At 62.0% G+C, this 57,671-nt stretch carries 42 protein-coding genes (2 of these 42 cut by a window edge); 36 read left to right on the forward strand and 6 right to left on the reverse strand.

Features of this window, described 5'->3' with window-relative positions:
- Positions 1–373, reverse strand: partial view of a mycofactocin system transcriptional regulator gene (gene mftR / locus ACFQ6H_RS15410; protein ID WP_317552370.1) — the 5' portion only. 227 nt of this gene lie to the left of the window's left edge; only the first 373 of its 600 coding nucleotides appear in the window; it begins with the start codon at positions 371–373; the stop codon falls past the left edge of the window.
- Positions 374–523: 150 nt separating this feature from the next.
- On the opposite strand from mftR, the gene mftA reads away from it, so the two are divergent.
- The 24 genes from mftA (at position 524) to ACFQ6H_RS15530 (ending at position 30,653) form a co-directional block, all read left to right on the forward strand.
- Entirely contained in the window at positions 524–619 is a 96-nt protein-coding gene (gene mftA / locus ACFQ6H_RS15415; RefSeq protein ID WP_063836238.1) for a mycofactocin precursor MftA, read from the forward strand.
- The gene (mftB, locus tag ACFQ6H_RS15420; RefSeq protein WP_007728309.1) at positions 604–891 is read left to right on the forward strand and encodes a mycofactocin biosynthesis chaperone MftB; all 288 of its coding nucleotides are present in this window, start codon (positions 604–606) and stop codon (positions 889–891) included. Before mftA ends, mftB begins: the two co-directional genes overlap by 16 nt.
- Positions 892–968: 77 nt before the next feature.
- Positions 969–2,183, forward strand: a complete 1,215-nt coding sequence (gene mftC / locus ACFQ6H_RS15425) for a mycofactocin radical SAM maturase (RefSeq protein ID WP_317552369.1) — start codon at positions 969–971, stop codon at positions 2,181–2,183.
- Positions 2,184–2,223: 40 nt separating this feature from the next.
- Entirely contained in the window at positions 2,224–3,402 is a 1,179-nt protein-coding gene (gene mftD / locus ACFQ6H_RS15430) for a pre-mycofactocin synthase MftD (RefSeq protein ID WP_378638488.1), read from the forward strand.
- A 26-nt stretch (positions 3,403–3,428) separates the two neighbouring features.
- On the forward strand, positions 3,429–5,360 hold the full coding sequence (locus ACFQ6H_RS15435; RefSeq protein ID WP_378638492.1) for a mycofactocin system FadH/OYE family oxidoreductase 1: 1,932 nt from the start codon (positions 3,429–3,431) through the stop codon (positions 5,358–5,360).
- A complete protein-coding gene (locus tag ACFQ6H_RS15440; protein ID WP_317552366.1) occupies positions 5,357–6,184 on the forward strand; it encodes a mycofactocin-coupled SDR family oxidoreductase in 828 nt (275 codons plus the stop codon). The genes ACFQ6H_RS15435 and ACFQ6H_RS15440 overlap by 4 nt, the downstream gene beginning before the upstream one ends.
- Complete coding sequence (locus ACFQ6H_RS15445; RefSeq protein WP_378638495.1) at positions 6,184–8,133, forward strand: mycofactocin system FadH/OYE family oxidoreductase 2; 1,950 nt, start codon at positions 6,184–6,186, stop codon at positions 8,131–8,133. The genes ACFQ6H_RS15440 and ACFQ6H_RS15445 overlap by 1 nt, the downstream gene beginning before the upstream one ends.
- A 52-nt stretch (positions 8,134–8,185) precedes the next feature.
- Entirely contained in the window at positions 8,186–9,424 is a 1,239-nt protein-coding gene (locus ACFQ6H_RS15450) for a DUF222 domain-containing protein (RefSeq protein WP_378647057.1), read from the forward strand.
- 107 nt (positions 9,425–9,531) lie between these two features.
- Positions 9,532–10,224 (forward strand): mycofactocin biosynthesis peptidyl-dipeptidase MftE, encoded by a 693-nt coding sequence (gene mftE, locus ACFQ6H_RS15455; RefSeq protein WP_378647059.1) that lies wholly within the window; start codon positions 9,532–9,534, stop codon positions 10,222–10,224.
- A 97-nt stretch (positions 10,225–10,321) separates the two neighbouring features.
- A complete protein-coding gene (gene mftF / locus ACFQ6H_RS15460) occupies positions 10,322–11,719 on the forward strand; it encodes a mycofactocin biosynthesis glycosyltransferase MftF (protein ID WP_378537756.1) in 1,398 nt (465 codons plus the stop codon).
- On the forward strand, positions 11,716–13,197 hold the full coding sequence (gene mftG, locus ACFQ6H_RS15465) for a mycofactocin system GMC family oxidoreductase MftG (RefSeq protein ID WP_378548788.1): 1,482 nt from the start codon (positions 11,716–11,718) through the stop codon (positions 13,195–13,197). Before mftF ends, mftG begins: the two co-directional genes overlap by 4 nt.
- 106 nt (positions 13,198–13,303) lie before the next feature.
- Entirely contained in the window at positions 13,304–14,617 is a 1,314-nt protein-coding gene (locus ACFQ6H_RS15470) for a helix-turn-helix domain-containing protein (protein ID WP_019744245.1), read from the forward strand.
- Between the two features lie 143 nt (positions 14,618–14,760).
- On the forward strand, positions 14,761–16,284 hold the full coding sequence (gene adh, locus ACFQ6H_RS15475; protein WP_007730158.1) for an aldehyde dehydrogenase: 1,524 nt from the start codon (positions 14,761–14,763) through the stop codon (positions 16,282–16,284).
- 89 nt (positions 16,285–16,373) lie between these two features.
- Positions 16,374–16,934 carry a DUF779 domain-containing protein gene (locus tag ACFQ6H_RS15480; RefSeq protein WP_378537760.1) on the forward strand — a complete coding sequence of 187 codons (561 nt, stop codon included), beginning with the start codon at positions 16,374–16,376 and terminating at the stop codon, positions 16,932–16,934.
- Positions 16,935–17,075: 141 nt separating this feature from the next.
- The gene (gene eat, locus ACFQ6H_RS15485) at positions 17,076–18,548 is read left to right on the forward strand and encodes an ethanolamine permease (RefSeq protein ID WP_003941913.1); all 1,473 of its coding nucleotides are present in this window, start codon (positions 17,076–17,078) and stop codon (positions 18,546–18,548) included.
- Entirely contained in the window at positions 18,545–19,969 is a 1,425-nt protein-coding gene (locus tag ACFQ6H_RS15490) for an ethanolamine ammonia-lyase subunit EutB (protein WP_378548791.1), read from the forward strand. Before eat ends, ACFQ6H_RS15490 begins: the two co-directional genes overlap by 4 nt.
- Positions 19,966–20,739 carry an ethanolamine ammonia-lyase subunit EutC gene (gene eutC, locus ACFQ6H_RS15495; RefSeq protein ID WP_378537764.1) on the forward strand — a complete coding sequence of 258 codons (774 nt, stop codon included), beginning with the start codon at positions 19,966–19,968 and terminating at the stop codon, positions 20,737–20,739. The genes ACFQ6H_RS15490 and eutC overlap by 4 nt, the downstream gene beginning before the upstream one ends.
- 82 nt (positions 20,740–20,821) lie before the next feature.
- Positions 20,822–22,120 (forward strand): HAD family hydrolase, encoded by a 1,299-nt coding sequence (locus ACFQ6H_RS15500; RefSeq protein WP_378647061.1) that lies wholly within the window; start codon positions 20,822–20,824, stop codon positions 22,118–22,120.
- Between the two features lie 142 nt (positions 22,121–22,262).
- On the forward strand, positions 22,263–22,802 hold the full coding sequence (locus tag ACFQ6H_RS15505) for a hypothetical protein (RefSeq protein WP_378647063.1): 540 nt from the start codon (positions 22,263–22,265) through the stop codon (positions 22,800–22,802).
- A 236-nt stretch (positions 22,803–23,038) separates the two neighbouring features.
- Positions 23,039–24,409 carry an MFS transporter gene (locus tag ACFQ6H_RS15510; RefSeq protein ID WP_378447250.1) on the forward strand — a complete coding sequence of 457 codons (1,371 nt, stop codon included), beginning with the start codon at positions 23,039–23,041 and terminating at the stop codon, positions 24,407–24,409.
- Between the two features lie 166 nt (positions 24,410–24,575).
- Positions 24,576–26,213, forward strand: a complete 1,638-nt coding sequence (locus ACFQ6H_RS15515; RefSeq protein ID WP_378647065.1) for an AMP-binding protein — start codon at positions 24,576–24,578, stop codon at positions 26,211–26,213.
- A 4-nt stretch (positions 26,214–26,217) separates the two neighbouring features.
- The gene (locus tag ACFQ6H_RS15520; protein ID WP_378537775.1) at positions 26,218–27,885 is read left to right on the forward strand and encodes a sigma-54-dependent Fis family transcriptional regulator; all 1,668 of its coding nucleotides are present in this window, start codon (positions 26,218–26,220) and stop codon (positions 27,883–27,885) included.
- Between the two features lie 108 nt (positions 27,886–27,993).
- A complete protein-coding gene (locus ACFQ6H_RS15525; RefSeq protein WP_019744236.1) occupies positions 27,994–29,493 on the forward strand; it encodes an aldehyde dehydrogenase family protein in 1,500 nt (499 codons plus the stop codon).
- Positions 29,494–29,540: 47 nt separating this feature from the next.
- Positions 29,541–30,653: an NDMA-dependent alcohol dehydrogenase gene (locus ACFQ6H_RS15530; protein ID WP_378447253.1), complete on the forward strand. Its 1,113-nt coding sequence runs from the start codon at positions 29,541–29,543 to the stop codon at positions 30,651–30,653.
- A gap of 54 nt (positions 30,654–30,707) precedes the next feature.
- Here ACFQ6H_RS15530 and ACFQ6H_RS15535 read toward each other — a convergent pair whose 3' ends face one another.
- Positions 30,708–32,156 (reverse strand): hypothetical protein, encoded by a 1,449-nt coding sequence (locus ACFQ6H_RS15535; protein WP_378647072.1) that lies wholly within the window; start codon positions 32,154–32,156, stop codon positions 30,708–30,710.
- 223 nt (positions 32,157–32,379) lie between these two features.
- Here ACFQ6H_RS15535 and ACFQ6H_RS15540 point away from each other — a divergent pair, with 223 nt between their 5' ends.
- The 3 genes from ACFQ6H_RS15540 (at position 32,380) to ACFQ6H_RS15550 (ending at position 37,568) form a co-directional block, all read left to right on the forward strand.
- The gene (locus ACFQ6H_RS15540; protein ID WP_378638545.1) at positions 32,380–34,626 is read left to right on the forward strand and encodes an MMPL family transporter; all 2,247 of its coding nucleotides are present in this window, start codon (positions 32,380–32,382) and stop codon (positions 34,624–34,626) included.
- A 187-nt stretch (positions 34,627–34,813) separates the two neighbouring features.
- Positions 34,814–36,205 carry a hypothetical protein gene (locus ACFQ6H_RS15545; RefSeq protein WP_378647074.1) on the forward strand — a complete coding sequence of 464 codons (1,392 nt, stop codon included), beginning with the start codon at positions 34,814–34,816 and terminating at the stop codon, positions 36,203–36,205.
- 82 nt (positions 36,206–36,287) lie between these two features.
- Positions 36,288–37,568 (forward strand): PQQ-binding-like beta-propeller repeat protein, encoded by a 1,281-nt coding sequence (locus ACFQ6H_RS15550; RefSeq protein ID WP_378647076.1) that lies wholly within the window; start codon positions 36,288–36,290, stop codon positions 37,566–37,568.
- Positions 37,569–37,613: 45 nt separating this feature from the next.
- Here ACFQ6H_RS15550 and ACFQ6H_RS15555 read toward each other — a convergent pair whose 3' ends face one another.
- Together ACFQ6H_RS15555 and dctA are read right to left on the reverse strand one after the other, a co-directional pair.
- Positions 37,614–38,468: a glycosyltransferase family 2 protein gene (locus ACFQ6H_RS15555; RefSeq protein ID WP_230359663.1), complete on the reverse strand. Its 855-nt coding sequence runs from the start codon at positions 38,466–38,468 to the stop codon at positions 37,614–37,616.
- 549 nt (positions 38,469–39,017) lie between these two features.
- Positions 39,018–40,415 (reverse strand): C4-dicarboxylate transporter DctA, encoded by a 1,398-nt coding sequence (gene dctA, locus ACFQ6H_RS15560; RefSeq protein ID WP_378647078.1) that lies wholly within the window; start codon positions 40,413–40,415, stop codon positions 39,018–39,020.
- Positions 40,416–40,603: 188 nt separating this feature from the next.
- Between dctA and ACFQ6H_RS15565 the strand changes: the two genes are divergently transcribed.
- Positions 40,604–40,864, forward strand: coding sequence for a GlsB/YeaQ/YmgE family stress response membrane protein (locus tag ACFQ6H_RS15565; protein WP_003942027.1), 261 nt, complete (start codon positions 40,604–40,606; stop codon positions 40,862–40,864).
- 154 nt (positions 40,865–41,018) lie between these two features.
- Here the strand turns inward: ACFQ6H_RS15565 and ACFQ6H_RS15570 are convergent, their stop codons facing one another.
- A complete protein-coding gene (locus ACFQ6H_RS15570; protein ID WP_024487832.1) occupies positions 41,019–41,765 on the reverse strand; it encodes a GTP pyrophosphokinase family protein in 747 nt (248 codons plus the stop codon).
- 48 nt (positions 41,766–41,813) lie between these two features.
- Positions 41,814–42,413 (reverse strand): TetR/AcrR family transcriptional regulator, encoded by a 600-nt coding sequence (locus tag ACFQ6H_RS15575; protein ID WP_378647080.1) that lies wholly within the window; start codon positions 42,411–42,413, stop codon positions 41,814–41,816.
- Between the two features lie 98 nt (positions 42,414–42,511).
- Here ACFQ6H_RS15575 and ACFQ6H_RS15580 point away from each other — a divergent pair, with 98 nt between their 5' ends.
- From ACFQ6H_RS15580 to ACFQ6H_RS15615, 8 genes are all read left to right on the forward strand, one after another.
- The gene (locus ACFQ6H_RS15580; protein WP_378537797.1) at positions 42,512–44,101 is read left to right on the forward strand and encodes a carboxyl transferase domain-containing protein; all 1,590 of its coding nucleotides are present in this window, start codon (positions 42,512–42,514) and stop codon (positions 44,099–44,101) included.
- 5 nt (positions 44,102–44,106) lie between these two features.
- On the forward strand, positions 44,107–46,146 hold the full coding sequence (locus tag ACFQ6H_RS15585) for an acetyl-CoA carboxylase biotin carboxylase subunit (protein ID WP_378647082.1): 2,040 nt from the start codon (positions 44,107–44,109) through the stop codon (positions 46,144–46,146).
- The gene (locus tag ACFQ6H_RS15590; RefSeq protein ID WP_007730190.1) at positions 46,146–47,309 is read left to right on the forward strand and encodes an acyl-CoA dehydrogenase family protein; all 1,164 of its coding nucleotides are present in this window, start codon (positions 46,146–46,148) and stop codon (positions 47,307–47,309) included. The genes ACFQ6H_RS15585 and ACFQ6H_RS15590 overlap by 1 nt, the downstream gene beginning before the upstream one ends.
- Positions 47,306–47,794: a MaoC family dehydratase gene (locus ACFQ6H_RS15595; RefSeq protein ID WP_378647084.1), complete on the forward strand. Its 489-nt coding sequence runs from the start codon at positions 47,306–47,308 to the stop codon at positions 47,792–47,794. The genes ACFQ6H_RS15590 and ACFQ6H_RS15595 overlap by 4 nt, the downstream gene beginning before the upstream one ends.
- Complete coding sequence (locus ACFQ6H_RS15600; protein WP_378647086.1) at positions 47,791–48,618, forward strand: HpcH/HpaI aldolase/citrate lyase family protein; 828 nt, start codon at positions 47,791–47,793, stop codon at positions 48,616–48,618. Before ACFQ6H_RS15595 ends, ACFQ6H_RS15600 begins: the two co-directional genes overlap by 4 nt.
- A gap of 3 nt (positions 48,619–48,621) precedes the next feature.
- Positions 48,622–49,377, forward strand: coding sequence for a CoA transferase subunit A (locus ACFQ6H_RS15605; RefSeq protein ID WP_042453312.1), 756 nt, complete (start codon positions 48,622–48,624; stop codon positions 49,375–49,377).
- Positions 49,378–49,418: 41 nt separating this feature from the next.
- On the forward strand, positions 49,419–50,024 hold the full coding sequence (locus ACFQ6H_RS15610; RefSeq protein WP_039973146.1) for a 3-oxoacid CoA-transferase subunit B: 606 nt from the start codon (positions 49,419–49,421) through the stop codon (positions 50,022–50,024).
- Between the two features lie 457 nt (positions 50,025–50,481).
- Positions 50,482–57,671, forward strand: part of the annotated coding region (locus ACFQ6H_RS15615; RefSeq protein ID WP_378647088.1) for an amino acid adenylation domain-containing protein (this coding region is incomplete at its 3' end). The annotated region continues 4,720 nt past the right edge of the window; 7,190 of its 11,910 annotated nt are in view.

Here is a 57,671-nt window from a genome sequence, read left to right on the forward strand (position 1 = left end):
GAAGCGTCGGAACTTCGAGGATCAGTTCCATCCGTTTGCGATGTACCGCAGTCTCTTCCGGTGGAAAGGTGTTGAACGTCAACAATGCGGATTCGAGTGCGTCGACCAACGGGATGTCGGCGGGCAGTGAATCCAGGTGCTCGCGCATCTCGCCGAGATGCCCGTCGAAGTCTCCCCAGGGAACGGCGTTCTTGGACGGGAAGTAGCGAAAGAAAGTCCGACGCGCGATGCCGGCGGCGTCGGCTATCTGGTCGACGCTCACCTCGTTGAAGCCGACTGTGGAGAACAGCTCGATGCCGATCGTGCTGATTCCCTCCTTCGTTGTGGAGGGGCGACGACCTATCCGAGCGGACGGTTTCTTGCGGCTACGCATACTTTTTTCGCTCCATGTGTGTCATTCTGCACTCGATGCCATTACAGTGGTGAACCGAGTCACAGTGAAGTCCCACTAGTGACCACCAACTCCCAGGTTGGAAGTCTGATCTACAGACTTCCAGACGGAGTGCGAACGCAGGAGGAATCCATGTCAGATCGTGACAACAAGGCGCTCGAGAACGACCTCGTCGAGGAGTCCCTCGTGGAGGAAGTTTCCATCGACGGCATGTGCGGCGTGTACTGACCGTGTCTGCTTTGGATCTCGACGCGGGGTGGAAACTCCACCCGCAGGTAGCGCTTCGCCCCGAACCTTTCGGGGCGTTGCTCTACCACTTCGGAACGCGCAAGCTCTCGTTCCTGAAGAACACGACCATCGTTGCGGTGGTCAAGGCGTTGCCAGACCATCCTGATGTCCGGTCCGCACTGCGTGCGCAAGGCATCGAAGATGACGCGGCTCCCCAATATGCCCGTGCGCTGAGCACTCTCGCCGATTCGCACATGATCGTGCCTGTCTGAGCCAGACGCTCGCCCCCCACGTGCGGAACAGCCCTTCTGCACGTTCGCCCGCTTCATTTCTTCGCGAGGACACAGCCATGACCTCAGTTCTTGAACAGCCATCCCCACCCGCCAAGGTGGGTCGCCTCGTCGATCAGTTCGAACTCGGACTCGACGCCCCGATCTGCCTGACGTGGGAACTCACCTACGCTTGCAACCTTTCCTGCGTGCACTGCCTGTCGTCTTCGGGTCGTCGTGACCCCAACGAGCTGAGCACCGAGCAGTGCAAGTCCATCATCGACGAGCTGCAGCGTATGCAGGTGTTCTACGTCAACATCGGTGGCGGCGAACCGACGGTACGCTCCGACTTCTGGGAGCTCGTCGACTATGCGACGGACCACCAGGTTGGTGTGAAGTTCTCCACCAACGGCGTGAAGATCGATAAGAAGGTCGCCGCACGGCTCGCGGCCAGTGACTACGTCGACGTGCAGATTTCCATCGACGGTGCCACTGCTGAGGTCAATGATGCTGTGCGCGGGCCTGGTTCGTTCGCTATGGCCGAGCGCGCTCTCGCGAACCTGAAGGAAGCCGGCTTCAAGGACGCCAAGATTTCGGTGGTCGTCACGCGGCACAACGTCAGTCAGCTCGACGAGTTCAAGGCTCTCGCCGACAAGTACGACGCGACACTGCGCATCACCCGCCTGCGTCCTTCGGGCCGCGGCGCCGACGTGTGGGATGACCTGCACCCGCGTCCCGAGCAGCAGCGTGAGCTCTACAACTGGTTGGTGGCCAACGGTGAGGGCGTCCTGACGGGCGACTCGTTCTTCCACCTCTCCGCGTTCGGCGATGCACTGCCCGGTCTCAATCTCTGTGGCGCGGGCCGTGTCGTGTGCCTGATCGACCCGGTCGGCGACGTGTACGCGTGCCCGTTCGCGATTCACGATCAGTTCCTCGCCGGAAACATCGTGAAAGACGGTGGATTCCAGGAAGTTTGGCAGCACTCGGACCTGTTCGAAGAGCTGCGCTCGCCGCAGACCGGTGGTGCCTGCAGCAAGTGCAACCACTACGACTCCTGCCGCGGTGGCTGCATGGCAGCCAAGTTCTTCACCGGGCTGCCGATGGACGGCCCTGATCCCGAGTGCGTCATCGGAAACGGTGAAATGGCCTTGGCCGGCGCGGGAGAGATCCCCAAGTCCAGCGTCGACCACTCACGTTCCGGTCAACGTAAAACCCCGCGTGCATCGGTGCCACTGACACTGATGATGCGTCCCCCCGCCAAGATTTGTGACGAAAACCCGCTTGCGGGAATGTAAGTAGCCTTTCCGGCCACTTGCGATACGAGAGGTTTGACTGATGGCAAAGAACGCATTCTTCGAGACCGTCGCCGAAGCACAGCGACGTGCGCAGAAGAGGCTCCCCAAGTCCGTGTATGCGGCGCTGGTGGCCGGATCCGAAAAGGGCCTGACCGTCGACGACAATGTCGCGGCCTACAGTGAACTGGGTTTCGCTCCGCATGCGGCCGGCTTGCCGAACGAGCGAAACATGGCCACCACCATTATGGGGCAGGACATTTCGCTTCCGGTGATGATTTCGCCGACCGGTGTGCAGGCAGTGCACCCCGACGGCGAGGTAGCGGTAGCTCGAGCGGCCGCAGCACGGGGAACGGCGATCGGCCTGAGTTCTTTTGCCAGCAAGTCCATCGAAGAAGTTGCAGCGGCCAACCCGCAGGTGTTCTTCCAGATGTACTGGGTCGGCAGCCGCGACGTGCTCCTGCAGCGTATGGAGCGCGCTCGCGCCGCCGGTGCCAAGGGCCTGATCATCACCACCGACTGGTCCTTCTCGTACGGCCGCGACTGGGGCAGCCCGTCCATCCCCGAAAAGATGGACCTCAAGGCGATGTTCCAGTTCGCACCCGAGGGCATCATGCGCCCGAAGTGGTTGTTGGAGTTCGCCAAGACCGGCAAGATCCCGGATCTGACCACCCCGAACCTTGCGGCTCCCGGTCAGCCGGCGCCGACCTTCTTCGGTGCGTACGGCGAGTGGATGCAGACGCCGCTTCCGACGTGGGAAGACATTGCCTGGCTGCGTGAGCAGTGGGGCGGGCCCTTCATGCTCAAGGGCATCATGCGCATCGACGACGCCAAGCGAGCTGTCGACGCCGGTGTCTCCGCGATTTCCGTCTCCAACCACGGTGGTAACAACCTCGACGGCACCCCCGCGCCGATCCGCGTACTCCCGGGGATTGCCGAAGCCGTGGGCGATCAGGTGGAAGTTGTTCTCGACGGTGGCATTCGACGCGGCGGCGATGTCGTCAAGGCGCTCGCTCTCGGCGCCAAGGCCGTCATGCTCGGGCGCGCCTACCTGTGGGGCCTCTCGGCAAACGGTCAGGCCGGAGTCGAGAACGTGCTCGACCTTATGCGGATGGGCATCGACTCGGGACTGATGGGCCTTGGCCACTCGTCCATCACCGAACTGAGTCCGGCGGACCTGGTGATCCCGGATGGCTTCACCCGCACGCTGGGTGCGAGCTGAAACTCCGGCTCTGATCGAGCTGTGAGTTGAGCCTTTACGAACACACAACCCTGGCCGGACGCACCGTCCGGTCCAGGGTTGTTTTCGGTCCGCACGAGACCAATCTGTCCCTCGGCCGCGAACTTTCGGATCGGCACCGCGCCTACTACCAACGCCGTGCCGAGGGCGGTGCCGGGATCGTCGTCACGGAAGTGGCGTCGGTACTGGACAACGACTGGCCGTATGAGCGAGCACCGCTGGCTTCGGAGTGCGGCCCGGGGTGGCAGTCGATCTCGACGGCGTGCGCTTCGTACGGAACATTGGTTCTTGCCGGTCTCGGTCATACCGGGATGCAGGGTTCGAGCGCATATTCACAATCGGTGCTGTGGGGACCGTCGCGGGTAGCCGACCCGGTGACGCGCGAGTTGCCGTTGGCAATGGGGCAGCCGGAGATCGACCAACTGATAACCGGCTTTCGCGACGCAGCGGCGCTGGCGATCGCTTCGGGAATGGACGGCGTGGAACTCGATGCCGGCCCTCGAAGTATTCTGCGGCAATTCCTTTCGGGCCTGACCAATACTCGACGAGACCGATACGGCACTGATCGCGCTGCCCTCCTTCGTGAGGTCATCTCGGGAGTGCGTGAGGAACTCGGACCGGACCACGTTGTCTCCTTGCGGTTGTCCTGCGACGAGGAAGCACCGTGGGCGGGATTGACACCCGATCTTGCAGCAGGCTTTGCGCGTGAAGTATCTCCGCTCCTCGACCTCCTTGTCGTCGTCCGAGGTGGACTCTATTCGGCTGACCGATACCGTCCCGACTTTCACTGCTCGACGAACTTCAACCTCGCCCTGTGCCGTGACATCAAGGCCGCGGTCACGATTCCCGTTGTCCTGCAGGGGAGTGTCGTTGACGTCGCCGAGGCTCACGCGGCGCTGGAAATAGCCGAGTTCGTCGAGATGACGAGAGCCCAGATCGCAGACCCGGACCTGGTCGTGAAAGCCGCGCGCGGCGATCGTCCGCGGCCGTGCGTGCTCTGCAATCAGACGTGCCTCGTGCGTGATCCTCGCAACCCGGTCGTGACGTGCGTGGGGAATCCGAGCGCGGGTTTCGAGACGGTGGACCCCGATGAGCGAGAGCAGATTTCGACACCGGGAGCCGTGCTGGTCGTGGGGGGTGGCCCCGCCGGGATGGAGGCCGCGCGGATCTCGGCGGTGGCGGGACACTCGGTCACCCTCGTCGAGAGTTCATCGCAGTTCGGCGGCATGATCCGAACTTTCGCGCGAGGTGACGGCCGCAGCCGATTCAATCTCCTCGCGCAGTGGCTCGAGGACGAATGCCGTCGAAGCGGGGTGACGATGCGAACCGGGGTAGCGATCGACGCACAGGATCTCGACGGCGCACGCAGTCGGGGCGAGTTGGTTGTGGTTGCCACCGGTGGTGCTGCGAGGCCACCGGCATATCCGACCGACGACTCGGTTCGATGGCTGGATGCATCGGAAGCCCTCGAGAAACTCACTTCGGTGGGGCCGGGCCCGGTAGTTCTGATCGATCCGCTCGGTGGGCCGATCGCGGTGGCGCTCGCAGAAGCACTCGCAGCCAAGGGCAGCTGCGCCTCGATTGTCACCCCGGACACCATCGTCGGTTCGAGGCTCGGCGCGAGTGGCGATCTGGTCGGCGCCAACACCCGCATCCAGCAGGCCGGGATCACCCGAGTGCTCGCTTCGCGTGTCGTCGAAATCGCCTCAGGGGCCGTCTGGGTCGAACACGTCTACACCGGTGAGCGGTCTCGGCTCGAGTGCGAAGTGTTGATCGATTGCTCGCCCCGTCTGCCGAACGAAACCCTGAATGAAACCGGGAGTATCCGGGTCGGGGACGCGGTTGCCCCGAGAACTGTTCTCGAATCCATCCGCGAAGGGCGCTTTGCAGGGTTTACTACTAGAACGAGTTTCAATTCTGCAGAGAGGGCTATCTCATGACACAGGGTTCAGTTCGTTCGCTCGAAGGCCGCGTTGCGTTCATCACCGGCGCAGCACGCGGTCAAGGACGTGCGCACGCGGTCAAGATGGCGCGCGAGGGAGCGGCGATCATTGCGGTAGACGTGTGCGCGTCGGTGGCGTCGGACAATTCCTACGAGGCAGCAACTTCCGAGGACTTTGCCGAGACTGTGCGTCTTGTCGAAGGGGAGGGTGGGAAGATCCTTGCTCGCGAGGTCGACGTCCGTGACGGCGCAGCCCTCACTGCGGTGGTCAAGGACGGCGTCGAGCAGTTCGGGCGTCTCGACATCGTGGTCGCCAATGCCGGCGTCTGTAACTGGAATCGTTTCTGGGAAATGTCGGACGAGCAGTGGGAAACGCTGATCGACATCAACCTGACCGGAGTCTGGAAAACCCTCAAGGCCTCGGTGCCGGCGATCATCGAAGGTGGGCGCGGTGGATCGATCATCGTGGTCAGTTCGGTGGCGGGACTCAAGGCGTTGCCCGGTCAAGCGCATTACGCGAGCGCCAAGTTCGGTCTGGTCGGGCTGACGCAGGCCGCGGCAAAGGAACTGGGGGAGTACAAGATCAGGGTCAACTCGATCCATCCCTACGGAGTCAATACGCCGATGGGCGTCGACCAGGGCGCGCTCGAGGTATTTGCCAAGTTCCCGCAGTACCTTCCCAACTTCACTCCGATCCTCTCGGACATCGCTTTTGCCGAACCCGACGAGATTGCCGATACCGTTCTGTGGCTCGCCGGTGACGGTTCACGCACTGTCACGGCAAGTCATATCGCGCTCGATCAAGGAAACTCCAAGGTCTGATGACGCCGTACCCGCGCCTCTTCACGCCACTGCGCCTGGGCAACCTGACACTCCGCAATCGAGTCGTGTTCTCCGCACACCTGACCAATTACGCGGAGAACGGGTTGCCGACGGAGCAGCACGCGAGCTACTACGAGGCGCGGGCCCGCGGCGGTGCGGGTCTGATCATCACCGAGGAGCACTCGACGCATCCTTCGGATCGACCGTACGAGAAGATGATTGCAGGCTATCGGCCCGAAGCAATCGAGGGGTACCGGCGGATCACCGACGCCGTTCATGCGCATGGTTCGTCGATTCTCGCGCAGATCAACCACAACGGCGGTCAGGGTGCTGGAACCTATTCGCGATTGCCGCTGTTGGCGCCGAGCGCGGTCGCCGATCCGTTGTTCCGCGAGGTGCCCAAGGCCGTGGACGACGCGAACATCGCCGAGATACTCGCAGGGTTCGCTCTTGTTGCGCGCAACTGCGTCGCCGGTGGCTTCGACGGGGTGGAATTGCAGGCGTCGCAGTCGTCCATCGTGCGCGCCTTTCTCTCACCCTCGACGAACCTGCGCACCGACCGTTACGGCGGAGGCGTGGCAGATCGTGCGCGTTTTCTGCTCGAGGTGCTGGGGGTGCTTCGTGAGGCCGTCGGCCCGGATCGTGTGCTCGGCGTGCGCCTGAGTGGATACGAAGGAACGCGGGGTGGGATCGAACTGTCCGACGCGGTAGCCACCGCCCAACTCATCGAAGCCGACGGTCGTGTCGACTACATCAACACTACCGTCGGAATGGCAACGGAAACACTGCATCTGGTCGAAGCGTCGATGGCTGTACCCATCGGCTACGCCAACTTCGTCCCGTCTGCGATCCGGGAGGTGGTCGATCTTCCCGTGGTCGGCGTCGGCCGTTTCAAGACGCCTGAGCAAGCTGAAGCTGCGCTCGCGGGCGGTGTGTGCGATCTGGTGGGTGTGGTTCGTGGGCAGATCGCCGATCCGGATTTTGTGAACAAGGCGCGTGCCGGTCAGTCGGTGCAGGTGCGAACCTGCTTGTCCTGCAACCAGGAATGCGTCGGGCGGATGGGTCTGGGGCGTTGGTTGGGGTGCACCGAAAATCCGCGCGCCGGTCGAGAATCGGTCCCACTGCCGATGCCGCGGCGACGAGGTCGCACTGTGATGGTGGTCGGCGGCGGCCCTGCCGGCCTGCAAGCTGCGGCCACCGCGGCCCAGCGAGGTCATGCGGTGACGCTGTTCGAGCGTGAACGAAGACTCGGTGGACAGATTCTCACCGCCTCGGTGGTCCCCGCTCGCCGAGAACTTGCCGACCTCGTCCGAAATCTCGAATCGGAGTGTCGCCGAAGCGGTGTCACGATCGAGCTGGGTGTTGGAGCTGATCTCGCGATCGTGGAGGAGGGCGTGCCCGACGTGGTAGTGATCGCAACCGGGGCGCGGCCGGTGCGCCCAGCGTGGGCGGGTGGATCCGAGCGTGTGGTGGGTGTTCGAGAGGTTCTCGACGGCAAGATTTTGCCGAGTGGAACGGTGCTTGTCTACGACGAGTTGGGATTCCATCAAGGTACGTCGGTGGCGGAGTTCCTCGCTGATCGAGGCTGTGCGGTCACGATCGCGACCAACGGCATGGTGGTCGCGCAGGACCTGAGCATCACCTTGGATTTCGAGGCGTGGAACCGCCGGGCGTTCGAGAAGTCGATCATGCAACGGACGGATCTGATGGTGACTTCGGTGAGAGCTGGAGCCTCGCCGCTCGTGAGCTTGGTTCACCTTCCGACGGGTGTGGTCGAGGAAGTTGCGGTCGACTGGGTGGTTTTTGTAACGCAGCAGGAACCTGTCGACGAGCTATGGAATGCGTTGCAGGGAAGTTCTTTCGAGACTTTTCGAATCGGTGACGCTCTGTCGCCGAGACGTTCGCATGCCGCGGTCATCGAAGGTCATCGAATTGCGTTGTCGATATAAGTCGTCCGTTATGTCCCTGGTTATCGAAAGTATGTTCGATTAAACTTTCGGCATGGACAGTCGGGAAGCGTGGCAGTTGGATGGTGAGGGCCTCAAGAATGAGGTTCTGGATCTGGTGCGTGTCCGGCATGAGTTGCAGTCGCGGATGGTGTTGTTGATCGTGGAGATGTTTTCCCGTGAGGTTCTCGGCGGGAAGGGTTTTCGGGCGATCGCGCAGTGGTTGCATGGTTCGACGAATTTGGAGATCGGTGAGTGCAGCCTGCTGGTCAGTCTGGCGCGGTTGTTGTTGCTCGAACCTGTTGTCGCCGATGCATTCCACCGAGGTGACGTTGATGCGTTGAAGGCCCGTCAGGTGGCGTCCTTTTGTCAGCATCCGCCGAAGAACATGACCCCGGCCGATGTCGACAAGGCCCGCGGGATCCTGCTCGACCTGGCGTCGAAGAACATCGCTGATTGTGATGCGGTGCGGGCGGCGATCCGGCGGATCGAGAAGCAGTACGGCAAACGCGAAGACGGCGTCCCTGTGGGTGAGGATTCGGAGCGCAATGAGTTCTATGCCTCGAAAGGCCTGTACGGCAGAGTAACTGTGAAGGGTGATCTGGATGCGGTCAACGGTGCCCGTCTGATCACTCTGTTGTCGAGCCTGTCGGCGCCGACGCCGGAGAAGGACGGAGTGAAGGACACCCGCACTCCGGCGCTACGACGCGCGGACGGGTTCTGCGAACTACTGCGGCGGTACGAGCGGGCGGGGTTGGGTCCGATCGAGGGCGGGGTGAAACCGCACATCACGGTCACCGCGTCGGCGAAAGACATGACCGACCTCAAAGCCTTGAAGGATCTACTGCCGTCGACTCAGGAACTGGGGTTCGCCTGGACGGATTGGGTGGGCCCGATCAGCATCGATACCGCACGGATGTTGGCGTGCGACTGCACGGTCACTCGGATTTTGTTGGACGAGAATGGTGTTCCGCTCGAGTGCGGCAAGGAAGCAAGAACCGCGACGGTTCCGCAGCGACGTGCTCTTGCGGTTCGGGATGGTGGGTGTGCGTTTCCGGGGTGCGGGACTCCATCGGGGTGGTGCGATGCTCACCATATTGTTCACTGGAACGATGGTGGCCCAACAGATCTCGACAATCTGATCTTGTTGTGCGGTCATCACCATCGGACACTGCACCACACGGAATGGCGAGTCGAGATCGGCCCCGATCGGAAGACGGTGTTCTACCCACCGATGTCTGTTGATCCGTTCCAGCATCCGATCGGCGGGAACAGTCCACCGACTGCGGCGTGAACCGACATAACTGAAAAGGCCAGCGTGTGCACCGGGGAAGAATCATGCCCCGGTGTATTCGCATGCTGTGCTTCGGCGAAGTGGACCGGCACCAATACCATCGGGGGATGAGTTCTCCGCGTGACCTTGCCTCCATCCCGAGTCCGGCGCTCGAGGGCACTGCGCTCACCGTCGTAGTCCCGGTCGGTTCTTTCGAACAACACGGACCGCACCTGCCTCTCGATACGGACACTCGGATCGCGAGAGCAGTCGCACAGGCCCTGCCCGACGTCGTCGTGGCCCCGGCCGTCGAATACGGGGCGAGCGGAGAGCACGAAGGTTTTGCCGGCACTGTCTCGATCGGTGCCGAGGCTATGGAAATCGTCGTAGTCGAGTACGGAAGGTCCGCATTCCGGTGGGCGAAGCGGGTGCTGTTCGTCAACGGTCACGGCGGAAATGGACCCGCATTGGCCAAAGCGGTGGCACTTCTGCGGTATGAGGGGCGTGATGCCGCTTGGGCGCCGTGCGCTGTTGCGGGTGCCGACGCGCATGCCGGGCACACTGAAACGAGCCTATTGCTGCACCTTTCGCCCGATTTGGTGCACATGAGCCTTGCTGAGACCGGAAATTTGTCTCCTATCTCAGACCTGATGCCAGGAATGCGTTCGGGCGGTATGGTCGCTGTGTCGCAAAACGGCGTTCTCGGCAATCCAGTCGGGGCTACCGCCGAAGACGGCGCATACATCTTCGGTGAGTTGGTAGGACGCGTGACGGATGGACTGGCCCGGTGGGAGCCTGGTCCAGATGGGAGGCTTCGGTGACGACCACGACCGAGTGGGGGCGGACGGTCCACCTGCGACGGCTTTCGAGGCTGCGACGAGTTGCAGCACGACGGGCTACGTCCCTTACGATCACCTGATGCGACCAGCAAGACTCCCCGACGGCTTCGGCATTCGGTTGGACCCCAAGGTGCGCACGTACTCGGGTGGCCGGGTACTCATCGGCGGATCTCCGACGCGGATGCTCAAGCTGGCTCCGACGGCTGCGGCGATGATCGGTGACGGCTTCCTCGAGGTGGTCGATCAGCAGAGCGCTGCGGTTGCGCGACACCTTCTCGATTCGGGTGTCGCGAATCCTCGTCCGATGTCGACGCCGTCCGCTGCCGATGTCACGGTCGTGATTCCGGTCAAGGACAACCAGGCCGGCGTCGAACGCCTATTGCCCGTCCTCAAGGATCTGACCGTCATCGTTGTCGACGACGGTTCGGAAGTGCCGGTGGAGCCCCGTCGCGCCTGCCCGGGCACCGGCACCATCACAGTGGTCCGGCACGAGAGTGCCCGCGGACCCTCGGCAGCGAGAAACTCGGGATTGCGTTCGGCCCAAACACGTTTCGTAGCTTTCCTCGACTCCGACGTCATCCCGCGTGCCGGTTGGCTCGAGCTGATGTTGGGTCACTTCAGCGATCCAGGGGTTGCCCTCGTTGCGCCCCGCATCGTCGCCCTCGATCCATACGGGACGGCGCTGGCGCGGTACGAGAATATGCGATCGTCTCTCGACCTCGGACGCAAGGAAGCTGCGGTGAAATCGGGCAGTCCGGTCGCCTATGTCCCCAGCGCCGCCGTGATCGTCCGGCGCGACGTAGCGCTCGAATGCAACGGTTTCGACGAGAGTCTCGAAGTAGCCGAGGACGTCGATTTCTGCTGGCGCCTACAGGCTGCTGGTTGGCGCCTGAGGTACGAACCGGTAGCGCACGTCGCTCACGATCATCGAGTGCAGTTCGACAAGTGGTTCGCCAGGCGTGCGTTCTACGGGACGGGTGCGGCGCCGTTGGCTGCCAGGCACGAGGGTTCGGTTCCGCCGATGGCGATGTCGTTCTCGACGCTCTTCGCATGCATCGCCGCCGCAACACTGACACGTTCCGGTCTTGCCGGCGCACTCGGCGCTTTGCTGTTCACCGTCTACCGGCTGCGAAAAATGTTCACCGGTCTGAGTCAGCCCACCCGGATCGCGGCCATCCTCACCGCGCAAGGGTGTGTCGGCGGATTCTGGCAACTCGCATCGGCGATGTGTCGTCACTACTGGCCCGTGACGCTCTTGGCGGTGATCGCCTCCCGTCGAATACGACGACTGGCCGTCGCAGCGGCCGTCGCCGAAGGGTTGGTGGACTGGTATCGCCACCGTGAGCCAGGCGGACTGGGACCGGTTCGGTACGTCTTCTTCAAACGAGCAGACGACATCGCTTATGGAGCCGGACTCTGGCGTGGCGCATTCGACGCCCGCGACTGTGCGGCGCTGAAACCTCGAATCACCAAGTGACAGAAGCCGACTACGCAGATTTTCTGGTTGTCGGTGGTGGCACGTGTGGCTGCGTCGTCGCAGCCAGGCTCAGTGAAGATCCATCCGCCACGGTGATGCTCCTCGAATCGGGAAGCGGATACCGTTCGGCGCTCGAACTTCCGGACGTCCTGAGTGATCCGTACCGACTGCCGGTTGGACCTGCGAGCGAATACACGTGGACGTATCCGGTCGAGTTGACACCGCGTCGGGCGTCCACGATCGCGCGCGGGCGGACACTCGGTGGGTCCGGGGCTGTCAACGGCGCGTACTTCACCCGCGCAACCCGCGCCGATTTCGAAAACTGGCCGAGTTCGTGGCGATACGACGACGTATTGCCGTACTTCAAGAAGTCCGAATCCGATCGTGATTTCGAGGGCGAGTTCCACGGGAGCGGCGGTCCGATCCCGGTCGAGCGGCGAGCGTGGGACCAACTGCATCCACTGAGCGGTGAGTTCCAGGCCGCAGCACTCGCAGCTGGTTTTCCCGACGACGTCGACAAAAATGCGCCTGACTCGTTCGGCGTCGGCCGGGTGCCGCTGAACGTATCGGATCATCGTCGGATCAGTACTGCGGTCGCCTATCTGATGCCGGTGTTGCACCGCCCGAATTTGCGGGTGGAATCCGGCGTGAACGTCATTCGTATCGCATTCTCGGGAACCCGAGCGATCGGCGTCGACGTACTCGACGGCGGTAACGTCCGGCGCATTCGTGCCGACCACGTGATCGTGTGTTCGGGTGCGGTGGCGACGCCACATATTCTCTTGAATTCCGGCATCGGTCCGGCGGAACAACTTGCAGAGCAAGGAGTTTCCGTCATCCTCGACCGACCTGGCGTCGGCCAGAACTTCGTCGACCATCCGGAAGTGCTGCTGCCGTACCATTTTTCGACGCCCCGCACGATTCGATCACAGACTCCGGTGCTGGAGACGGCCCTCAATCTCGCCGAACTCGAAATCCGTCCGTACACTGCGTCTTTCACGGACCTGGTTCCTGGTGTGCCTCGCATGGATCACGGCGTCGGGGTGGTCCTCATGGCGCCGCGCAGTCGGGGAAGCATCGAACTGGCATCGGGGGATCCCGCTGGGGCGCCGCGTATTCGATACAACTACGTCGCGTCGGCGCACGATCGAGCTGCCATTCGGGAAGGGATGCAGATCGCCGAGAATCTTCTCGCGTCGATCGCCGAGACAGGATTGATCGACCGCCCCGTTGTGGAGTACACCGACGAGTGGATCGAATCCCGGCTAGGAACGTCGTTGCACATGTCCGGTAGCTGCGTGATGGGGGCTGAGTCGGACCCGTTCGCAGTCGTCGATGGTCGGTGCCGTGTGATCGGTGCGCAAGGGCTCAGTATTGTTGACACGTCAATCCTGCCGACGATCCCGACTCGCGGCCCGCACGCGACCGCGGTCATGGTCGCGGAGCGAGCAAGCGCCATCCTGCTCGGTGACGAGTGACCAGGAGCGGCAACAGGCAGGGGCTGAGAGGCAAACCGAATGGTCGTTCTCGCCGATGAGTTGTGATCGGCGTTACAGTGGTCCACGGAGCGGAGGAACGCAAAATATGGCACGTGAACAGGCTGTGTCCGGCAACCCGTGGGTGGCGGTCAGGCCAGGCGATGACGTCGCGTTACTAGCGCGGCGACTTTCGTCTGCCCATCAGTCGTTCATCGATGCCCGGGGCGTGCCCGGCCAAGGACTTACCGACGACTCTCATGTCCGTTCGGTCGTGCTCGAATCCTGGATGCGGAGCCGCAACAAGGGAGTAAATCCCGACGTTGTCGGCAACCCTGAAATGCTCGAAGGGCTCGAGCTCGAAAAGTATCGATCCGCGCATCCCATGTCCCTGATACGTCCAGTGATCCGGAAACTGCTGGTGGAAGATGCTGCCGAGACCGGCTTGCTGATCGCGATCAGTGACGCACACGGTCGACTGCTCTGGGTAGAGGGTGACAATTCGGCCAAGGACAAGGCGTTGTCCATGAACTTCGTCGAAGGCGCCGACTGGAGCGAAGATCGTGTCGGTACCAACGCGCCGGGAACGGCGCTTGCTCTCGATCACTCCGTACAGATATTCGGATCCGAGCATTTCAACCGAACCGTGCACGACTGGAGTTGTTCGGCTGCACCCGTCCACGACCCCACCACTGGGCAAATCCTCGGTGCCATCGACATCACCGGTGGACCCAGGGTCGCGGTTCCCGAAGTACTGTCGCTGATCCGTGCAACTGTTGCTGCCGCCGAATCGGAATTGCGATTCCACCTCTTGAACTCGCCCATCCCACTCAGCGCCACGGCTCCACGCCTCGAGACCTTCGGTGCAGGCCGGCCGACGTTGGTTCGCGGCGGCGACCGAATTCCGATTTCGCAGCGTCACGCCGAGATTCTCCTTCTGCTTTCCGAACATCCGGAGGGTCTCAGCTCCGACCACCTTGCAGTCCTGCTCGACGAGGGTGAACTCGACGCAGTGACCATTCGCGCGGAAATGTCGCGGCTTCGTAAGGTTTTCGGCGCCGACCGGCTGGCTTCGCGACCCTATCGGATCATCACGGAGTTCACGACAGACGTCGGCGACGTGCGCGCAGCGTTGGATCGTGGCGACGCGGCGACGGCGATGAAACTGTATTCGGGCCCCGTGCTGGCCGGCTCGGCCTCTCCTGGGATCGAAGAGGTCCGGGAAGAGCTGCGCACCAGGGTGCAGGCGGCTTTGCTGCGTGGAGGTGACGCCAACCTTCTGGCTCGGTGGACCACGTCCGTACACGGCCGCGAAGACTCCGTCGTGTGGGAGGCCTACCTGTCCACGTTGGATCCGCAATCTCCGCTGTATTCGCAGGTCCAAGCAAGAATTGATCTCCTCGACCGCCAATTGGGCATCTGAGATTCAGCTTCGTCTCTCGCACGCAACGTACTTGCAACGTTGCAACTCCTAGTGTTGTGAATCACACCCCACCGGGGGGTGGGATTGCAGTCACCGATTTGGTGGGTGCGCCCAGGAAGAACACGTTTACATAGGAGCTTGCAATGACCGTGTACGCCCGCCCAGGTACCGCCGACGCGATCATGTCCTTCCAGTCTCGATACGACAACTGGATCGGCAACGAATGGGTTGCTCCGGTCAAGGGCCAGTACTTCGAGAACCCGACACCGGTGACCGGACAGAATTTCTGTGATGTGGCCCGTTCCACCGCAGAAGACATCGAGCTCGCTCTCGACGCAGCGCACGCAGCAGCTCCGGCCTGGGGCAAGACCTCGGTCGCCGAGCGCGCGATCATCTTGAACAAGATCGCTGATCGTATGGAGGAGAACCTCGAATCCATCGCACTCGCCGAGTCGTGGGACAACGGCAAGCCGATCCGCGAGACCCTCAACGCCGACATTCCGCTCGCCATCGATCACTTCCGTTACTTCGCGGGAGCTATTCGCGCACAGGAAGGTTCGCTCTCGGAGATCAATTCCGACACCGTGGCCTACCACTTCCACGAGCCGCTCGGTGTAGTCGGTCAGATCATTCCGTGGAACTTCCCGATCCTCATGGCCGTGTGGAAGCTTGCGCCCGCCCTCGCTGCCGGCAATGCCATCGTGCTCAAGCCTGCCGAGCAGACACCCGTCTCGATCCTGCACCTCATCGGCATCATCGGTGACCTGCTGCCTGCCGGTGTTCTCAACATCGTCAACGGCTTCGGCGTCGAGGCCGGAAAGCCGCTGGCGTCGAGCCCGCGAATCAAGAAGATCGCGTTCACCGGCGAAACCACCACCGGTCGCTTGATCATGCAGTACGCATCGCAGAACCTCATCCCCGTCACCCTCGAACTCGGTGGCAAGAGCCCCAACATCTTCTTCTCCGACGTTCTCGCTTCCAACGACGACTACCAGGACAAGGCGCTCGAGGGCTTCACGATGTTCGCCCTCAACCAGGGCGAGGTCTGCACCTGCCCGTCGCGTTCGCTGATCCAGGAAGACATCTTCGACGAGTTCCTCGCGATGGCAGCCATCCGCACCAAGGCTGTGCGCCAAGGAGATCCGCTCGACACCGACACCATGATCGGCGCGCAGGCCAGCAACGACCAGCTCGAGAAAATCCTCTCGTACATCGAGATCGGCAAGGCCGAAGGCGCCAAGGTCATCACCGGCGGCGAGCGGGCCGAACTCGGCGGAGACCTGTCCGGCGGCTACTACGTCCAGCCGACTGTCTTCACCGGCAACAACAAGATGCGCATCTTCCAGGAGGAGATCTTCGGACCAGTCGTCTCGGTCACCTCGTTCAAGGACTACGACGAGGCCATCGAAATCGCCAACGACACCCTCTACGGTTTGGGTGCCGGTGTCTGGTCCCGCGACGGCGGAGTTGCGTACCGCGCTGGCCGTGACATCCAGGCCGGTCGCGTCTGGACCAACACGTACCACCAGTACCCGGCACACGCCGCCTTCGGTGGATACAAGCAGTCCGGCATCGGCCGCGAGAACCACCTGATGATGCTCTCGCACTACCAGCAGACCAAGAACCTCCTGGTCAGCTACGCCCAGAAGGCTCAGGGCTTCTTCTGATCGACCCCCGGCACCCGTGAGCCCCTCGCTGCGGGTGCCGGTGAGCACGACTGCAACATGCACACCTGCACAACAACACGGAGGTTGGAATGAGCGCCACGGTCACACCCGATACCGGCGCCGTTCCACCCCGGTTGGTGACCACCGCTGGGGCGGCTGACCTCCTGCGCCGCCTCAGCGGGACTCACGGCGAACTGATGATGCATCAATCCGGTGGATGCTGTGACGGCTCCGCCCCGATGTGTTATCCCTCAGGGGAATTCATCGTCGGAGACCGTGACGTACTACTTGGAATTGTCGACCTCCGGCTTGCTGTCGGAGAGATTCCCGAAGACCTTCCCACCGGAACGGACGCTGTACAGGTCTGGATTTCCGGATCACAGTTCGAAGCCTGGAAGCACACCCAGTTGGTTCTGGACGTCGTGCCCGGGCGAGGCGGTGGATTCAGCTTGGAGTCTCCTGAAGGATTCAGATTCCTCAGTCGAGCAAGGGCATTCACGCCGGAAGAGAACGAAGCACTCGGCGCGTCGAGCATTCTCGTCGGCGCAGATTGGGAAGCGGGCGTGCGGCCTCTGCCGCCGACGGTTCCCCAGGTGGTCGCCGAGGCCGTCGATGCCTGCCCGGTGCCGGGTGCGGCGCGCCGGGCCTGAAGAAACTCGGGGGCCGACCACATGACAGCCAGTTAACAGCGCGGTCATCTCCAGGCGACCTTCTCCGTACATCGCCCACATACCGTTCATTTCACGCGACGCATCCACCGTGCGTCGTCTCATTCTTGACCGATTCAGAGGATGGACATGTCTCTTTCCGACCACGCAACCGGCAAAAACGCCGGTGCCGCGGGTGCACACCACGACGGCGCCGACTTCCACGCGGAAGACAATTCGTATCTGGAGAAACGAACACTCCGAAAGGGAACAGCAGGGTGGGTGCTGCTTGCGGGGTTGGGCGTCAGCTATGTGATTTCCGGTGACTACGCCGGCTGGAACAACGGGCTGGCCGAAGGCGGCTTCGGTGGCCTTCTCATCGCGGCCGTCGTCATCGCGGGTATGTACCTGGCGATGGTGCTCGGTATGGCCGAGATGTCTTCGGCGCTTCCGGCTGCGGGTGGCGGGTACACGTTCGCCAGACGGGCCATGGGTCCCTGGGGTGGATTTGCCACCGGCACAGCAATTCTCATCGAGTACTCGATAGCGCCCGCGGCGATCGCGACGTTCATCGGTGCGTACGTCGAGTCCCTGAACCTGTTCGGGATCACCGACGGGTGGTGGGTGTACCTCGCGGTGTATGCGATCTTCATCGGCATTCACCTCACCGGTGCCGGTGAGGCACTCAAGGCGATGTTCATCATCACGGCCATCGCACTCGTCGGCCTGGTCGTGTTCGCGGTTTCGGCTGTCGGCCTTTTCGATTCGTCCAACCTCACCGATATCGCCGTCGACACCAGCGCCGTTGGATCGTCGTCGTTCCTGCCGTTCGGTCTGCTGGGAATTTGGGCCGCCGTGCCCTTCGCGATCTGGTTCTTCCTCGCCGTCGAAGGTGTACCGCTGGCCGCCGAGGAAGCACGCGAGCCGGAGAAGAACGTCCCGCGCGGCATCATCATCAGCATGTTGATCCTGATCGTCACAGGCGCAACGGTCCTCTTTCTCGCCACGGGCGCGCTCGGTGCCGACGCCCTGTCCACCTCCGGAAATCCGCTCGTCGAGGCTCTGGGGGACAGCGGAGCGGCAAAGGCGGTCAACTACATCGGGCTTGCCGGTCTGGTCGCGAGCTTCTTCTCGATCATGTACGCATATTCGCGTCAGACGTTCGCGCTCTCACGTGCCGGCTACCTGCCGAAGAACCTGTCGGTGACCAACAAGCGCAAGGCACCCACTCTTGCTCTCGTCGTTCCCGGAATCATCGGCTTCGCGCTCTCGCTCACCGGTGAAGGTGCCATGTTGCTCAACATGGCCGTGTTCGGCGCGGCAGTCAGCTACGTCCTGATGATGGTGAGTCACATCGTCCTTCGCAAGCGTGAGCCGAACATGCCGCGCCCGTACCGCACTCCCGGCGGTATCGCCACCACCTCGTTTGCACTCGTGATCGCAGCAGTGTCCGTGGTGGCAACCTTCCTGGTGGATCCCGTTGCAGCACTGCTGACGTTGGTCGCCTTCGGTGTTCTCATGGCGTACTTCGGTCTCTACAGTCGCCACCACCTTGTTGCCAACTCGCCGGACGAGGAGTTTGCTGTACTTGCACAGGCGGAAGAAGAATTGGGATGAGTCGCGGGATGGCCAAGTATCACCAGCAGGTATCCGGAACCAACTACTCGTTCGACGGTCTCGTCGATCTGATGGCGAAGGCGACACCGCTGCGCTCGGGCGACGAGCTCGCCGGTTGCGCGGCAAGCTCCGACGCCGAACGTGCTGCTGCCCAATGGGTTCTGGCTGACCTTCCCCTGACTGTATTCCTCGAGGATCTTGTGGTTCCGTACGAGGACGACGAGGTGACTCGGCTCATCATCGACAGCCACGATCGCCTGGCCTTTGCACCGGTGGCACACCTGACCGTCGGCGGACTGCGGGACTGGTTGCTCGAGACGGCGTCGGCGCCGGAAGCTTCCGCACGCTTGTCTGCCGTCAGTCCCGGGCTCACCCCGGAAATGGTTGCCGCGGTAAGCAAGATCATGCGCAATCAGGACCTGATCGCTGTCGCCAAGGCCATCACGGTCACCGCGGGGTTCCGTACGACCATCGGTCTGCCTGGTCGGTTGAGCACTCGACTGCAACCAAATCATCCGACGGACGATCCACGCGGCATCGCGGCGGCAACACTCGACGGTCTCCTGATGGGATGCGGCGACGCCGTCATCGGTATCAATCCCGCGACGGACTCTCCCCAGGCCACCTCGGATCTGCTCCACCTGCTCGACGACATCCGTCAGCGTTTCGAGATCCCAACTCAGTCGTGTGTGCTCTCGCACGTGACCACCACGATCGGACTGATCGAATCGGGGGTACCGGTCGATCTGGTTTTCCAATCGATCGCCGGCACCGAAGGCGCCAACTCCGGTTTCGGAGTGAACATTCCGCTGTTGCGCGAGGGCAACGAGGCCGGGCGTTCGTTGAACCGCGGAACGGTCGGCAACAACGTCATGTACCTCGAGACGGGTCAGGGGTCCGCCCTGAGTTCTGGGGCGCACCACGGCACCGGCGGAGCCCCGGTCGATCAGCAGACACTCGAAACCCGGGCATACGCGGTGGCACGTGATCTCGAACCGCTGCTGGTCAACACGGTGGTCGGCTTCATCGGCCCCGAGTATCTCTACGACGGCAAGCAGATCATTCGTGCGGGCTTGGAAGATCACTTCTGCGGAAAACTGCTCGGGCTGCCGATGGGAGTGGACGTCTGCTACACCAACCACGCCGAAGCCGATCAAGACGACATGGACAACCTCCTCACCCTGCTGGGCGTCGCCGGCGCTGCGTTCGTGATCGCGGTTCCTGGCGCCGACGACGTGATGCTCGGCTATCAAAGTCTGGCGTTCCACGACGCGCTGTACGTACGCAAGGTCCTCGGTTTGCAGCCCGCCCCGGAGTTCGAGACCTGGCTCCACAATTTGGGGATGACCGACGCAAACGGTCGGGTTCTTCCGATCGACGCCGAAATGTCGCCGCTGCGGGCTTTGACGGTGAACTCATGACCGAAGATCAGGCTCCGATCCTCGATTTCTGGGGTCCACTGCGCAAGACCACACAATCGCGTATCGGGTTGGGTCGCGCCGGTGATTCGTTGCCCACGAAGCGGGTTCTCGAATTCAAGGCAGCGCACGCCGCCGCTCGCGACGCAGTCCACGAGCCACTCGATTCGCAGACGCTTGCCAGTCGGGTCGAAGGGGTGGGTATCGGGGCACCGGTGGTCGTGGCGAGCAGTGTCTCCTCGCGCAGCGAGTATCTCCGGAGACCAGATCTGGGACGCCAGCCTGCCGACCTGAGTGCGATCTCGAGTTCTGACAAGGAGATCGGGTTCATCCTCGCCGACGGACTGTCGCCGCGCGCGCTGATGGACCACGGCGAACAACTCCTGTCCGCGTTGGTCACGGTGCTGGGAGAGCGGTATTCCATAGCGCCGCCCGTGATCGCCACGAACGCGCGTGTGGCACTGGGCGATCACATCGCCGCCGCGATGGGAGTGCAGACGGCGATCGTCCTGATCGGCGAACGTCCAGGGCTCTCTGTTGCGGACAGCGTCGGGATCTATCTGACTCACCTTCCACGCGTCGGTCGCACCGACGCGGATCGAAACTGCATTTCCAACGTCCACCCACCCGAGGGGCTCGGATACGAGCAGGCCGCTCGTGTCGTCCTGGGGCTGGTGGCGGGAGCGCGCCAGTTGGGCCGCTCCGGCGTCGACCTCAAGGACACCTCTCGCGCCGACGCCGTTGCGTCGGGAGAAGTGCTGACGCTCGATTAATTGACAGCTGCACGGCATACCCGGGTCGATCGACACTCGGGTGTGCCGTCGTACCCGAATCACGACGAAAACGAGGGAATCGATGTTCCGTTCGCTGCATGCCCGCGCCCTGTGCGCGTTGGCCGTAGGTAGTGTTCTGTTGAGTGCAACTGCTTGTAGTTCAACCGAAAGTGCTCCGAAAGAGGATGCGGCGCAGAGTGGTTCATCCTGCGCGCCACTGGATTCAGGTCTTGTCTGGTACGGCGACAACCGAACGAAGCTGGACTCCATGATCGCGGAGTTCGGGACGTGCGGTGCTGCAGGTGATGTCGATAAGGGTGCTCCGTTGGCGCTCTTCGACTGGGACAACACAGTTGTCAAGAACGACATCGGAAGCGCCACTGCCTTCTGGATGATCAAGAACAACAAGGTGTTACAGCCTGCCGGAGGGGACTGGGCAACCACCAGTCGCTTCATGACGCCAGCCGGCGCTTCCGCACTTTCCGCCGCCTGTGGCTCGGAGACCGCGCCGGGACAACCGTTGGCAACCAGCACCGACGTCGACTGCGCCGACGAGATCGTTGCGGTACTCGAAGAGAAGACTCGCGACGGGCAGGCCGCATTCGACGGTTACGATCACCGCCGGACCAAGGCAGCGTACGCGTGGGCCGTGCAGTTGATGGCGGGGCACACCGAGGACGAGATCACCGAGTACGCGCGCGCCGCACGCGCCGAGAATCTAGCTGCCGCAGAAGGATCCGATCAGATCGTCGGTACCACGGAAGTCGACGGCTCGGTGCGTTACTACGCGCAAATCGAAGATTTGGTGAAATCCCTCGGCGCTCATGGATTCGACGTGCGGATCATCTCCGCGTCGGCCGAACCGGTAGTTCGAGTCTGGGCGGAACAGCTGGGATTGGACGCCGATCACGTGATGGGTGTGCGGCCGATCGCCGAGGACGGTGTTCTGACCGGCCGCCTTCGTGGATGTGGTGGCGTTGCGGACGGCGACGACTCGGTCATTCCGTACATCGACGGCAAGCGGTGCCAGGTCAACGAGGTTGTCTACGGGGTCGTCGGGCCTACGGCGTTCGAGCAGTTGGCCGCCGATCGGCGTCAGGTATTTGCTGCCGGTGATTCTGTCACCGACGTGACCTTCCTCGGAGATGCGACCGGTGCGCGTCTGGTGATCAACCGCAACAACCCTGAACTGATGTGCAACGCCTACGACAACAGTGATGGAAAATGGCTGGTCAACCCCATGTTCATCGAACCGAAATCCCAGGCGGATGCACCTTATCGTTGCTCGACCGACGCGTACACCGACGCGGCCGGGGCCAAAGGCGCCGTCACTCGCGAGGACGGCAGCGTGATTCCCGATCAGGTCGATACCGTCGCCTGACAGCCGGCTTGCTGCGGTGACTTCACAACGATCGATCAGCGTGTGATCTGATTCTGTCGAGCCCTTTGTCGGGCTGCGGAAACCCTTGGGTGTCCGCTGAGATGCTGGAGCCGCAGTGGCGGCACGTGAGTAGGAGAAATCGATGGCCTTCGCTGGCAATGTGGACGAACTGGCACTGCTCCAAGCAGTACGTCTCAAGGAGCGGGTCGGAGCGGTTGTACTGGCCGAGCACCTGGGCGTCAGCGCAGCGTCCGGTCAAGCTGCGTACGACGCACTTGTCGCGCAGGGCAAAGCGGTCGAAGCAGAAGGTGCCATCAGCCTGACTGAGAAAGGCCTCGCGGAACTCGAAGATCAGTTGGACGCTGAGCGGGTTTCGATCGACGAGGACTCCATCGTCGAGGTGTACGAGGCTTTCGTTCCGCTGGACGAGGAGTTCGTTGCACTTATCGACGACGCAGACGCGAATTCCCTTGCCGAGCTGGACCGCCGGGCTGCAAACCTGTTCGACGATTTGTCAGCATTCGTTCCGCGGTTGTCCCGCTACCAGGATCTCTTCTCGGATGCTCTCGCGAAAGTTCAAGCGGGGGAGTCCAAGTGGATTTCGGAACCGATCATCGACTCCTACGCCACGGTGTGGGGAGAGATCCGTCAGGAACTGTTCGGGGCTGCCGGTAAGGCTTGATCCGTAGCTTTGGATTTTGACTCCGCTCAGCGTGGGTCGCCCGATTCGTGAGAAATGAATCGTGCGGCCCACGTTGTGTTCGAGGTCGTGAAACTCGTTACCATTGCATACAAGTCGTGACCGAGGTCACTCTTACCCCCTTTCGGGGGTAGTGCAGGGGTGAGCCACATCACTACCTTTCCTCCTATCGACGGTGATGCCCACAGGGCGACACCATAGGACCACGGAGGAATCGAGTGACCACAGTCTCTCCCACAGGCGGCACCAGTGCCGCCGGCGCCGGGGGCGCGAGTGCCGCAGGTGCGACGCAACCCCCGCAGACCACCAGCGTGCGGCGCGTCGCCATCGCGAGTTGCATCGGCACGACCATCGAGTTCTACGACTTCTTCATCTACGGAACTGCTGCAGCACTTGTCTTTCCGACGGTGTTCTTCCCCGCACTCGGTGCCACCGCGGGAACTGTCGCATCGTTTGCGACCTTCGCAGTCGCCTTCATCGCCCGCCCCGTCGGCGCAATGTTGTTCGGACACTTCGGCGATCGCATCGGTCGCAAGAAGACTCTGATCTCGACGCTCCTGCTCATGGGCATCTCGACGCTGCTGATCGGCTTGCTGCCCGGTGCGGCAACTATCGGTGTTGCCGCTCCGATCATCCTGGTGCTCTTGCGATTCGGCCAAGGCTTCGCGGTCGGTGGTGAATGGGCAGGCGCAACCCTGCTTACCGCGGAATACGCTCCACCGGGCAAACGTGGTCTGTACGCGATGTTCCCGCAGCTCGGCCCCGCAATTGCCTTCGTGCTCTCGAGCAGTACCTTCCTCATCACCGGCGCTGTCCTCGGCGATACCAACCAGGCCTTCCTCGACTACGGCTGGCGTATTCCGTTCCTGTTCTCGATCGTGTTGGTCGGCATCGGCCTCTACATGCGACTCGCTATCGAGGAGACTCCGGTCTTCAAGGCGGAGCAGGCAGAGCGCGTCGCAGAGCAGAAGAACGAAGCACCTCGCACCCTCCCGTTCCTGGATGCCTGGCGGTTCCAGACCAAGGAGATCCTGCTCTCGGCCGGCGCCTTGGCTTGCCTCTTCGCGTTCTTCTACATGGGCACGGCATTCCTCACGAGCTACGGAACCAAGACTCTCGGCTTCTCCCGCCCGTTCGTCCTGTCGGTCGGTATCGCTTCCGCCTTCGTTTTCGGTGCGGCGATCATCGTCTCCGCTCTGTACTCGGACCGCATCGGGCGTCGCAAGGTCATCATGATCTCGTGTGGTCTGGCCGTCGTCTGGGCTCTCGTGCTGTTCCCGCTCCTCGACACGGGATCGCCGATCGCCTTCGTCATCGGAATGTTCGGCACGCTGATGATCTTCGGAATCGCCTACGGCCCCTGCGGTGCGCTGCTTCCGGAAATGTTCCAGACCCGCTACCGCTACACCGGTGCCGGCCTCGGCTACAACCTCGCCGGAGTGCTCGGTGGCGCAGTGCCGCCGCTGATCGCCGCACCACTGGCCTCGGCCTACGGGAGCATGGCCATCGGAGTCATGCTGGCGATCCTGGGTGTGCTGAGCCTGATCTGCACCTGGGCGCTCGTCGAGACCAAGGATCACGCCCTGTAACCACAGCAGGCGGGTGGGGTGTCCGGACTTCAGACAGTTACGGCCACCCCGCACCGGGAAGTATGTCGTGCATCACACCGAATCGAGTAAATTCGTAGATGAGAGGGTCCGCTTCGGCGGCCCCTCTCATAGGTGCCTGAACAGGTAACCGGAGAGGACAGAACACATGAGTACCCCGCTGCCCAGCTATACGTCCGGAGTATGGGACGGTCCGATGCTGGGCGACACCATCGGAGACAACCTGGATCGCACGGTTGCCGCGCACGGTGACCGTGATGCGTTGATCGACCATGCCAGCGGTCGACGATGGACGTACCGGGAGTTCGCCGAGCAGGTGAACGGGCTCGCTGCCGGACTTCTTTCCCGTGGTGTGGGGAAGGGCGATCGGGTAGGGATATGGGCTCCGAACTGTCCGGAATGGACGTTCACGCAATATGCGACGGCAAAGATCGGGGCGATCCTGGTCAACATCAACCCGGCGTACCGCTCGCACGAGTTGCAGTACGTGCTCGAGCAGGCCGGGATCTCGACGCTGGTGTCTGCGGCGAGCTTCAAGACTTCGGATTACGCGTCGATGATCGAGACGGTGCGGCCGCAGTGCCCCGATCTGACGTCGGTGATCCTGCTCGGTTCACCCGAGTGGGACTCAGTGCTTGCAGACGGGTTGGCGGCGCAGGCAAACGATCCGGCTCCGCTCGCCGCTGCCCAAGCCTCATTGTCAGCCGACGACGCGATCAACATCCAATACACCTCGGGCACTACCGGTTTCCCGAAGGGCGCGACGCTCAGTCACCACAACATCCTCAACAACGGCTACTTCGTCGGCGAGTTGTGCCACTACAGCGAGGTGGATCGGGTGTGCATCCCGGTGCCGTTCTACCACTGCTTCGGCATGGTGATGGGCAACCTTGCGTGCACCACTCACGGTGCTGCCATGGTCATTCCGGGTCCGGCGTTCGATCCGCGTGCTTCGCTCGAAGCTGTTCAGGCCGAAAAGTGCACATCCCTCTACGGCGTTCCGACGATGTTCATCGCAGAGTTGGCCTTGCCGGACTTCGACAGCTTCGATCTGTCGAGCCTTCGCACCGGCATCATGGCCGGTTCACCCTGCCCGGTCGAGGTGATGAAGCAGGTCATCGATCGCATGGGGATGGCGGAGGTGTCCATCTGCTACGGAATGACGGAGACATCACCGGTGTCGCTGCAGACTCGCTCGGACGATTCGATCGAGCAGCGCACCGAAACGGTCGGACGGGTGGGGCCGCACCTCGAGATCAAGATCGTCGATCCGGCAACCGGATTGACGGTACCGCGCGGCGAACCTGGTGAGCTGTGCACACGTGGGTACTCGGTCATGCTCGGCTACTGGGAGAACCCGGAGAAGACCGCCGAGGCGATCGACGCTGCCAGGTGGATGCACACCGGAGACATCGGAGTGATGGACGAGGCCGGGTACGTCGCTATCACCGGACGCATCAAGGACATGGTCATCCGCGGTGGTGAGAACGTCTATCCGCGTGAGATCGAGGAATTCCTCTACACCCACCCCGACATTCTCGATGCTCAGGTCATCGGTGTACCCGATGCAAAGTACGGCGAGGAATTGATGGTGTGGGTCCAGATGCGCGAAGGCGCAGACGATCTGGACGCCGATTCGGTCCGTGCATTCTGCACCGGCAAGCTCGCGCACTACAAGATTCCGCGGTACGTCCACGTCGTGGACGAGTTCCCGATGACAGTCACGGGCAAGGTCCGCAAGATCGCGATGCGAGAACAGGCGATCGAATTGATCGGTCAGGCCTGAGAGTATGTCCGCGAACCCAGGGGAGCGTGAGCCGGTACGCCCCGAGATCGCGCTCTCCTGGAAGCGCTCTCGACTCAGTGGCCTCGACCCGTCGTCGGCCATCGCCGTGGACACCGAGGAGCAGGACGGCGAATCTCGTCTGCTTCGGGCCGCCGCACCTGTGCTCGACGAGGTTTCGCAACAGATCGCGGGCACCGGGTTCTGCGTCCTGCTGGCCGATCGGGACTGCCGAGTGGTCGCCTCGGTGTACTCCGACAGTCGAGTCGAGCGGACGATCGAGCGGTTGGGCGTCGTCAACGGTTCACGCTTCGGAGAAGAGCACGCTGGTACCAACGCGCTCGGTACGCCGCTCGAGGTCGGACGCAGTGTGGTGATCCACGGTGACGAGCATTTCCTCGACAGCCTCAAAGGATTGAGCTGCTACGGCCAGCCGATCCTGCATCCCGTCACCCGCCGCGTCGAGGGAATTCTCGACATGACCGGCGTTGTCTCGCAAGCCAACCCACTGTTCGCGCCATTCCTGGCGCGTGCGGCAGCGGACATCGAGAAGCGCCTGCTCGAGGGATCGAAAGCGTCGGAGCAGCGACTGGTCGACGCATTCCAACGAGTTTCGCATCAGCGTCACATTGCCGTTGCGGCCATCGGCGACGACATCCTGCTGAGTAATCGAACCGCCCTCGACCTGCTGGACACTGCTGATCACGTATCGCTCCGTTCCTTGATCGCCGATCTCAACCCGGATCAATCACGATTGGTGACAGTCGAATTGGCGTCCGGTGCGCTGGCGCGAGTTCAGGCCGACCGGATTTCCGGGGCGGACGGCGGGGCGCTCTTCCTGGTCGAACCACTCCAGCGTGAACGGGCGCCGATTCGTAGAACTCATGAGCGGGCCCCGTCTCCGGGCGAACGACTGCGCCGAGACTTGGTGCGAGCGCGGGCTGGTTCTGCCGCCGTGGCGATCTCGGGTGAGGCGGGTTCGGGCCGAACCTCGGCAGCATCGGACGTCGTCGGCAGCATCGACGCGAGTTGGCTCGATGCCACGCGGATTGCATTCGACGGACGTGAGCAATGGGTTACCGATCTTGTGCGAGCCGCCCGTAAGCGTTCGGGCGTCGTCGTGATCGAACAGGTGCAACTTCTTCCCGATTCGGTGTTGCCGCTGGTTGCAGACCTGATCGATGCGAGCGCCGAGGGGCCGCGGATCGTGCTGACCAGCGGCGCGGTAGCGGATCTACCGCCGACCATCGCATCGCTCATCTCGCGTTGTGCTTCCAGGGTTGTCATAGCCCCACTGCGTGAGCGACAAGCAGAGATCGCCGAGTTGGCGCAGGCGATGTTGGAAGGGATCTCGCCCGAACTGAGGTTGACCGCCAGTGCTACCGAAGCGCTCGCGGCGGCCAGTTGGCCGGGCAATCTGGCCGAGTTACGCGTCGTGCTGCATCGTGCCTCAGGCGATCGCTCCAACAACCGCATCGACGTCGCCGATCTGCCCGAGGACTACCGCACCACCACCAAGGTGTCGCGGTTGGCGGGGCGGGAGAAGGCCGAGCGTCAGGCGATCATCGGAGCGTTGAAAGACTGCGGCGGCAACAAGGTTCACGCGTCGGCGCAGCTCGGCATCAGCCGAAGCACTCTCTACACTCGTATGCGGGCGCTGGACATCACTGTGTAGTTCGCTGTCCGATTCCAGTTGTACAAAGTTCGGACAGTTAGCACCCTCGGAAGCGCGGAAGTATGGCGTGCATCACATTCGCACCTCACTACTTCAGGGGAGTTTCCGATGACGGCAGTAGCCGAACACACCATCAGTTCCGCGGTACAGGGTTTCCTGAACGGACCGAAGAAGCTCTACATCGGCGGTGAATTCGTCGACGCCGCTTCGGGTCAGACCTTCGCGACGTACAACCCGGCTGACGGACAGAAGCTCGCAGACGTGGCACACGGACAGGCCGAAGACATCGACCGCGCAGTGCGCGCCGCTCGCACGGCCTTCGAAGACGGCCCCTGGTCACGCATGAAGGCAAACGAGCGCGAGCGGATGATCTGGCGCGTCGGCGACATTCTCAGTGCCCGCGCCGAAGAGTTCGGTCAGCTCGAAGCTCTCGACAACGGCAAGTCCGTTGCCATCGCCACCGCCGTCGACGTGGCTTGGGCCGCAGACGTATTCCGCTACTACGCAGGCTGGGCCACCAAGATCGAAGGCAGCACTGTCAACGTGTCGATGCCATTCTCTCCGGGCGGCGAGTTTCATGCATACACACTGCGTGAGGCGATCGGCGTCTGCGGACTGATCGTCCCGTGGAACTTCCCGCTGCTCATGTCGTCGTGGAAGCTCGCACCCGCGCTCGCTGCCGGCAATACCGTGATCCTCAAGCCCGCAGAGCAGACCCCGCTCACCGCACTTCTTCTCGCAGAGGTATTCGAAGAAGCCGGCTTCCCTCCTGGCGTCGTGAACATCGTTCCCGGATTCGGCGATGCCGGTGCTGCCCTGTCCGGGCACGACGACGTGGACAAGGTCGCGTTCACCGGTTCTACCGAGGTGGGCAAGAAGATCGTCGACGCTGCAAAGGGCAATCTGAAGAAGGTCACGCTCGAGCTCGGTGGCAAGAGCCCCAACATCGTGTTCGCCGACGCGGATTTCGATTCCGCGGTGGAGGGTTCGCTCAACGCGTGGCTGTTCAACCACGGACAGTGCTGCGTTGCGGGCACTCGCCTGTACGTCGAGGACACCATCTTCGAGAAGTTCACCGAGGCTGTCGCGCACGCTGCGAGCCAGGTCAAGATCGGGCCCGGCCTCGACCCCACCACCCAGCTCGGACCGCTGGTCTCGCAGGAGCAGTTCGACAAGGTCACCGGCTACCTCCGTGAGGGAATCGCCGACGGCGCACGCGCACTGACGGGCGGTAACCGCTGGGGCGATCAGGGCTACTTCGTCGAGCCCACTGTCTTCGTCGACGTCAAGCCTGAATTCTCCATCGTCCAGGAGGAGATTTTCGGACCGGTCGTGGCGGCGTTGCCGTTCAACGCGGACGACGGACCGATCACTGCCGCAAACGATTCCATCTACGGCCTCGCTGCGGGCATCTGGACCCGGGACATCTCCAAGGCGCATCGCACGGCAAAGCGTCTGAAGGCCGGCTCGGTGTGGATCAACCAGTACAACGGCTTCGACACCGCGATGCCCTTCGGCGGATACAAGCAGTCCGGCTGGGGCCGCGAGCTCGGCGCTTCGGCCATCGATCTCTACACCCAGACCAAGGCCGTCAACATCGCCCTCTGACCGACCTCATCGCTCATTCTCTCGTCCGACAATCAAGGAGATCACCAGTGAAGACCAAAGCTGCTGTACTGCTCGAGCCCGGAAAGCCTTTCGAGATCATGGAACTCGACCTCGACGGCCCGGGTGTGGGTGAGGTACTGATCAAGTACACCGCGGCCGGACTGTGCCATTCGGATCTGCACCTGACCGACGGTGATCTCCCGCCGCGTTATCCGATCGTCGGCGGACACGAAGGCTCGGGCATCATCGAAGAGGTCGGCCCTGGCGTCACGAAGGTCAAGCCGGGCGATCATGTCGTGTGTAGTTTCATTCCCAACTGCGGCACCTGTCGCTACTGCTCGACCGGTCGCCAGAACCTGTGTGACATGGGCGCCACCATCCTCGAAGGTTCCATGCCCGACGGGTCCTTCCGTTTCCATGGCAACGGTCTGGACTTCGGCGGAATGTGCATGCTCGGAACGTTTTCCGAGCGGGCCACCATCTCGCAGCACTCGGTTGTCAAGATCGACGACTGGCTTCCGTTGGAGACCGCAGTGGTCGTCGGTTGCGGTGTGCCGTCGGGCTGGGGCACCGCCGTCAACGCCGGTAACCTTCGCGCCGGTGACACCGCGGTGATCTACGGCATCGGTGGTCTCGGCATCAACGCGGTCCAGGGTGCTGTTTCGGCTGGTTGCAAGTACGTAGTGGTGGTCGATCCGGTTGCTCTCAAGCGTGACACCGCACTGAAATTCGGTGCCACGCATGCCTTTGCAGATGCCGAGAGTGCGGCTGCCAAGGTCAACGAGCTGACCTGGGGACAGGGCGCCGACGCTGCGCTCATCCTTGTCGGCACCGTCGACGAGGACGTTGTCAGTGCAGCGACGGCAGTGATCGGTAAGGGTGGCACTGTCGTGATCACGGGTCTCGCCGATCCGGCCAAGCTGACCGTTCACGTGTCGGGTACCGACCTGACACTGAATCAGAAGACGATCAAGGGCACGCTGTTCGGTTCGATGAACCCGCAGTACGACATCGTCCGACTGCTGCGTCTTTACGATGCCGGTCAGCTCAAGCTCGATGAACTGATCACCAATACCTACAGCCTCGAAGACGTCAACCAGGGCTACCAGGATCTGCGTGACGGCAAGAACATCCGTGGCGTGATCATTCACGACAAGTAGGACAACTGCTGTGCGCCTTTATTAACCGCGGGCGGTTAATAAAGGCGCACAGCACTATTTCTTGGCTTTCGACAAAATCTGCATCAACTGAAGTAGCGCCGAGAACTTCGCGAACACCGAGCGCGAGACCACCGGACCGAAAGACGCGGTGTCGGTCGCATCGAATGCGTCGAGTAGATCCCGGAAGCTTTCGATCTGCTTGATCATCGCGTCCAGGTCGACGTGCGTTACGGCGTCGGCATCACGCAGAGCGAGCAGGTACTGCGGCGCCGTCACCAAGGCGACTGCCGGGATCTTCCGCTCGAACAGTGGTTCGCCCTCACCGAAATGAATGACCGGTCCTGGCGCCACGATTCGGCGATCGCCCGCCCCGATGTCGCGCCACAGCGGTGCAACGATGTTGTGTACTTCTCGGCTCGTCGCGTAGAGCAGTTCCGGTTCCGGAGTGGTCTCCAACGTATAGCTGCCGGTCGAGTTGTCCTCGGTGTCACCCAGTGCGCCGAGGTGCTCGATTGCGATCCCCGCTACTGCGCGCGACTGTCCGGCTTCGCCCTTCCACATCTCGGGGTGCGCTTCGAGCCAGGTGGACGTTGCCTGTCCGTGCTTGGACACCGCTGGAATACGAAGGTGGCCAGTCGTCAGGACAAAAACGTACGACCGTCGATGCGGCTGCGCGACGGCGTGGCGCGCCAACGCCAACATTCCCAGATGGCCGTTCTCCTCGACGCCGTTTGTTCCGTCACTGTGAGTGATGAGCAGAATCGTCTCTTCGGGTGAGGTTCCGGGGGACACTGCCCACACCGTGTCAGTCCGGATGTCCGGATGCAGAGTCGCGTCCAGTACCAGAGTCGCCAGCTGACCGGAACGAGCTGCAGCGACAACCTTCGCGCCCTCGTCGCCGGCCACCCAGACGGCGGGGATGTCGTGATATGGCTGCGTGAACGGAAGATATTGTCCCAGTGCGTTGTCCGGAGCGATGTCACGCCACACCGCGATCACGCCGAGGACACCGGCCTTGCGGGCCTTGTCTAGCTTCGGGCCCAGAAGTGTTGCGGAGAGAACCGGATTTCGAAGTGTCTCGTCGGTGGCGATCGGGCCCCACTCGCTGACCAGTAGCTTGCGGGGAAGATCGATGTGCGGGACCTCGATCACTGCGATCGCGCCCTTGGCCGCCGACCACTTGGGGCGTCGCGCGCTGACGTAGACCAGGGGAGCGGAGATTCCCTGTGGCCCGGTCAATCCGGAGTAGGGAAATGCGGACGAAACGCTGATCGGTCCCGTCGGCAATTCGATGCGAAGCCCCTCAGATGTGTCCGGTAGATCCCAGCGTTCGAAAGTGTGTGAATCACGCCGGACGTCGAGGCCTAGTTCGGTCAGTCCGTTCGCGACTTCTTGCACCACAGCGTGGTGTGAAGGCGATCCAGTCAATCGTGGACCCAGTGCGTCGAGTCGCTGTTGGCCGGCAAGGAGGAGATCGCGATCGACGGCCTGGCCGTGATTCATGGAATTGCCTTTCGTGCTCCGTGGCGTCTGCTCTGGTGAGGCGCCTGCCCGTGTCGTGTCCACGGTACCGAGCGGTCTGAAAACGAGACGAAGGCGCGTCGGATATGCCGTTTTCGCAGATATACCGGGTGCCAACGGGCCGATCGGTCCGTACCGTATGACCTTGGCACCGAAAGACTCCGTGTTCTTCGGACAGACCAGTCCACGGCGAGAGAGGCCTACGTTGGCTACGTATCTTTACAGGTTGGGGAAGTTTGCTTTCCGCCACAAGTATCTTGTGGTGGCCGCGTGGATCATCGTGATCGCGGTGGTGGGGGGCGCAATCAGCGCCACAAATCCGACGTTCTCCAAAGAATTCAATCTTCCGGGCACTGATTCCCAACGTGCGACCGAGTTGATGAACGAGAACTTTGCAGCGGCAGCCGAGCAGCAAACTCAGGCGTCGACCAGTATTCTCATCGCGGCAGACGACGGACTTGCCGCACACAGCGATCAGATCGACCAGTTGATCGCGCAGGCGAAGACGTTGCCGGACATCGTCGATCCCGAGAAGATCGTCAACCCGGTGACTCTCGCGGAGGCCAATCCGGCGGTGGCGTCGGCCGTTCTCGGGGACAACGGCAAGGTCGGGCTGATCCAGCTCAATCAGTCGATTCGCATCGAGGATCAGACGCAGGCCAACAAGACGGCGTTCCTCGACCTGATGGCAAAATTCCGCACCGGTGGCCTGCAAGTCGAAGGCACCGGCTCCATGATGCAGGTGCAGGCCGCAGGCGGTCTGTCGGAGATGCTCGGCTTCGCGGTGGCGTTCATCGTGATGATCGTGGCGTTCGGCGCGCTCATTGCGGCTTTCATTCCGTTGTTCACTGCAATTCTGGGAATTGCGCTGGCCACTCTGACGGTCACACTCGGTTCGGGCTTCTTCGACATCAACGAAGGCGTCACAGGAATCGTCACGATGATCGGCATCGCAGTCTCGATCGACTACGCGTTGTTCATCGTTTCGCGCTACCGCAGTGAGCTCAATTTGGGCGGAACGAGGGAAGCAGCAGTCGGGCGCGCAGTGGGTACTGCCGGTTCGTCCGTCGTCTTCGCCGGCCTGACGGTTGTGGTCGCGCTGGCAGCCCTGGCGGTGGTCGGGGTTCCAATGATCACCCAGATGGGAATCTCTGCAGCCGTTGCCGTCATCATCGCTGTCCTCGGCGCAATCACGTTGATCCCGGCTGTCCTGGGTATCTTCGGCCGATTCGCGTTCTCGCCTCGTATCCCCGGCCTTCGCCACGGTGACGAGCCCGAGACGATGGAATCCAACGGTCATCGCTGGGCCAAGATAGTCACCAAATACCCGTGGCCGATCGCTGGTGCTGCTCTGGTTCTCCTGGTGATCGCGGCTATTCCGATGACCAAGCTCGAACTCGGACTCTCCTTCACTCAGGACGAAGAGCGACCGGCGCTGGCCCTACTGCAACGAGGGTTCGGTGAAGGCGTCAACGGTGAGTTGTTCGTCGTGCTCGATGCACCCGACGGTACCGACATCACCGCGATTGCCGAAGGCACTGTCGCGCACATCAAGGGCCTCGACAACGTCGCAACGCCGGATCAGCTGATGTGGGTCGGAAACGGACCGGACGCGGCAAACCCGATGGCGGGCGCCAACTCTGCCCTGATCGCCGTCACCCCGCAGATGTCCCCGAGTGGACCCGAAACCCACGAACTGATGAATCAGATTCGTGACTACGGATCGACGGTGAAGTCGGAGGGAGCTGAACTCGGTGTGGCGGGTCAAACCGCGATCGTTGCCGACATGTCGTCGAAGCTCAGTTCCGCGCTCATCCCTTATCTGATCGTGGTGGTCGGGCTGGCGTTCATCATCATGATGGTCGTCTTCCGCTCGATCCTGGTGCCGCTGACCGCAACTCTCGGATTTTTGTTCTCCGTCTGTGCGACCTTCGGCGCCACGGTGGCGATTTTCCAAGAAGGCGACTTCGGGCTGATCGAGCACACTCAACCGATCATTTCGTTCCTACCGATCTTCATGATCGGCGTGGTGTTCGGGTTGGCGATGGACTATCAAGTGTTCCTCGTGACGAGAATGCGCGAGGAATATGTGCACGGATTGTCGGCCAAGGACGCCATCGTCTCCGGCTACACCCATGGTGCTCGCGTGGTCGCGTCGGCGGCGATCATCATGATCTCCGTGTTCGGCGCATTCATGCTGTCCTCGGAGACGACAAGCAAGATGATGGGCTTCGGTCTGGCGGCGGCAGTCTTCTTCGACGCCTTCATCATCCGCATGATCGTGATCCCTGCGGTCATGTCGATTCTCGGTGATTCGGCGTGGAAGTTGCCCGCGTGGCTCGACAAGATCCTGCCGAATGTCGACATCGAGGGTGAAGCGATTCGGCGGATTCCGATCGATCAAGACCCGGACTCCGATCCAGACCCGAATAAGGTTCCTGTCAGGGTGTAAGCACTCAGGTCGTGAAACGAACGGGGTGCCGGTTGCAGAGCAACTGGCACCCCGTTCATTTGTGTCTGGATGGCGCTGACACAAATAGGAAACCATCCGGTTGGTAACAGAAATTGCTGTGATCGCGACAGGACTTCCAGAGGCGACGCGCACCGGGGGCGAGCCGTGACGATGACTGTGAGGACTCGTGCCGAACGAGCAAACCGATTCGAAGCGTGCGGAGACGTGGACCTTCGCGTTGACGGTCGTCTCCCTGATCGCCGGCGGCACAGTGGTTGCCGGGTTCGTGGATCGGTGGAGTGGCTCGGAGTCCGACAACATCTCGGTAGCTGCATCGACGTCTGTCAGCGTGACGTCTACGCCGGACGGTGGGTTCGCCGAAGACGCACCTGAATTCTCGTACGTCACGCCGACCGCGGTGTACCCGACCACCATTCCGGGTTGTGAGAGCGTCGAAGCGCCAGAGGAGGATTCGTTCTTCTCCTATATTCTGGACGGATCCAACACGTACGACGATCCACGCTTTCCGTGGTTCTCGAGCGCCAAGGCAGCAGCGATGTCTGACGCGGTCAAACAGGCGCTGCCGCACGACGTCGAGCTGAAGTTCGCCAGCCCGGGCAATTCGCTCCAGTTCGGGCCGATCTATGCGCCTTCGAACACAGATGGCCTGCCCGAGGGGTTCTCGCTCGAGGATCTGGCGTCCACCACTGCGTCCGGGACGCTGGTTCGGGACGGGAAGATCGGCGCGCTCAGCCTGATGCTGCACTCGAGTTCTGATCCGATCCCATCGTGTGTTGCGGGGTCGCTCGTCGAACGTCGGGTGCTGGCCGACCAGTCTGTGGTGGACCTGCAGGATACGTGGAGCGAAACCAATGGTGTACGCACTCTTGGTCGGTCGGCGATGCTGTACGGAATCGACGGGACCCGTATCCAGGCGTATGTCAACGACACGAACAACGACGGAGGTCGGGACGCCGAGAGTTCCGGCGTGGTGCCACTGACGCTTGACGAACTTGCAACCCTTGTCGAAATGACACAGCTGCGAATCACCGCGCCTATTCCACCAGGCACTGCTCCGCTTCAGATTGATTGCGGCGGTTGGGCGGACGAGTCATCAGGGCGGGAACTGGATCGAGGAATCGTAGACGCGCTCGGTGAAGCGCTCCGATCAGGTTGGCGCGCAGCACCGCCAGACGCGCCTGACCTCGGCAGTCAGCTGGGTGATCTGGTTCTTGCCGAAAACGACACCACCACCGCGTGCCAGGATCTCGTTGCACGGTCGGGCGGCAACGAGTCGGGTCTGAGTATCTCGATCACCAGCGGACAACCGCTTCCCGCACCTCCGAACAAGTACGACCCTTCGTACGACGGACACCCGCTCTCGATGGAGACCACTGAAGATGGATCCGTGATCGAACGTGATGAGAGTCGCTGGGAGAATGTCCACAGGTCTGTAGTAGTTACCCACACGGGTGGGACGCAAGTAACGGTGAGCTCGACGGCCGAGGAACCGAACGTGCCGATGACGTTCGAGCAGTTGGAGTTTCTCGCGACGACCGACGGCCTGGAGATTCGATGACCAACAGGTACTCCCCGAAAGCCCGCCTTCGGATCGCGGCCGCCGCTGCGGTAGTTTTACCGTCACTGCCGCCATCGCCACGGTGGTCACGTCGACGAGTTCCGAACCGACAGCGATCTCGTCGCCGCTATGGAGCGACGAGGCCTCCGAGATTCTCGGACGCGAGTTCGCGATCTTTCGGAGCCCACTTGTCGGCACCGAATTCAACATGGACATGGGCGGATTCATCGACGCCGGATCACTCGTGGTCACGATGATCGGTATGCCGGATCGTCAGGCGAATTCGTTGGACGACGCAGAATTGGTCGGATTGGACGCCGAAGACGGCACAGTTCGTTGGCGCGCGTCGGCGGTCGACATCGGTGGTTGCTCCGAGACTCTGCTCGGCAACTCGGTGCTCTGTTTCTCCGGACCGTACGTATCCGGTGGTTCGTACTCGCTGTTCGACATCGATACGGGAGAGCGGCGAGACATCAAGACGCCGTGGTCGCCGATCATCGCGGTTGTCTCAGGCGACACCGTCCTCGCGCTCGAAGGGGATATCGAGAGCAACGACGTTCGCGTGCACAGCGGAACCGTCGACGATCCGGAAGCGAACTGGTCCAAAGCGTTCGACATCGGCGGATCGTGGGAGGCCGGATATGCCGATCCGGTGATGTCGGTTCACGGCGACCTCGGTGTGATCGCTCTCGACGAGTCCTTGGGATTCGACCTGAAGACCGGCGAACAGCGGTGGGTACACGGTTACTCCACCTGTTCGACCGCGCACACATCGTCGGACGGTGTGACCTTGGTGTCGGACGGCGGTTGCGAAGGCAACGGTCGCCCGACAAGTGAGTACGCACTCGATCAGAACGGGCGCGAGTTCGCCAGGACGGACGAACTGCCCTCGGAGTCCTCGCACTACGGTGGGCGATACAGTCGAGATGAACCTGTCGGCGGATCGACTCCGATCATTCTGGGACACAGCGGTTTCGACCGGAAGTCCGGCGAGAAATTGTGGTCCAACAGTGAAGTCTTCGACACCGCACAGTCGTTGGCGGTGATCGGCAACGTGGTCGCCGTGACCCGTTCCGGTTCCGAGCCCGACGTCCAGTTCGTGGACCTCTTCACCGGTGAGGTCCTGTGGCGATCGAACGCCGAGCGCGCCGGAGAGGTTGTCTGGCACGGCGATGTCGTTATCGACGAGGGAAACGTCTACGGAACGGATGTCCGTACGGGCCAACGTAGTTGGGAGGTTGGGGTGGATCAGGACGGGGACGACGAGTTCACCCCCTGGGCGATGCCGCGGGAGCTGTGGGCGGGGGACAAGGTGCTGTTGCGTTCCAGTGAAGACCGCATCACGGCGTTGAAACTGTCGTGAAACTCGGTGTCTGCGAACCTTCGGTAATTAGCGAAACTCGATGGTTTACTGGTGAACTGGCATGATTCGACCTTTCGACATGCCGAACAAGCGCCTGAACTCCAGGCGCTCCTGCTCGAAGTTGTAGATGCGGTAGACGGGCCACACGAGCGCGTGGAGCATCGAGTCGCCCCAGATGGTCAGTTTGAGGCGCCAATTCATGATGTTGTGAAGGTGCAGAACCGATTCGGATGCTTGGTTGTACTTCAGGTACTCCAACGGAGGGGTTTCACCGCGTCGACCGGACGTCTCTGCTCGCATGTCGGCGATCTGACCGATCGTCATCCCTTCCTCCCGAAGGCACAGTGAAAGGTCGATATCTTCGTGGATGTCAGGCCGGTCACTGACTTGCTCGCGGACGGACAGCCATGCGCTCTTTCTGATCGCCATGTTCGCTCCGGCGACAGCGAGTACTTGACGTTCGCAATCGAACTTCCCCTGCTTCACCTGCCTGTCCAGTGCGTAGCGGTGGATTCGAGCAAACGGCGATTCGAAGAGGTAGGTGAGTCCGGCAACCGCTGAATGAGCGGTGCTGCGTTGGAAGAAACCCTTGACCGCATCTGCCCATCCCGGTTGTACCCGTGTGTCCGCGTCGATACGACCGATGATATTGCCGGTCGAGGCGTCGAAGCCCGCGTTCCGGGCGTGTACCACGCCTTGGCGGGCCTCGAAGACGTATCTGACTTTGTCGTACTTTTCGGCGAACTCCTGGATGATCGATGCAGTACCGTCCGTCGAGTTGTTGTCGACAATCAGAATCTCATCGATTTCCGATTGGGTCAGTAGACGCTCGATGCAGCCGGAAACCGCGTTCTCTTCGTTAAATACCGGAACAACCACCGAAAGTCGATTAGTGGACAAGTGTTCAATATCCTGCATGGATGCGGTCACTGTATTCCTTTGCTGGGCAATTGGGTCCAGTCCTTCGCAAAGGTTACGATAGCAATAGGTGACCATTCGGACAATTTGAAGCGATGGCCATATGATCAATCCCGCAACAGCTTATTGCGGGAAACTATCAGCATAAGTGCAGCTGGCACGGCATAAATGCATGCAGATAAGGCTTTCGGAACTGATTGATTTTTACCCACTCGAGTCTATTCGTCGGTTGAACACCGGACTTTAGTCCTTTTAATTCCGGCAAATATAATGCTGGTAGTTCGCTGAATTGTGAATCGCCACTGCGGCAACCACCTGGCAATATCTAGATGTCGCAAGTCGCTTTTCAATGAAGTGGAGTCGGTGCAGCGCAAGTGCCATATTTGTAGATTCAACGGACCCTTGACGGCAAGGTTGCCGCCATCTGCAAATATTTGCCTTTGTAGCTGTCGGTCTGGATTTTCCAGTGAAGTCCGCCCCCGCGACTCTTCAGCACCGATTTCCGATGTGCAACCGGCAGCCGGCACCTACCTACTGGGTCAGCATGCCTTCGGTTTCGGGTGCCGGAACGGTTTTCCCCGTGATCGGATCGACTTCCGCGAGCGATGGAACATCCTCGCCGTCAAGCACTCGGCGCATGCGCTCCTTGTCGAGCTGCCCCTCCCAATTGGCGACCACGAAGGTTGCGACACAGTTCCCGAGCAGGTTTACCGACACCCGCATCGAGTCCATGATTCGATCGGCGCCCAGTAGGAGGGCGACTGCGGCGACCGGAATTGCGCCGTGACCGATTGCGGCCACAGTGGCGGACAGCGCCAGGAAGGACGATCCCGGTACCCCTGCCATTCCCTTCGACGTGAGCATCAGTACCAGGACGGCAGTGATCTGTTCACCGAGTGTCAGATCCACGCCGAGTGCCTGAGCCAGAAACAGCATGCAGATCGACAGGTACAGCGTCGCGCCGTCGAGATTGAACGAGTAGCCGGTAGGCACCACCAATCCTGTTGTCGTGCGCGAGCATCCGGCGTTGGTGAGCTTGACCATGATTCGGGGCAGAACTACTTCGGTCGACGCCGTTCCCAACGCGAGGAAGAGTTCGTCCTTGATGTACTTGACGAACTTCCACAGGTTCACGCCCGCGAAATACCTGACTATCGCGGCCAGGATGAGGATGAACAGGAAGGCCGCGAGATAGCATGCGGCGATCAGCTTTCCGTAGCTTCCGAGTGAAGCAATCCCGTACTGGCCCACGATGTACGCCATCGCGCCCAAAGCGCCCAACGGCGCCAGTCGCATGATCCAGCCGATGATCGTGAAGAACAGATGGCTCAGACGATCAACGAGTTCGAACACGATCGGTGGGCCGCTCTCGCCTGCCTTGGCCAAGGCGAGTCCGAACAGTACTGCGAAGAAGAGGACTTGGAGGAGAGCGTTCTCGGCGAAGGCCGAAACTATCGACACCGGAATGATATTGAGCAGGAACTCGACCGTGTGGGGGAGTTCGCCACTTCCGGTCTTGGCGGCCACGGCGTCCGCACCGTTCGCCAGCGTCTCCGGATCGATGTTGAATCCCGCACCCGGTTTCATCAGATTTCCGATGAGCAGCCCGAACAACAGGGCGAAGGTGGTCACTACCTCGAAGTAGATGAGTGCTTTGACGCCGATACGCCCCACGGCCTTCAGATCCCCGACGTGAGCAATCCCGATCACGACGGTGCAGAAGATGATCGGCGCGATCAGCATTTTGATCAGCTTGATGAACCCGTCGGCAAGGGGCTTGAGATTCGCGCCGAATTCCGGCCACAACCAGCCGATGAGGACACCGATGACGATAGCGGCGATCAGTTGCACGAACAGTGATCGGTACCAGGGCGGCTTGTTGGCGAGTCGCGCGAGCTCGCTGTTCGGCAGTTTTACGGAAGTGGCCATGGACGAGAACGCTAGGTCTGCTTGATTGCGAAAGAATAACTCGCGAATGTCCTGCGTGTAACACGTCCAGGTTGCATCTCGGACAACAATTCGGTCAACAAGCGACAGTTGTGTGTGACTGTGGTTATTGTTTCCCTGAGCGGTGATCTTCCGTCCGCGTGCATGCACGACGTGTGAGAGGGGCTGTCATGGGGCAAATTATCGGAACCATCATTTTCGGCGCAGTCATCGGAATCCTGGCTCGTCTCGTACTGCCAGGTAAGCAGCAGTACGGCATGATCGTGACCGTCGTGCTGGGTATCGCCGGAGCGCTTATCGGGTACTGGGTCTGGGGAGCGATCTCGGACAAGGGCGACACGGGTGGAATCGACTGGATCCGCTGGATCATCAGCATCGCCGCGGCGGCCGTGCTCTCGATCGGCTACAGCGCCGTCACCGGCAAGAAATAGCAAGCCAACGCAATTCGCGAAGTGCGCCCCCCGAAGTTCGGGAGGGCGCACTTTTGGTTTGCCCTAGTTGTCCGACCCCAGATGTCAGCGAACGGCACTCTCGTCGCCTCAGATGCGCCGAAAGGCGCGTTCGCTCAGAGGAGGGCGTGCAAATTCAGAGCGCCCGTCGCTGAAGATGCAAGGCCTCGAGGAACTGCGCCGGTAGATCCTGCTCGAGGATTTCGTCGTCAGGATGCGGTAGCGCTTTGATTTTGGCGAACTCGTCGTTGAGTCGTTCCATCTTCACGTCGAGACGGTGTGCCGCGGCCGCAGCCTCGGTGAGTTCGTCGAGGAGTTCGACGGGAACCTCGCGGTTGTACTTGTAGTAGATCTTGTGTTCGAGGCTCGCCCAGAAGTCCATCGCGATGGTGCGGATCTGGAGTTCGATCGGAACGTGCCGGACGCGGTCGCTCATGAAAACGGGGACCTCGACGATCAGGTGCAAGCTCTTGTAGCCGTTGGGTTTCGGATCGGCGATGTAGTCCTCGCGCTCGATCACCCGAAGGTCCGTCTGGCTGGTGAGCATCTCGGCTATGCGGTACGTGTCGGAAATGAAACTGCAGGTGATGCGTACTCCGGCGATGTCGAAGATGTTCTTCGAGATGTCGTCGATCGTGAGCGGGACGTTCAGGCGCTGAGCCTTGCGCAGGATGCTGTCCGGCGACTTGACTCGTGACGTGACGTGTTCGATGGGGCTGTACTGATTGATGTGCGTGAACTCGTCCTTGAGAATGTTCACCTTGGTCATCAGTTCGGAGATTCCGAATTGGTACAACATCATGAAGCGGGAGAACTCGGTCCGCAGTTCGGCGAAATCGGCCCTGCTGACCCCACTGCTGTCTTCCACGTTCGGCACCCTCATCTGTTAGCTGGTGTAACCAGTCTGCCACCGATTGTGCCGTGTCCGGTTTCAGTGGGTGCGCAGTGCGGCGAGCGTCATATCCCGCAGGACTCGACGCGCGCGTGCCGGCGAAGCGGGGTTGGCGCTGTGTGGGGTCGAGTTGATCAGACCGAAGGTGGCATGCGCTTTGATGCGTGCATCCGCCTGATCGAGTTGGGGATCGAGTTGCTCGAGCACCCCGACCCAGACCTCGACGTACTTGCGCTGCGTCTGGCGTACTTGTCGACGCGCGTCGGCCGGCAGGCTTTCGAGGTCGCGGTCCTGGATGCGGATCAGGTCCGGCTCGCCCAGTGCGAAGTCGAGGTGGAACTCCACCAATGCGTCGAGAGCAGCGCGCGGTGAGTCCGCTGCCTCTGCTGCCGCAGAACCGCCTTCGTGCAGGCGCGTGCTGATGCCGACGAGAAGTTCCACGAGGACGGCATCCTTGTTGGGGAAATGCCGATACACGGCCGGGCCGCTGATGCCGACGGCCGCGCCGAGGTCTTCGAGCCGCACACTCACGAATCCGCGCTCGGCGATCAACCGGGCGGCGGCGTCCAAGAGTTGACGTCGACGGTCGGCCTTCATCTGATCGCGTCGCGTCGGAGCTGCTACCTGCTCTGAGGTCATTCTCTCGATCTTTCTTCGCTTGTGTTCTGGACAACTCAGTTAATCATAGTTAATCTAGTTTCAGTTATCGAGCATTAACTCATGGCGAAGGCGGCGGGATGACTCCCAGTGGAATCACGCAAGGATCGGGCTACCGGTCCGATCACACCGTTCTGGTGGACGAACTGAAGAAGAAACTGGCGCAAGCAGCGCTAGGTGGCAACGAGCGCTCTCGCGAGCGTCACGTGAGCAGAGGGAAGTTGCTGCCGCGCGATCGCGTCGACTCGCTGCTCGACCAGGGCAGCCCGTTCCTCGAGTTGTCCCCACTGGCGGCCAACGGCCTGTACGACGACGAGTGCCCCGGCGCCGGCGTCATCACCGGTATCGGCCGTGTGTCGGGTCGTGAGTGCGTCATCGTTGCCAACGACGCGACGGTCAAGGGCGGCACCTACTACCCGATGACGGTGAAGAAGCACCTGCGCGCGCAGGAAGTTGCGCTGCAGAACAACCTTCCCTGCATTTACCTCGTCGACTCCGGCGGCGCCTTCCTGCCGCGCCAGGACGAGGTCTTCCCGGACCGTGAGCACTTCGGCCGGATCTTCTACAACCAGGCGACCATGAGCGCCAAGGGGATTCCCCAGATCGCCGCAGTTCTCGGTTCGTGCACCGCGGGCGGCGCCTACGTGCCCGCGATGAGCGACGAAGCAGTGATCGTCCGCAACCAGGGCACCATCTTCCTCGGCGGCCCGCCGCTGGTGAAGGCTGCCACCGGTGAGATCGTCACGGCCGAAGAGCTCGGCGGCGGCGACCTGCACTCCAAGGTTTCCGGCGTCACCGATCACCTGGCCGAGGACGACCGCGACGCACTTCGGATCGTGCGCAACATCATTGCCACACTCGGCCCCCGCTCCGAGCGCCCGTGGGACGTCATCTCCACGGTTCCGCCCGTCGCCGACCAGCGCGAGCTGTACGACGTCGTTCCGACCGATCCCCGTACTCCGTACGACGTGCACGAGGTCATCACCAAGCTCGTTGACGGTGGCGCGTTCCAGGAGTTCAAGGCTGAATACGGCAAGACGCTCGTCACCGGTTTCGCCCACATCGAGGGCCATCCGGTCGGCATCATCGCCAACAACGGCGTTCTCTTCGGCGAATCCGCCATGAAGGGTGCACATTTCATCGAACTGTGCGACAAGCGCAGTGTGCCGCTGCTGTTCCTGCAGAACATCGCGGGCTTCATGGTGGGACGCGACTACGAGGCCGGCGGCATCGCCAAGCACGGCGCCAAGATGGTCACGGCAGTTGCGTGTGCACGAGTTCCGAAGCTGACGGTTGTCATCGGCGGCTCTTACGGCGCCGGCAACTACTCCATGTGTGGACGCGCGTATTCACCTCGCTTCCTGTGGATGTGGCCGAACGCGCGCATCTCGGTCATGGGCGGCGAGCAGGCAGCTTCGGTGCTCTCGACGGTTCGTAGTGACCAGCTCGACAGCGCGGGTAATCCGTGGTCGGCCGAGGACGAAGAATCCTTCAAGGCGCCGATCCGCGAGCAGTACGAGGCTCAGGGCAATCCGTACTACTCCACTGCGCGGCTGTGGGATGACGGTGTCATCGATCCCGCAGATACCAGAACTGTTCTCGGCCTGGCCCTTTCGGTGTGCGCAAACGCGCCGATCGAGCCGGTCTCCTACGGCGTCTTCCGGATGTGAGCGAAATGACTGAGTTGCGCACTATCGATACTGTTCTCGTGGCCAACCGCGGTGAGATCGCGGTTCGCGTGATCCGCACGCTGCGTGAGTTGGGAATTCGCAGCGTCGCCGTCTACAGCGACGCCGACGCGAATGCTCGCCACGTCCGCGAGGCCGACACTGCCGTCAACATCGGACCGGCCGCGGCGCGTGAAAGCTACCTCGTCATCGACAAGGTCATCGACGCTGCCAAGTCCACCGGTGCTCAGGGTATTCACCCCGGTTACGGCTTCCTGTCGGAGAACTCGGCGTTCTCGGCTGCCTGTGCGGCCGCCGGAATCGCCTTCCTCGGCCCCTCCGAGCGGGCGATCGAGGTGATGGGTGACAAGATCACCGCGAAGAACGCGGTTGCCGCGTTCGACGTGCCGGTGGTCCCGGGCATCGCTCGTCCGAACCTGACCGACGAAGAACTGATCGCAGCAGCCGAGGACATCGGCTACCCGGTGTTGGTCAAGCCTTCGGCCGGCGGCGGTGGCAAGGGAATGCGTCTGGTCGAGGACCCGGCCAACCTGGCCGAGGCTCTTCGCAGTGCACGCCGTGAGGCCGCGTCGTCGTTCGGCGACGACACCCTGTTCCTCGAGCGATTCGTCCTGCGGCCTCGGCACATCGAGGTCCAGGTTCTCGCCGACCAGCACGGCAACGTCGTACACCTCGGTGAGCGCGAATGCAGCCTGCAGCGGCGTCACCAGAAGGTCATCGAAGAGGCTCCGTCGCCGCTGCTCGATCAGGTGACGCGTGACCGCATCGGTGCGGCAGCGTGCAACACCGCTCGAAGCGTCGATTACACCGGTGCCGGCACCGTGGAGTTCATCGTCTCCGCCGACAAGCCGGACGAGTTCTTCTTCATGGAGATGAACACCCGCCTGCAGGTCGAGCATCCCGTCACCGAAATGGTGACCGGGCTTGATCTGGTCGAATGGCAGGTACGTGTGGCAGCGGGGGAGAAGTTGACCTTCTCCCAGAGCGACATCACGCTGACCGGGCACGCCATCGAAGCTCGTGTGTACGCGGAGGATCCGGGCCGTGGGTTCCTGCCGACCGGCGGCCGCGTCGTCGATCTGGTCGAGCCGTCAGGTTCCGGCGTGCGCGTCGATTCCGGACTGCTCGCGGGCACCGTCGTCGGCAGTGACTACGATCCGATGCTCAGCAAGGTCATCGCCCACGCTCCCGACCGCGCGGGCGCACTGCGCAAGCTCGATCGCGCACTCGGTGACACCGCAGTGCTCGGAGTCGTGACCAACATCGAGTTCGCACGATTCCTCCTCGCTGATCCGGATGTGATCGCGGGCAACCTCGACACCGGTCTGCTCGATCGTCGCGTCGAAGACTTTGTCGCAGCCGATGCCTCCGACGAGGTCCTCATTGCTGCCGCGGCGTATCGCTGGCTCTCGCGGTGGACAACCTCGGAATCCGTTGATCCCTGGGACGTGCCGAGTGGGTGGCGCGTCGGAACTCCCGCTCCGACCAGCATCAGGCTCTCCGCAGGCACCCGAACGGCGCACGTTGCGATCGTGGGCGTTCCCGCGGATGCAAAGGTCGAGGTCGAAGGTTCACAGCCTCGCGCATTCAGCGCGACCCTGACGGGATCCGAACTGGCGGTGGTGATCGACGGACGCCGACGCACGTTTGTCGTCGCCGAGACCGATGGTGGTCTGTGGCTGGCAGGCGGCGGAACCTGGCACGTGCGCGAGGTTGCCGAAGTCAGCGTTCGCGGTGAGGACAAGCACGCCGGTGACGCCGAAATCGCCAGCCCCATGCCCGGTGCCGTCATCGCAGTCAACGTCGAGAACGGCGCGGCAGTGAGCGCGGGACAACCACTCGTCGTTGTCGAGGCCATGAAGATGGAGCACTCCTTGACGTCCCCGATCGACGGGATCGTGGAAGTGCTTGTCCGTCAGGGCGATCAGGTGATGGTGGATCAGGTTCTGGCCCGCGTGGTACCTGCCCAAGACGAAGAGACTGCCGAAGAAAAGACCGAGAACACGACGCAGAAGGAAGACGCCTGATGTCCGATTACCTTGCCACCGGAGCGCTTCCGGACGAATACCAGCAGCTCGCCAAGACGGTTGCGGACTTCGCGAAGACCGTCGTGGCACCGGTTGCTGCCGAGCACGACGCCAACCACACCTTCCCGTACGAGGTAGTTGCCGGGATGGCGGACATGGGACTGTTCGGCCTGCCCTTCCCCGAGGAGTACGGCGGAATGGGTGGCGACTACTTCGCACTCTGCCTGGCGCTCGAAGAGCTGGGCAAGGTCGACCAGAGTGTTGCGATCACTCTCGAAGCCGGTGTGTCCCTTGGTGCCATGCCGATCTACCGTTTCGGTAACGAGGCACAGAAGCAAGAGTGGCTTCCGCAGCTCACCAGCGGCAAGTCGTTGGCTGCCTTCGGCCTGACCGAACCCGGCGCGGGTAGCGACGCCGGCGGAACCAAGACCACCGCGAAGTTCGACAGCGGTGAGTGGATCATCAACGGCAACAAGCAGTTCATCACCAACTCGGGCACCGACATCACCAAGCTGGTGACGGTCACCGCGGTCACGGGTGTCAAGGACGGCGGCAAGAAGGAGATCTCGACGATCCTCGTGCCGACCACGACGCCCGGCTTCACGGCCGAACCGGCATACAACAAGGTCGGATGGAACGCGTCCGACACCCATCCCCTCACGTTCGCCGATGTTCGTGTCCCCGAAGAGAATCTGCTCGGTGAGCGTGGCCGCGGCTACGCGAACTTCCTGCGCATCCTCGACGAAGGCCGAATCGCTATTTCGGCGCTGAGCGTCGGTGCCGCCCAGGGCTGCGTCGACGAGTCGATCAAGTACGCCAAGGAGCGCGAGGCGTTCGGTCGGCCCATCGGACACAACCAGGCGATCGCGTTCAAGATCGCGCGCATGGAGGCTCGCGCCCACGTCGCACGTACCGCGTACTACGACGCGGCCGCACTCATGTTGTCGGGCAAGCCGTTCAAGAAGCAGGCGTCCATCGCCAAGCTCATCTCCTCCGAAGCTGCCATGGACAACGCTCGCGACGCCACCCAGATCCACGGTGGATACGGCTTCATGAACGAGTACGCCGTCGCGCGTCACTACCGTGACAGCAAGATCCTCGAAATCGGTGAGGGAACCACCGAGGTGCAGTTGATGCTCATCGCTCGTGAGGCAGGGCTGTGACGAACCCCAAGAAGATCACTCAGCGCGGGCTCTGGTTCGAGGAGTTCGAGGTCGGCGCGATCTACGAGCATCGCCCAGGTCGAACGGTGACCGAGGCTGACAACGTCCTGTTCACGACCCTGACGATGAACACGCAGGCGCTACATCTTGATGCCGCGTACAGCGAAGGCACTCAATTCGGTGTGCGGCTGGTCAATTCGATGTTCACCCTCTCGACAATCGTTGGCCTCTCGGTCGCGCAGTTGACGCAGGGCACCATCGTGGCGAACCTCGGTTTCTCCGAGATCAGCTTTCCGAAGCCTCTCTTCCACGGCGACACCCTGTACGCCGAGACGCTCATCGCGGACAAGCGTGAGTCGAAGAGCCGTCCGGGCGAAGGCATCGTGACGCTCGTGCACACCGGACGCAACCAGCACGGTGACGTCGTGGCACTCGCCACGCGCAAGACCTTGGTGCAGCTTCGCCCGGTCGAGGTGTCCTCATGACGTGGACGCCGCCGGGGCCGGCGTGGTTGTTCTGCCCGGCGGATCGACCCGAGCGCTACGCGAAGGCCGCGGCCGTTGCCGACGTCGTGATCCTCGATCTCGAAGACGGGGTGGCTCCGGCCGACAAGGAAGCCGCGCGTGCAGCCCTGATCGACACTCCTCTCGATCCGGACTGGACGATTGTGCGCGTCAATCCGGTCGGTACGCCTGATCACGAACTCGATCTGATCGCGCTGGACGGCACACACTATTCGCGTCTCATGCTGTCCAAGTGCGAATCGGCCGAGGACGTCCTCTCGCTCGCACCGGCGGACGTGGTTGCACTCGTCGAGTCCCCGCGAGGAGCCCTCGCCGTGGCCGACATCGCGCTTGCTGCGAACGCCATCGGTGTCATGTGGGGAGCCGAGGATCTTGTGGCCGGTCTCGGCGGTAACTCGAGCAGGCACCCGAACGGTTCGTACCGCGACGTTGCCAAGCACGTCCGATCGACGTCTCTCCTGGCTGCGAAGAGCTACGGCCGGTTGGCTGTCGATTCCGTGTACCTCGACATCAAGGACCTCGTCGGCCTGGGCGTCGAGTCCGCTGATGCTGTCGCAGTCGGCTTCGATGTGAAGGTTGCGATCCACCCGAGTCAGGTCGAGGTCATCCGTGGTGCCTTCGCACCTTCGGAAAAAGAGATCGACTGGGCCACACGAGTGCTTGCCGCGGTGTCTACTGAACGTGGTGTGTTCGCGTTCGAGGGCAAGATGGTCGACGCTCCCGTTCTTCGTCACGCCGAGAAGCTTCTTCACCGAGCCGGAATCTTTCAGCAGAAGGAGAACTAACGGATGAGCAAAGTCGTGAATACGGCAGCTGAGGCAGTTGCCGACATCGCGAGCGGATCCAGGCTCGCAGTGGGCGGCTTCGGGCTGTGCGGTATTCCCGACGCACTGATCGCGGCGATCGCCGACGGCGACGCCACCGATCTCGAGGTGTTTTCCAACAACTGCGGTGTCGACGACTACGGTCTCGGCATTCTGCTCGGCGCGCACCGGATCGCCAGGGTGACGGCGTCGTACGTGGGGGAGAACAAGGAGTTCGCCCGCCAGTATCTCGCCGGTGAGCTCGAAGTGGAGTTGACGCCGCAGGGGACGCTGGCCGAGCGGCTGCGAGCAGGCGGTACCGGCATTCCGGCGTTCTACACGCCGGCGGGCGTCGGCACACCGATCGCTGAGGGCGGCTTGCCGTGGCGATACAACGCGGACGGTTCGATCGCCGTGGCGTCGCCACCGAAGGCGACGGCAGTGTTCGGTGGCCGCACGTATGTATTGGAAGAGGCGATCACGGCTGACTTCGCGCTCGTGCATGCGGACTACGGTGACACCGAAGGAAATCTCGTCTTCAACAAGACGGCGATGAACTTCAACCCGCTTGCTGCCATGGCCGGCCGGATCACCATCGCGCAGGTGGAGAACCTCGTCGAGCCGGGCGACATCGACCCCGCGCACGTGCACCTACCTGGAGTGTTCGTCGCGCGCGTCGTACACACAGGCCCACAGGAGAAGCGGATCGAGAAGCGGACCGTCTCAGGAGGCACCAAGTGACCAGTGCAGAGGAAACCCGTATCGGTTGGACTCGCCACGAGATGGCCGCTCGCGCTGCCGCCGAGATGCGGCCGGGGGAGTACGTCAACCTCGGCATCGGCCTGCCGACGCTGATCCCCAGTTACCTGCCCGAGGGCGTCAAGGTGGTCCTCCACAGCGAGAACGGCATCCTTGGTACTGGACCGTATCCGACCGACGATCAGGTCGATGCCGACCTCATCAATGCAGGTAAAGAAACCGTCACCGTCAATTCAGGCGCCGCGTTCTTCGACTCGGCTCTCTCCTTCGGCATGATCCGCGGTGGTCACATCGACACCGCGGTGCTCGGCGGGATGCAGGTATCGAAGACCGGTGACCTTGCCAACTGGATGGTGCCGGGCAAGATGGTGAAGGGTATGGGCGGGGCGATGGACCTGGTCCATGGAGCCCGCCGCGTCATCGTCGTGATGGAGCACACCGACCGCGACGGCAATCCCAAGATCGTCGAGGCCTGCACGCTGCCGCTTACCGGTCAGAGCGTCGTCAACCGGATTATCACCGACCTGGCAGTGCTGGACGTCACCGCGGACGGGCTGCAGCTTGTGGAGCTGGCTCCAGGGGTCAGCAGCGAGCACCTGAAGAGTGTGACTGGTGTGGGCTTTTCCTAAAGCTTCGTACCGTAAATCGAAGAACGCGCCGACCGCTGGTCGGCGCGTTCTTTCGTCGGTCTGTCGGCGTGTACCGATAGTCTCGATCAGCGACTGTCGAATCTTGTTCGAGCTCAGGCACCCAGTACCTGGCGGCCCTGTAAATTGTCCGAGGTGACTGATGTGGATTGGGGTGTAGATCGTCGGTTGCAATTGATTGTCCCAGGGGGAGAGGTGTCGCGCGCCGCGTCTGAACGGTGCGTTTCGGCAATGCGATCGGGGGGTAGATGAGCTGGGCGATTTGTAACGAATTGCAACAAAACCGTCGATACACCGGGGTATGGATTTCTCTTGTCACCTATGTATCGGAGACAATGGGTGGTTCTGGCTCGTCGAGGTTGGATGAGGTCGGTAGCTGCTGCGAATCGGACGTTCGGCTCGCACGGGTGCGCAATGGTGTGGAAGAGAGGCTGTGGGCGTGAATTCGCTGGGTAACGGAGAACTGGGGAGCGGCAAGCCGGAGGTCGGCAGCTCGCCGGAAGACGTTCAGCGATCCGACGCATTCCCGCTTTCCGCGGCCCAGCTCGGTATGTGGTTCGCGCAGCACCTCGATCCCGCCGTTCCGGTCAACATCGCTCAGTACGTCGAACTCCGTGGTGCTCTGGAACTTGACGCCCTTCGCCAGGCCTGCGCAGACGCCGGTCGCGAAATCGGGTCGGCCTTCGTCCGGATCTTCGAGATCGACGCCCAGCCGTACCAGATCATCGACCCCACACTCGATGATTCGGTCGGTTACGTCGACCTTCGTAGTGAAGACGACTCGCACGACGCTGCCATGCGGTGGATGCGAGCAGATCGCAGCCGGCCGATCGACATGCTCACGGACCGCTTGATCTCTGCCACGATCCTGCGGCTCGGCGAGAATCGCTACTACTGGTACACACGGGTCCACCACACAATTCTCGACGGATTCGGTGCGTCGACGTTCGTCACTCGTGTGGCGGAGCTGTACTCGGCGCGCGTGGAGGGCCGGGATCCGGAGCCGAGTGAGGCCTCCGATCTCCGGAACGTCTACGAGGTGGACAACAAGTACCGCCAGTCGAGTCGTTTCGAAACCGATCGCAAGTACTGGGCAGACAAGATCGAGAATCTCGACGAGATCTCGAGCCTCGCGGGTCGAAGTGCCGCACCGGCTCCAGTCAGTCGGATCGACAGTGCAGCGCTGTCCAACCACGTCGAGGCGCTGCTCGGGCGGTTCCTCGAGCGCATCGAGAAGACCACTGTTGCCGGCACTGTCGTCGCGGCGTTTGCGGCGTACCTCGCTCAGATGACCGGACGAGAGGACGTGTCGCTGAGTCTGCCCGTTTCCGGTCGAACAACAGCCGTGCTGCGTCGATCCGGAGGCATGGTCTCCAACGTCGTGCCGCTGCGCCTGACCGTCACTGCAGAGACCACCGTCCAGGAGCTTCTGGACGACGTCAGGAACGAAATGTCCGGCGCGCTGCGCCACCAGCGGTACCGACACGAGGACATGGTTCGCGGCGGTGACGGGCCGGGTCGGGGCGGATTCTTCGGTCCCTGGATCAACATCATGATGTTTTCCACCGAGTTGGCATTCGGGCCCCTCGTCGGCGAGCTTCACATCCTGTCCACGGGTTTGATCGAAGACCTCGGTGTCAACCTCTACCAGAGCGTCGGCGATACCCGCACGCACATCGACTTCGAGTCGAATCCCAATCTGTACGCGCCCGCGGACGCCCAGCGAAATCACTCGCGGTTCGTAGAGTTTCTCGAGAAGTTCGTCTCGGCCGAAACGAGCCGCAAGGTCTGGGATCTTCCTGTCGCAACCGACGAGGAGCGAAACAAGGTTGCCTTGTGGAACCGCACCGGCTTCCACGTTGCCTCGCAGACCATCACCGAAGCATTCGAGCGTCAGGTCGAGAGAACTCCCGATGCCACCGCTGTCGTTTTCGAAGGCGCCAGCCTCACGTACGCCGAATTCGACTCTCGCGCAAATGGTTTGGCTCGTCAACTCATCGCCATGGGTGTTGGGCCCGAATCGCTTGTAGGACTGTCGATCCGCAGGTCTTTGGACTTGATGGTCGGTCTGTACGCGATTGCCAAGGCCGGCGGAGCCTGGGTACCGGTGGATCCCGACCACCCAGCCGACCGCACCGCCTACATTCTCGAGTCGGCGCAGCCCACGTGTGTTGTGACCACTGCGCGGGACGACGTGGATCTGCCCTCGGGCACACGGGTCATCGAGATCGACACACTGGACTATGGGCAGCTCGACAGCAGGCCGATCGTCAACGCGGATCGCCTGTCTCCCTTGCATTTCTCGAACACTGCGTACGTGATCTACACCTCGGGTTCGACCGGTCGACCCAAGGGTGTCGCGGTCACTCACGCGGCGATCAACAATCAGCTTCAGTGGATGAACGCCGAGTACGGGCTTTCGGCGTCGGACATCTACCTGCAGAAGACCGCTACGACATTCGACGTGTCGCTGTGGGGATTTTTCATGCCGTTGCAGGTCGGCGCCACGCTCGTCGTCGCGACTCCGGACGGTCATCGAGACCCGATCTACGTGGCGAACAAGATCGCGGAGCTCGGCGTCACGATCACCGACTTCGTGCCATCCATGCTCACGCTGTTCACTGCGAATGCACCTGCCGGATCTTGTGATTCGTTGCGCCATGTGTTCGTCATCGGCGAGGCGCTCCCGCCCGAGACGTCTTCCGCCTTCCGCGAACTCGGTGGAGCCGGACTGCACAACCTGTACGGTCCGACCGAAGCTGCGGTATCGGTCACGTACTACGAGGCCGTGGCCACGGATACTACTTCCGTGCCGATCGGTATGCCGCAGTGGAACACTCAGGCGCACGTACTGGACGGGCAACTTCGCCCGACGCCTATCGGTCAGCCGGGTGAGCTCTATCTCGCCGGCGTGCAACTTGCGCGCGGATACGTTGGTCGTCCTGATCTGAGCTCGGATCGGTTCGTAGCCAATCCGTACGGCACAGCTGGCGAGCGCATGTACCGTACCGGCGACCTCGTCCGACGCCGTGAGGACGGAAATCTCGACTACATCGGGCGAACCGACTTCCAGGTGAAGTTCCGTGGGCAGCGCATCGAACTCGGTGAGATCGAGACCGTTCTTCTGGCCCACCCCGACGTTTCCCAGGCTGTCGTCTTGGTGACCGTCACCCCGACCGGTGATCAATTGGTCGGTTACGTCGTGCCGGGTCCGGGCCGAAACATCGATGCTGCAGTGCTCAGTGAGTTCGCCGGGCGAAGCCTCCCGTCGTACATGGTTCCGGCCGCGCTGATGGTGTTGGATGCGTTGCCGCTCAACACGAGTGGCAAATTGGATCGTGCCGGGTTGCCCGAGCCGGTGTTCGCGAGTGCGAAGCAGTACCGCGAGCCCCGCACCGACATCGAGCGGGTTGTCGCTGACGTCTTTGCCGACGTACTCGGTGTCGAGCGCGTCGGTATTGACGACGACTTCTTCGAGCTCGGTGGAAACTCTCTGGTTGCAACACAATTGGTGACTCGAGTGGGTTCGGCGTTGGGAGTGCAACTCGGCGTTCGAGAGCTTTTCGAATCCACCACGGTCGCTACTCTGGCCGCCCGCGCAGAGTTGGTGGCGGGCAACGCCAGGCAGCTCGCGCCGCTGATCGCCAAGCCTCGTCCCGAGGTCGTCCCGCTCTCGCTTGCGCAGCAGCGCATGTGGTTCATCAACCGTCTCGATCCGTCGACGCCCGCGTACAACCTTCCGTTCACGGTCCGGCTCACCGGTTCGGTGGACCCGTCCGCCCTGCATGCCGCGGTGATGGATCTTCTCGAGCGGCACGAGTCCTTGCGGACGATCTACCCTGATGTCGACGGAACTGCGCAACAGTTGGTTCTGCCGGTCGACCGCGCCGCGGTGGAGTTGAACCCGGTCAAGATTCGGAATTCGCATCTCGACGCGGCCCTGTTCGACGTCGCGTCTCGCGGCTTCGACGTGACGCTCGAAATCCCGGTACGGGTTGCTCTCTTCGAGGTGTCTCCGACGGACTACGTCCTGGTGATGGTTCTCCATCACATCGCTGCAGACGGACTGTCGTTCCGTCCGCTCGCACGTGACCTTCTCGTCGCATACTCGGCGCGAAGTGAGAAGTCTGCGCCGGCGTGGACGCCGCTGCCGATTCAGTACGCCGACTACGCCCTGTGGCAGCGCGAAGCACTGGGATCCGACGAAGACCCGCGCTCGGAGTCGTCTCGCCAGATCAACTTCTGGCGCCGGGCACTTGCCGATCTGCCGGATCAGTTGGATCTGCCGACCGACCGACCTCGTCCTGCCATCGCGTCCAATCACGGTGCCAAGCACCATTTTCAGATCAGCGAACGCACGACGCGCAAGTTGAACGAGTTGGCGCGCTCGAGGAGCGTCTCGCTGTTCATGGTGTTGCAGGCGGCGTATGCAACGCTGTTGAGCCGGCTCAGTGGTACCTCCGACATCGCGATCGGTGCCCCGATCGGTGGGCGAGGCGATCAAGCGCTCAACGACGTGATCGGCATGTTCGTGAACACCCTGGTGCTTCGCACCGAGGTCGATCCGAACGAACGATTCGAAGAGTTGCTCGCTCAGGTAAGGGAATCGGGCTTGTCTGCCTACGGGCATGCCGATGTGCCGTTCGAGCGGTTGGTCGAAGTTCTGAGTCCGGCGCGTTCGCAGGCTCGACACCCGCTGTTCCAGGTTGCGCTCACTGCGGAGATCAGTGGACGACGCGAACTGGAATTCTCAGGTGTCAAAGCAGTTGCAGCTGAATTGGAAGTGCCGGTCGCCAAATTCGATCTCGAGCTCATGGTGTCCGAGAATCCTGAAGGCAGCGAAGACTCGGACGTCTTGAGCGCCACCTTCACCTATGCCACGGACCTGTTCGATCCGGCCACGGTGAACACTTTCGCTACTCGGTTCGTGCGCATCCTCGATGCCGTGGCTATCCGACCTGAAACGATCGTCGGCGATATCGACCTGCTCTCACGCTCCGAGCGCACCGATCTGACGGTCGTAGCCGCGGATGACACGATGCCCCGGCAGAGTCTCGTCGACATCTTCCTGTCCGGCACGGCTGAGGCGGATTCGGTTGCTGTGCGCTTCGAGGGTCGATCGATCACCTATCGAGAGCTCGATGAGCAGTCGTCGAAGCTCGCACGGGTTCTGATCGGACGTGGCGCCGGCCCCGAGACCATTGTTGCTCTCGCCTTTCCTCGCTCGTACGAGATGGTCTGTGCAGTATGGGCGGTGGCGAAGTCAGGGGCGGCATACGTCCCAGTCGACCCGAGTTATCCGGAAGATCGTGTCCGGCACATGCTGGCCGATTCTTCGGCCGCGATCGGACTCACGTCGGGACAGTTCGTAGATCAGCTTCCTGCGGTCACAGAATGGTTGGTCCTTGACGGCCAGGCGCTGAACGGAGAACTGTCGGCGCAATCTTCAGCGCCGGTCACGGACGAGGACCGAATCGCTCCGATTCACAATTCTCACGTTGCATATGTCATTTACACATCCGGTTCCACGGGAAAACCGAAGGGTGTCAGCGTCACTCACGGTGGACTCCGTGGGGTCAGAGACGCAGCACAGCGTCGCTACGAGGTAGAACAGTCCTCGCGCTTCCTCCATATCTGTTCACCGAGCTTCGACCCGTCGGTACTCGAATGGATGGTCGCCTTCTCCGCAGGTGCAACTTTGGTGATCGTTCCGTCGACAATTATCGGTGGACACGAGTTGTCGGATCTTCTTCATTCCGAGAAGGTCACACACGCGATCATCACTCCCGCAGTACTCGGGACCATGGAGCCGGCAGAGCTGCCTGAATTGCGAGTCGTCTCCGTCGGCGGTGACGTGACCACTCCCGAGTTGCTGGCGAAATGGGCCCCAGGGCGCGCCTACTTCAATGGGTATGGTCCGACCGAGACCACTATCATCTCGTCGTTCGGCGATCTCGCGATCGGCCGATCGATCGACATCGGGCGTCCCGTCGAGGGCATGTCGGCACTGGTACTCGACGAGCGTCTGCATCCTGTTCCAGTCGGTACCAGGGGAGAGCTCTACTTTGCGGGCGCTGCATTGGCTCGCGGCTACCATGAGCGGCGAGGCCTTTCTGCGGAACGGTTTGTCGCCAACCCGTATTCGCCGGATGGCGAGCGAATGTACCGGACCGGCGATGTCGTGCGCTGGACCGGCGGAGACGCGCGCGGTGACGCGGGGGTTCTCGAATACGTCGGCCGCAGTGACTTCCAGGTCAAGGTTCGCGGATTCCGTATCGAACTCGGTGAGATCGACGCAGTTCTGTCCTCGCACGAGTCTGTGCGCTTCGCGGTGACGGTCGGAAGCGAAGGCGCGGCGGGTGTCACAACCCTCGTTTCCTACGTCGAACTGGCTGACGGGTCGAGTTTCGATCGGGACGTGCTCGCCTCGTTCGTGGCGGAGGCTCTGCCGAGCTACATGGTTCCGTCCGTCATCATGGAACTCGCTGAGGTTCCGTTGACCCCGGTGGGCAAATTGGATCGCCGGGCTTTGCCGGAGCCTGTTTTCGAGGTCCGCGAGTTTCGTGCACCGACCACGCCGGTGGAAGAGATTGTCGCGCAGGTGATTGCGGATGTTCTCGGAGTGGAACGAGTCGGCCTCGACGACGACTTCTTTGAACTCGGTGGCAACTCCCTGGTGGCTACTCAGGTCACCTCCCGATTGGGGCGGGCGCTCGACACTACGGTGCCGGTGCGAACGCTATTCGACGTTTCCACCGTCGAGGCGCTCGCCGCACACATCGAGTCGCACGTAGGTAGCGGCGGGCAGAAGGCGCTCGTCGCACAGGTGCGTCCCGCGGAAATTCCGTTGTCGCTGGCGCAGCAGCGCATGTGGTTCCTGAACCGCTTCGACACCGACTCAGCTGCTTACAACATCACTTTTGCTCTGCACCTGACTGGTCATCTCGATACTGCCGCGATGGAAATGGCGCTGGAGGACGTACTGGCCCGGCATGAGGTGCTCCGAACGGTATATCCGGACGGGGCTTCCGGACCGAAGCAGTCGATTCTGTCGCTCTCGGAGGCGTTCGGCGGGCTGACCGTGGAGTCGGTTTCGGATCAGGACGAGCTCGAAAGTCGAGTCGCTGCAATCGGATCCTCAGCGATCGACGTCACCGTCGACGTGCCGATCCGTGTCCGCCTGTTGACGGTCAGCGACACCGAGCACACCCTTGCGATCGTGGTTCATCACATCGCCGCTGACGGTTGGTCGATGGCGCCCCTGGCTCGCGACGTCATGATTGCCTACTCGGCACGGAAGGACGGGATCGCGCCGGCGTGGCAGCCGTTGACTGTGCAGTACGCCGACTATTCGTTGTGGCAGCGTGAGGTTCTGGGGTCGGAAGACGACTCGGAATCACTGATCTCGCAGCAGATCTCGTACTGGACCGAGACTCTGGCAGACCTACCGGATGTGATCGAGCTTCCGTCGGACCGGTCTCGGCCTGATGTGGCGTCGATGCGCGGCGAGCGATTCGCGTTCGAGATCTCCGGGGATGTGCACCGTCGATTGGACGCGCTGGCACGGGAGAACAACGCGACGCTCTTCATGGCGTTGCACTCGGCGCTTGCCGTTCTGATGGCCCGACT

The organism is Rhodococcus sp. NPDC056506 (genome assembly GCF_042794945.1).
GTDB lineage: Bacteria > Actinomycetota > Actinomycetes > Mycobacteriales > Mycobacteriaceae > Rhodococcus_F.

What these genes read in the sequence shown, in the direction of transcription:
- ACFQ6H_RS15470 (WP_019744245.1), top strand. Translation starts at nt 13,304, where the DNA reads ATGGCACGTGAACAGGCTGTGTCCGGCAACCCGTGGGTGGCGGTCAGG.
- ACFQ6H_RS15565 (WP_003942027.1), top strand. Translation starts at nt 40,604, where the DNA reads ATGGGGCAAATTATCGGAACCATCATTTTCGGCGCAGTCATCGGAATC.
- eutC (WP_378537764.1), top strand. Translation starts at nt 19,966, where the DNA reads ATGACCGAAGATCAGGCTCCGATCCTCGATTTCTGGGGTCCACTGCGC.
- mftC (WP_317552369.1), top strand. Translation starts at nt 969, where the DNA reads ATGACCTCAGTTCTTGAACAGCCATCCCCACCCGCCAAGGTGGGTCGC.
- ACFQ6H_RS15535 (WP_378647072.1), bottom strand. Translation starts at nt 32,156, where the DNA reads ATGAATCACGGCCAGGCCGTCGATCGCGATCTCCTCCTTGCCGGCCAA.
- eat (WP_003941913.1), top strand. Translation starts at nt 17,076, where the DNA reads ATGGACATGTCTCTTTCCGACCACGCAACCGGCAAAAACGCCGGTGCC.
- dctA (WP_378647078.1), bottom strand. Translation starts at nt 40,415, where the DNA reads ATGGCCACTTCCGTAAAACTGCCGAACAGCGAGCTCGCGCGACTCGCC.
- ACFQ6H_RS15505 (WP_378647063.1), top strand. Translation starts at nt 22,263, where the DNA reads ATGGCCTTCGCTGGCAATGTGGACGAACTGGCACTGCTCCAAGCAGTA.
- mftA (WP_063836238.1), top strand. Translation starts at nt 524, where the DNA reads ATGTCAGATCGTGACAACAAGGCGCTCGAGAACGACCTCGTCGAGGAG.
- ACFQ6H_RS15445 (WP_378638495.1), top strand. Translation starts at nt 6,184, where the DNA reads ATGACGCCGTACCCGCGCCTCTTCACGCCACTGCGCCTGGGCAACCTG.
- ACFQ6H_RS15440 (WP_317552366.1), top strand. Translation starts at nt 5,357, where the DNA reads ATGACACAGGGTTCAGTTCGTTCGCTCGAAGGCCGCGTTGCGTTCATC.
- ACFQ6H_RS15515 (WP_378647065.1), top strand. Translation starts at nt 24,576, where the DNA reads ATGAGTACCCCGCTGCCCAGCTATACGTCCGGAGTATGGGACGGTCCG.
- ACFQ6H_RS15570 (WP_024487832.1), bottom strand. Translation starts at nt 41,765, where the DNA reads ATGAGGGTGCCGAACGTGGAAGACAGCAGTGGGGTCAGCAGGGCCGAT.
- ACFQ6H_RS15585 (WP_378647082.1), top strand. Translation starts at nt 44,107, where the DNA reads ATGACTGAGTTGCGCACTATCGATACTGTTCTCGTGGCCAACCGCGGT.
- ACFQ6H_RS15490 (WP_378548791.1), top strand. Translation starts at nt 18,545, where the DNA reads ATGAGTCGCGGGATGGCCAAGTATCACCAGCAGGTATCCGGAACCAAC.
- ACFQ6H_RS15525 (WP_019744236.1), top strand. Translation starts at nt 27,994, where the DNA reads ATGACGGCAGTAGCCGAACACACCATCAGTTCCGCGGTACAGGGTTTC.
- ACFQ6H_RS15450 (WP_378647057.1), top strand. Translation starts at nt 8,186, where the DNA reads ATGGACAGTCGGGAAGCGTGGCAGTTGGATGGTGAGGGCCTCAAGAAT.
- ACFQ6H_RS15500 (WP_378647061.1), top strand. Translation starts at nt 20,822, where the DNA reads ATGTTCCGTTCGCTGCATGCCCGCGCCCTGTGCGCGTTGGCCGTAGGT.
- ACFQ6H_RS15605 (WP_042453312.1), top strand. Translation starts at nt 48,622, where the DNA reads ATGAGCAAAGTCGTGAATACGGCAGCTGAGGCAGTTGCCGACATCGCG.
- ACFQ6H_RS15600 (WP_378647086.1), top strand. Translation starts at nt 47,791, where the DNA reads ATGACGTGGACGCCGCCGGGGCCGGCGTGGTTGTTCTGCCCGGCGGAT.
- mftE (WP_378647059.1), top strand. Translation starts at nt 9,532, where the DNA reads ATGAGTTCTCCGCGTGACCTTGCCTCCATCCCGAGTCCGGCGCTCGAG.
- adh (WP_007730158.1), top strand. Translation starts at nt 14,761, where the DNA reads ATGACCGTGTACGCCCGCCCAGGTACCGCCGACGCGATCATGTCCTTC.
- ACFQ6H_RS15610 (WP_039973146.1), top strand. Translation starts at nt 49,419, where the DNA reads ATGGCCGCTCGCGCTGCCGCCGAGATGCGGCCGGGGGAGTACGTCAAC.
- ACFQ6H_RS15575 (WP_378647080.1), bottom strand. Translation starts at nt 42,413, where the DNA reads ATGACCTCAGAGCAGGTAGCAGCTCCGACGCGACGCGATCAGATGAAG.
- ACFQ6H_RS15520 (WP_378537775.1), top strand. Translation starts at nt 26,218, where the DNA reads ATGTCCGCGAACCCAGGGGAGCGTGAGCCGGTACGCCCCGAGATCGCG.
- ACFQ6H_RS15580 (WP_378537797.1), top strand. Translation starts at nt 42,512, where the DNA reads ATGACTCCCAGTGGAATCACGCAAGGATCGGGCTACCGGTCCGATCAC.
- mftF (WP_378537756.1), top strand. Translation starts at nt 10,322, where the DNA reads ATGCGACCAGCAAGACTCCCCGACGGCTTCGGCATTCGGTTGGACCCC.
- ACFQ6H_RS15590 (WP_007730190.1), top strand. Translation starts at nt 46,146, where the DNA reads ATGTCCGATTACCTTGCCACCGGAGCGCTTCCGGACGAATACCAGCAG.
- ACFQ6H_RS15480 (WP_378537760.1), top strand. Translation starts at nt 16,374, where the DNA reads ATGAGCGCCACGGTCACACCCGATACCGGCGCCGTTCCACCCCGGTTG.
- mftD (WP_378638488.1), top strand. Translation starts at nt 2,224, where the DNA reads ATGGCAAAGAACGCATTCTTCGAGACCGTCGCCGAAGCACAGCGACGT.